Source organism: Ruegeria sp. AD2(2025), assembly GCF_056542385.1.
In genome coordinates this window covers 393,648-449,206 of the sequence record NZ_JBQFZS010000001.1, presented here as the reverse complement: position 1 = coordinate 449,206, position 55,559 = coordinate 393,648, and the positions used below count along the sequence as shown (strand labels likewise).

Annotated in this window: 56 protein-coding genes, 2 tRNA genes and 2 riboswitches (2 of these 60 cut by a window edge); of the genes, 46 read left to right on the top strand and 12 right to left on the bottom strand. The window is 62.8% G+C overall.

Annotation, left to right across the window (positions count from 1 at the left end; all coding sequences use genetic code 11):
* A protein-coding gene (locus ACR1XV_RS02185; RefSeq protein WP_480528643.1) for a TadE/TadG family type IV pilus assembly protein crosses the window boundary here: on the top strand, positions 1–488 show its 3' portion. The gene continues 139 nt to the left of window position 1, outside the view; the window shows 488 of its 627 coding nt (coding positions 140–627); its start codon lies beyond the left edge, outside the window; the stop codon is at positions 486–488.
* Between the two features lie 5 nt (positions 489–493).
* Here ACR1XV_RS02185 and ACR1XV_RS02180 read toward each other — a convergent pair whose 3' ends face one another.
* Positions 494–970, bottom strand: a complete 477-nt coding sequence (locus tag ACR1XV_RS02180) for a hypothetical protein (protein ID WP_480528641.1) — start codon at positions 968–970, stop codon at positions 494–496.
* A gap of 160 nt (positions 971–1,130) precedes the next feature.
* On the opposite strand from ACR1XV_RS02180, the gene ACR1XV_RS02175 reads away from it, so the two are divergent.
* The gene (locus ACR1XV_RS02175; protein WP_480528640.1) at positions 1,131–2,042 is read left to right on the top strand and encodes a pirin family protein; all 912 of its coding nucleotides are present in this window, start codon (positions 1,131–1,133) and stop codon (positions 2,040–2,042) included.
* Between the two features lie 2 nt (positions 2,043–2,044).
* On the opposite strand, the gene ACR1XV_RS02170 is transcribed toward ACR1XV_RS02175, so the two are convergent.
* On the bottom strand, positions 2,045–2,632 hold the full coding sequence (locus ACR1XV_RS02170) for a TetR/AcrR family transcriptional regulator (RefSeq protein ID WP_480528639.1): 588 nt from the start codon (positions 2,630–2,632) through the stop codon (positions 2,045–2,047).
* 100 nt (positions 2,633–2,732) lie between these two features.
* Here ACR1XV_RS02170 and ACR1XV_RS02165 point away from each other — a divergent pair, with 100 nt between their 5' ends.
* The 6 genes from ACR1XV_RS02165 (at position 2,733) to ACR1XV_RS02140 (ending at position 7,541) form a co-directional block, all read left to right on the top strand.
* A complete protein-coding gene (locus ACR1XV_RS02165) occupies positions 2,733–2,981 on the top strand; it encodes a hypothetical protein (RefSeq protein WP_480528638.1) in 249 nt (82 codons plus the stop codon).
* 105 nt (positions 2,982–3,086) lie between these two features.
* Positions 3,087–4,373 (top strand): homoserine dehydrogenase, encoded by a 1,287-nt coding sequence (locus ACR1XV_RS02160; protein ID WP_480529283.1) that lies wholly within the window; start codon positions 3,087–3,089, stop codon positions 4,371–4,373.
* Between the two features lie 69 nt (positions 4,374–4,442).
* Positions 4,443–5,426, top strand: a complete 984-nt coding sequence (glpX, locus tag ACR1XV_RS02155) for a class II fructose-bisphosphatase (protein WP_480528637.1) — start codon at positions 4,443–4,445, stop codon at positions 5,424–5,426.
* A gap of 91 nt (positions 5,427–5,517) precedes the next feature.
* A complete protein-coding gene (gene recJ / locus ACR1XV_RS02150; RefSeq protein WP_480528636.1) occupies positions 5,518–7,260 on the top strand; it encodes a single-stranded-DNA-specific exonuclease RecJ in 1,743 nt (580 codons plus the stop codon).
* Positions 7,261–7,369: 109 nt separating this feature from the next.
* Positions 7,370–7,444, top strand: a tRNA-Glu gene (locus ACR1XV_RS02145).
* A 22-nt stretch (positions 7,445–7,466) separates the two neighbouring features.
* Positions 7,467–7,541: transfer RNA gene (locus ACR1XV_RS02140), tRNA-Glu, on the top strand.
* A 56-nt stretch (positions 7,542–7,597) separates the two neighbouring features.
* Here ACR1XV_RS02140 and ACR1XV_RS02135 read toward each other — a convergent pair.
* Positions 7,598–8,665 carry an NAD(P)-dependent oxidoreductase gene (locus ACR1XV_RS02135; protein ID WP_480529282.1) on the bottom strand — a complete coding sequence of 356 codons (1,068 nt, stop codon included), beginning with the start codon at positions 8,663–8,665 and terminating at the stop codon, positions 7,598–7,600.
* A 34-nt stretch (positions 8,666–8,699) separates the two neighbouring features.
* A riboswitch (cobalamin riboswitch) is annotated at positions 8,700–8,902 on the top strand.
* Between the two features lie 83 nt (positions 8,903–8,985).
* On the opposite strand from ACR1XV_RS02135, the gene ACR1XV_RS02130 reads away from it, so the two are divergent.
* From ACR1XV_RS02130 to cobJ, 7 genes are read left to right on the top strand one after another with little or no spacing between them, the layout of a single operon-like run.
* Positions 8,986–9,366, top strand: coding sequence for a DUF1636 family protein (locus ACR1XV_RS02130; protein ID WP_480528635.1), 381 nt, complete (start codon positions 8,986–8,988; stop codon positions 9,364–9,366).
* Positions 9,363–10,418, top strand: coding sequence for a cobalamin biosynthesis protein CobW (gene cobW / locus ACR1XV_RS02125; protein ID WP_480528634.1), 1,056 nt, complete (start codon positions 9,363–9,365; stop codon positions 10,416–10,418). Before ACR1XV_RS02130 ends, cobW begins: the two co-directional genes overlap by 4 nt.
* A gap of 3 nt (positions 10,419–10,421) precedes the next feature.
* The gene (gene cobN / locus ACR1XV_RS02120) at positions 10,422–13,715 is read left to right on the top strand and encodes a cobaltochelatase subunit CobN (protein ID WP_480528633.1); all 3,294 of its coding nucleotides are present in this window, start codon (positions 10,422–10,424) and stop codon (positions 13,713–13,715) included.
* On the top strand, positions 13,712–14,839 hold the full coding sequence (locus ACR1XV_RS02115; RefSeq protein WP_480528632.1) for a cobalamin biosynthesis protein CobG: 1,128 nt from the start codon (positions 13,712–13,714) through the stop codon (positions 14,837–14,839). The genes cobN and ACR1XV_RS02115 overlap by 4 nt, the downstream gene beginning before the upstream one ends.
* A complete protein-coding gene (locus ACR1XV_RS02110) occupies positions 14,839–15,468 on the top strand; it encodes a precorrin-8X methylmutase (protein ID WP_480528631.1) in 630 nt (209 codons plus the stop codon). Before ACR1XV_RS02115 ends, ACR1XV_RS02110 begins: the two co-directional genes overlap by 1 nt.
* Positions 15,465–16,193, top strand: coding sequence for a precorrin-2 C(20)-methyltransferase (locus ACR1XV_RS02105; RefSeq protein ID WP_480528630.1), 729 nt, complete (start codon positions 15,465–15,467; stop codon positions 16,191–16,193). The genes ACR1XV_RS02110 and ACR1XV_RS02105 overlap by 4 nt, the downstream gene beginning before the upstream one ends.
* Positions 16,190–16,942 carry a precorrin-3B C(17)-methyltransferase gene (cobJ, locus tag ACR1XV_RS02100; protein WP_480528629.1) on the top strand — a complete coding sequence of 251 codons (753 nt, stop codon included), beginning with the start codon at positions 16,190–16,192 and terminating at the stop codon, positions 16,940–16,942. Before ACR1XV_RS02105 ends, cobJ begins: the two co-directional genes overlap by 4 nt.
* On the opposite strand, the gene ACR1XV_RS02095 is transcribed toward cobJ, so the two are convergent.
* On the bottom strand, positions 16,915–17,664 hold the full coding sequence (locus ACR1XV_RS02095; protein ID WP_480528628.1) for a cobalt-precorrin-6A reductase: 750 nt from the start codon (positions 17,662–17,664) through the stop codon (positions 16,915–16,917). The genes cobJ and ACR1XV_RS02095 overlap by 28 nt on opposite strands.
* On the opposite strand from ACR1XV_RS02095, the gene cbiE reads away from it, so the two are divergent.
* The 9 genes from cbiE (at position 17,663) to ACR1XV_RS02050 (ending at position 24,507) form a co-directional block, all read left to right on the top strand.
* Positions 17,663–18,862 (top strand): precorrin-6y C5,15-methyltransferase (decarboxylating) subunit CbiE, encoded by a 1,200-nt coding sequence (cbiE, locus tag ACR1XV_RS02090; protein WP_480528627.1) that lies wholly within the window; start codon positions 17,663–17,665, stop codon positions 18,860–18,862. The two genes, ACR1XV_RS02095 and cbiE, sit on opposite strands and share 2 nt — an antisense overlap.
* Positions 18,859–19,227 (top strand): cobalamin biosynthesis protein, encoded by a 369-nt coding sequence (locus ACR1XV_RS02085; protein ID WP_480528626.1) that lies wholly within the window; start codon positions 18,859–18,861, stop codon positions 19,225–19,227. Before cbiE ends, ACR1XV_RS02085 begins: the two co-directional genes overlap by 4 nt.
* Positions 19,224–20,018, top strand: coding sequence for a precorrin-4 C(11)-methyltransferase (cobM, locus tag ACR1XV_RS02080; protein WP_480528624.1), 795 nt, complete (start codon positions 19,224–19,226; stop codon positions 20,016–20,018). Before ACR1XV_RS02085 ends, cobM begins: the two co-directional genes overlap by 4 nt.
* Positions 20,005–21,327, top strand: coding sequence for a cobyrinic acid a,c-diamide synthase CobB (locus ACR1XV_RS02075; RefSeq protein ID WP_480528623.1), 1,323 nt, complete (start codon positions 20,005–20,007; stop codon positions 21,325–21,327). Before cobM ends, ACR1XV_RS02075 begins: the two co-directional genes overlap by 14 nt.
* Complete coding sequence (gene cobA / locus ACR1XV_RS02070; protein WP_480528622.1) at positions 21,324–22,052, top strand: uroporphyrinogen-III C-methyltransferase; 729 nt, start codon at positions 21,324–21,326, stop codon at positions 22,050–22,052. Before ACR1XV_RS02075 ends, cobA begins: the two co-directional genes overlap by 4 nt.
* On the top strand, positions 22,045–22,788 hold the full coding sequence (gene cobF / locus ACR1XV_RS02065; RefSeq protein WP_480528621.1) for a precorrin-6A synthase (deacetylating): 744 nt from the start codon (positions 22,045–22,047) through the stop codon (positions 22,786–22,788). Before cobA ends, cobF begins: the two co-directional genes overlap by 8 nt.
* A gap of 43 nt (positions 22,789–22,831) precedes the next feature.
* Positions 22,832–23,039: riboswitch (cobalamin riboswitch) on the top strand.
* Positions 23,040–23,075: 36 nt separating this feature from the next.
* Positions 23,076–23,246: a CbtB domain-containing protein gene (locus tag ACR1XV_RS02060; protein ID WP_480528620.1), complete on the top strand. Its 171-nt coding sequence runs from the start codon at positions 23,076–23,078 to the stop codon at positions 23,244–23,246.
* Positions 23,247–23,250: 4 nt separating this feature from the next.
* Positions 23,251–23,949: a CbtA family protein gene (locus ACR1XV_RS02055; RefSeq protein WP_480528619.1), complete on the top strand. Its 699-nt coding sequence runs from the start codon at positions 23,251–23,253 to the stop codon at positions 23,947–23,949.
* 63 nt (positions 23,950–24,012) lie between these two features.
* On the top strand, positions 24,013–24,507 hold the full coding sequence (locus ACR1XV_RS02050) for a hypothetical protein (RefSeq protein ID WP_480528618.1): 495 nt from the start codon (positions 24,013–24,015) through the stop codon (positions 24,505–24,507).
* Here ACR1XV_RS02050 and ACR1XV_RS02045 read toward each other — a convergent pair.
* Complete coding sequence (locus tag ACR1XV_RS02045) at positions 24,495–24,848, bottom strand: DUF1636 family protein (RefSeq protein ID WP_480528616.1); 354 nt, start codon at positions 24,846–24,848, stop codon at positions 24,495–24,497. The two genes, ACR1XV_RS02050 and ACR1XV_RS02045, sit on opposite strands and share 13 nt — an antisense overlap.
* 152 nt (positions 24,849–25,000) lie before the next feature.
* On the opposite strand from ACR1XV_RS02045, the gene ACR1XV_RS02040 reads away from it, so the two are divergent.
* From ACR1XV_RS02040 to mdoH, 7 genes are all read left to right on the top strand, one after another.
* Positions 25,001–25,465 (top strand): DUF302 domain-containing protein, encoded by a 465-nt coding sequence (locus ACR1XV_RS02040; RefSeq protein WP_480528615.1) that lies wholly within the window; start codon positions 25,001–25,003, stop codon positions 25,463–25,465.
* A gap of 79 nt (positions 25,466–25,544) precedes the next feature.
* Positions 25,545–27,164, top strand: coding sequence for a thiamine pyrophosphate-binding protein (locus tag ACR1XV_RS02035; protein WP_480528614.1), 1,620 nt, complete (start codon positions 25,545–25,547; stop codon positions 27,162–27,164).
* Positions 27,151–28,335 (top strand): CaiB/BaiF CoA transferase family protein, encoded by a 1,185-nt coding sequence (locus ACR1XV_RS02030; protein WP_480528613.1) that lies wholly within the window; start codon positions 27,151–27,153, stop codon positions 28,333–28,335. Before ACR1XV_RS02035 ends, ACR1XV_RS02030 begins: the two co-directional genes overlap by 14 nt.
* Positions 28,336–28,515: 180 nt before the next feature.
* Positions 28,516–29,886: a tetratricopeptide repeat protein gene (locus ACR1XV_RS02025; RefSeq protein WP_480528612.1), complete on the top strand. Its 1,371-nt coding sequence runs from the start codon at positions 28,516–28,518 to the stop codon at positions 29,884–29,886.
* Positions 29,887–29,917: 31 nt separating this feature from the next.
* On the top strand, positions 29,918–31,135 hold the full coding sequence (locus tag ACR1XV_RS02020) for an OpgC family protein (protein WP_480528611.1): 1,218 nt from the start codon (positions 29,918–29,920) through the stop codon (positions 31,133–31,135).
* Entirely contained in the window at positions 31,132–32,631 is a 1,500-nt protein-coding gene (locus ACR1XV_RS02015) for an OpgD/OpgG family glucan biosynthesis protein (protein ID WP_480528610.1), read from the top strand. Before ACR1XV_RS02020 ends, ACR1XV_RS02015 begins: the two co-directional genes overlap by 4 nt.
* Entirely contained in the window at positions 32,628–34,499 is a 1,872-nt protein-coding gene (gene mdoH / locus ACR1XV_RS02010; RefSeq protein WP_480528609.1) for a glucans biosynthesis glucosyltransferase MdoH, read from the top strand. Before ACR1XV_RS02015 ends, mdoH begins: the two co-directional genes overlap by 4 nt.
* Here mdoH and ACR1XV_RS02005 read toward each other — a convergent pair whose 3' ends face one another.
* Positions 34,500–35,315: a CE1 family esterase gene (locus ACR1XV_RS02005; RefSeq protein ID WP_480528608.1), complete on the bottom strand. Its 816-nt coding sequence runs from the start codon at positions 35,313–35,315 to the stop codon at positions 34,500–34,502.
* Positions 35,315–35,815: a rhodanese-like domain-containing protein gene (locus ACR1XV_RS02000; protein ID WP_480528607.1), complete on the bottom strand. Its 501-nt coding sequence runs from the start codon at positions 35,813–35,815 to the stop codon at positions 35,315–35,317. Before ACR1XV_RS02000 ends, ACR1XV_RS02005 begins: the two co-directional genes overlap by 1 nt.
* A gap of 182 nt (positions 35,816–35,997) precedes the next feature.
* Here ACR1XV_RS02000 and ACR1XV_RS01995 point away from each other — a divergent pair, with 182 nt between their 5' ends.
* From ACR1XV_RS01995 to selD, 7 genes are read left to right on the top strand one after another with little or no spacing between them, the layout of a single operon-like run.
* Positions 35,998–38,874: a monovalent cation/H+ antiporter subunit A gene (locus tag ACR1XV_RS01995; protein WP_480528606.1), complete on the top strand. Its 2,877-nt coding sequence runs from the start codon at positions 35,998–36,000 to the stop codon at positions 38,872–38,874.
* On the top strand, positions 38,874–39,233 hold the full coding sequence (locus ACR1XV_RS01990) for a Na+/H+ antiporter subunit C (protein ID WP_480528605.1): 360 nt from the start codon (positions 38,874–38,876) through the stop codon (positions 39,231–39,233). The genes ACR1XV_RS01995 and ACR1XV_RS01990 overlap by 1 nt, the downstream gene beginning before the upstream one ends.
* Positions 39,230–40,774: a monovalent cation/H+ antiporter subunit D gene (locus ACR1XV_RS01985; RefSeq protein ID WP_480528604.1), complete on the top strand. Its 1,545-nt coding sequence runs from the start codon at positions 39,230–39,232 to the stop codon at positions 40,772–40,774. The genes ACR1XV_RS01990 and ACR1XV_RS01985 overlap by 4 nt, the downstream gene beginning before the upstream one ends.
* Positions 40,774–41,271: a Na+/H+ antiporter subunit E gene (locus ACR1XV_RS01980; RefSeq protein ID WP_480528603.1), complete on the top strand. Its 498-nt coding sequence runs from the start codon at positions 40,774–40,776 to the stop codon at positions 41,269–41,271. Before ACR1XV_RS01985 ends, ACR1XV_RS01980 begins: the two co-directional genes overlap by 1 nt.
* Positions 41,268–41,540 (top strand): K+/H+ antiporter subunit F, encoded by a 273-nt coding sequence (locus ACR1XV_RS01975; protein ID WP_480528602.1) that lies wholly within the window; start codon positions 41,268–41,270, stop codon positions 41,538–41,540. Before ACR1XV_RS01980 ends, ACR1XV_RS01975 begins: the two co-directional genes overlap by 4 nt.
* A 7-nt stretch (positions 41,541–41,547) precedes the next feature.
* Positions 41,548–41,934, top strand: coding sequence for a Na+/H+ antiporter subunit G (locus tag ACR1XV_RS01970; RefSeq protein ID WP_480528601.1), 387 nt, complete (start codon positions 41,548–41,550; stop codon positions 41,932–41,934).
* A gap of 6 nt (positions 41,935–41,940) precedes the next feature.
* Positions 41,941–44,100 carry a selenide, water dikinase SelD gene (gene selD, locus ACR1XV_RS01965; RefSeq protein ID WP_480528599.1) on the top strand — a complete coding sequence of 720 codons (2,160 nt, stop codon included), beginning with the start codon at positions 41,941–41,943 and terminating at the stop codon, positions 44,098–44,100.
* Here the strand turns inward: selD and mnmH are convergent.
* Positions 44,091–45,143, bottom strand: coding sequence for a tRNA 2-selenouridine(34) synthase MnmH (gene mnmH / locus ACR1XV_RS01960; RefSeq protein WP_480528598.1), 1,053 nt, complete (start codon positions 45,141–45,143; stop codon positions 44,091–44,093). The two genes, selD and mnmH, sit on opposite strands and share 10 nt — an antisense overlap.
* 140 nt (positions 45,144–45,283) lie before the next feature.
* Between mnmH and ACR1XV_RS01955 the strand changes: the two genes are divergently transcribed.
* Positions 45,284–46,936: a tetratricopeptide repeat-containing sulfotransferase family protein gene (locus tag ACR1XV_RS01955; RefSeq protein WP_480528597.1), complete on the top strand. Its 1,653-nt coding sequence runs from the start codon at positions 45,284–45,286 to the stop codon at positions 46,934–46,936.
* 47 nt (positions 46,937–46,983) lie between these two features.
* On the opposite strand, the gene ACR1XV_RS01950 is transcribed toward ACR1XV_RS01955, so the two are convergent.
* A complete protein-coding gene (locus tag ACR1XV_RS01950) occupies positions 46,984–48,561 on the bottom strand; it encodes a bifunctional metallophosphatase/5'-nucleotidase (protein WP_480528596.1) in 1,578 nt (525 codons plus the stop codon).
* A gap of 108 nt (positions 48,562–48,669) precedes the next feature.
* On the opposite strand from ACR1XV_RS01950, the gene ACR1XV_RS01945 reads away from it, so the two are divergent.
* The 4 genes from ACR1XV_RS01945 to arsC are packed head-to-tail and all read left to right on the top strand — an operon-like array spanning position 48,670 to position 50,829.
* Positions 48,670–49,008, top strand: a complete 339-nt coding sequence (locus ACR1XV_RS01945) for a DUF952 domain-containing protein (protein ID WP_480528595.1) — start codon at positions 48,670–48,672, stop codon at positions 49,006–49,008.
* A complete protein-coding gene (locus ACR1XV_RS01940) occupies positions 49,005–49,436 on the top strand; it encodes a DUF1330 domain-containing protein (RefSeq protein WP_480528594.1) in 432 nt (143 codons plus the stop codon). The genes ACR1XV_RS01945 and ACR1XV_RS01940 overlap by 4 nt, the downstream gene beginning before the upstream one ends.
* Entirely contained in the window at positions 49,433–50,491 is a 1,059-nt protein-coding gene (locus tag ACR1XV_RS01935) for a quinone-dependent dihydroorotate dehydrogenase (RefSeq protein ID WP_480529281.1), read from the top strand. Before ACR1XV_RS01940 ends, ACR1XV_RS01935 begins: the two co-directional genes overlap by 4 nt.
* Positions 50,488–50,829 carry an arsenate reductase (glutaredoxin) gene (gene arsC, locus ACR1XV_RS01930; protein WP_480528593.1) on the top strand — a complete coding sequence of 114 codons (342 nt, stop codon included), beginning with the start codon at positions 50,488–50,490 and terminating at the stop codon, positions 50,827–50,829. The genes ACR1XV_RS01935 and arsC overlap by 4 nt, the downstream gene beginning before the upstream one ends.
* Here arsC and ACR1XV_RS01925 read toward each other — a convergent pair.
* Genes ACR1XV_RS01925 through ACR1XV_RS01915 form a run of 3 tightly spaced genes read right to left on the bottom strand, consistent with a single transcriptional unit; the run spans position 50,826 to position 53,081 of the window.
* A complete protein-coding gene (locus tag ACR1XV_RS01925; protein ID WP_480528591.1) occupies positions 50,826–52,142 on the bottom strand; it encodes an MATE family efflux transporter in 1,317 nt (438 codons plus the stop codon). The two genes, arsC and ACR1XV_RS01925, sit on opposite strands and share 4 nt — an antisense overlap.
* A gap of 2 nt (positions 52,143–52,144) precedes the next feature.
* The gene (locus ACR1XV_RS01920; RefSeq protein WP_480528590.1) at positions 52,145–52,660 is read right to left on the bottom strand and encodes a PaaI family thioesterase; all 516 of its coding nucleotides are present in this window, start codon (positions 52,658–52,660) and stop codon (positions 52,145–52,147) included.
* 1 nt (position 52,661) lies between these two features.
* A complete protein-coding gene (locus tag ACR1XV_RS01915) occupies positions 52,662–53,081 on the bottom strand; it encodes a PaaI family thioesterase (protein ID WP_480528589.1) in 420 nt (139 codons plus the stop codon).
* A gap of 117 nt (positions 53,082–53,198) precedes the next feature.
* Between ACR1XV_RS01915 and ACR1XV_RS01910 the strand changes: the two genes are divergently transcribed.
* The 3 genes from ACR1XV_RS01910 to ACR1XV_RS01900 all read left to right on the top strand — a co-directional run.
* Positions 53,199–53,567 carry a MerR family transcriptional regulator gene (locus tag ACR1XV_RS01910; protein WP_480528588.1) on the top strand — a complete coding sequence of 123 codons (369 nt, stop codon included), beginning with the start codon at positions 53,199–53,201 and terminating at the stop codon, positions 53,565–53,567.
* Positions 53,568–53,741: 174 nt separating this feature from the next.
* Positions 53,742–54,143, top strand: coding sequence for a MerR family transcriptional regulator (locus ACR1XV_RS01905; RefSeq protein ID WP_480529280.1), 402 nt, complete (start codon positions 53,742–53,744; stop codon positions 54,141–54,143).
* 38 nt (positions 54,144–54,181) lie between these two features.
* On the top strand, positions 54,182–55,559 hold the 5' portion of the coding sequence (locus ACR1XV_RS01900) for an acyl-CoA dehydrogenase C-terminal domain-containing protein (RefSeq protein WP_480528587.1). The gene runs 404 nt beyond the window's last position; 1,378 of the gene's 1,782 nt are visible here — the first part of the coding sequence; it begins with the start codon at positions 54,182–54,184; its stop codon lies off the right edge, out of view.

Sequence of the window (55,559 nt, the reverse complement as noted above, 5' to 3'; positions counted from 1 at the left end):
TTCGGCAGAGCGCCTCAAACCTGAAAGCTGCCTACACGGTCGGCGACCTCATCTCGCGTGAGACGGCCACTATTAACGATACATATATAAACTCGCTGCATCAATTGATGACTCGTATGATCAACAACGACTCGCCGCTTTCGATGCGCGTTTCATTGCTGGTTTTTGACGAAGATGAAGACCGTCACTTCGTTCAGTGGTCGACTGCACGTGGATATCAGTGGATTTGGACCGACGACAACATCGAGAATCTGCGCGACGCGCTGCCACCGATGCCGAATCGCGATACGCTGATCCTCGTTGAGACATCAAACAAATACCAGCCGATCTTTAACGAGAACCTGGTCAAAGATGTCACATTTGACAACTTTGTTTTCACACGTCCGCGTTTCACAAATGAGATTGCTGCGGTTTTCAAGGACCTAATCATTGATCTTGAAGATGTCGACAACGATATCGATGAAGCCGAAGAAAACAGCGGGGCCTGAACAGACTAAATCTCGCGGGTCTCGCTGACCATCACCGACAGCGCCTCGGACATGAACTTGGCCTCGGTGGCTGCTGTCATGCCTCCGATGCCGACCCGGCGACCCAGCCGCCACCAGAGGCCTGGTGCCCAGGCGATCGCTGCAGGGGTTCGGGTTTTGATCAGAAAGCCGTTTGAGGGCTTGAAGGCAAAGGTGCCTCGGTCGACCGCTTCGATCTCATCCACGTGACATATCAGCTGCCCTGATCCGGTGCGTAGCTCGGATTGGGTAAGTTCGATCGTGTCTGCGGTCGCGCTCCACATGCGGTGGGACAGCCAGAAAGACGCCGCCCCGATCACTAGCAAAAACACCTGCCAGCCCAGCTGTGGCGGGCTGGCCAGCGCGACATAGATTACCAGCGCTCCGACCGTGGTCAGCATCCCTACCCCAGTCCAGCGGCGCGGGGCGGATGCCGCGACAGTGGCCAGCACGTCTTGTTGCATGTGTCTCTCCTGCTTGCCTGCCTGCTTTAGCCGCTTTGATACGCAAAGGACAGGGCCGCGTCACGGGTCTGAGCACCCCTGCACGGGATGCGTGTGTTTGCGCGAATTGATCGCCCGCGTGCCCGGCTTAGATTTGCAGCCAACGATGATGGAGGCTTCGATGTCGCTCAGACCCACTTTGGAAACCCGCAAAGCCGTGCCGACGATGGAGGGCGCGGGTGTCAAACTGCACCGGGCCTTTGGGTTTCAGGACCCGTCGGAGCTGGACCCTTTCCTGCTGTTTGACGACTTCCGGAACGAACACCCGCAGGACTACATGGCCGGTTTCCCATGGCATCCGCATCGCGGAATCGAGACAATTACCTATGTTCTGTCGGGAACAGTCGATCACAGCGACTCGCTGGGCAACAGCGGGACGCTTGGGGCCGGAGATGTGCAATGGATGACCGCAGGCTCGGGCATTCTGCATCAGGAGATGCCGAAGGGCACCGCCAGCGGTCAGATGCATGGGTTCCAACTCTGGGGCAACTTGCCTTCGGATCAGAAGATGACTGCGCCGCGCTATCAGGATGTTCAAAGCCGGGACATCCCGGAGATCGTCGATGATGACGGAACCACGGTGCGGGTAATCGTGGGTGAGTTCTGGGGGCGTACAGGCCCTGTGGATGGCATTGCAGCCGATCCGCAATATCTGGACATCAGCATCCCGGCAGGCGTGAAAAAGACCTTTCGCATCGACACCTATCGCCGCGCGTTCGCCTATGTATTCGAAGGTCAGGCCGCCTTTGCCGATGCCTCGCAGCCCACTGGCGTTCTGCTGGAAAAAGAGGTGGCGGGGCATGAGGTCAATATCCGCGATATATCCGGCGACCGGACGCTGATCCGCTTTGGTTCGGGCGATGAAGTGACGGTTCAGGCCGGGCCTGAGGGGGTGCGGTTTCTGTTAATCTCGGGTGCTCCGATCAATGAGCCGGTCGCGTGGCACGGCCCGATTGTGATGAACACGCAGGCCGAGTTGCAACAGGCCTTTCGGGAATTGCGCAATGGGACGTTCATTCGCCCGGCTCACTAGGGTCAGGCGGATACGGCCTTGCGCACCATGTCCCAATAGACCTGTTCGACCTCATCCAGAGACAGCCGTCCGCCGCTGCGATACCAGGTGATCACACCGTTCAGCATGGCGATGACGGCAAGGGTGGCGATCTTGGTGTCGGTCACCGCAAATTGCCCGGTCTCGTGGCCGCGGCGTAGAATACTCTCGAGCGAGTCCTCATACTGCCCGCGCAAGGCCTCGATCTCAGCGAAGTTTTCCGGCGTCAGGTTGCGCAGTTCCATATAGGCGATGAAAACCTCATCCGGGCGTTCCAGATGAAAGCGGATGTGAAAGCCCACAAACTGGCGCAGCGCGTCCTGCGGATTTTCGCGGCGTGGCAGATCGTCATACGCGGCTGACAGGTCCTGCATGTGCACGCGCATCAGATCGTAAAGCAGGCTTTGCTTGTCCGGTGTGTAGTTATACAGCGCACCGGCCTGCACCCCGACCTCTCCGGCGATCTGGCGCATCGACACGGCAGCATAGCCGTGACGGGCAAACAACCCCAATGCCGCCTTGCGGATGCGGGGGCCGGTGATATCCGAATGTGAGCCTTGAGTACGCGCCATGGGCTCACCGTATCTGAACATTTGTTCAGATAGAAGCCCGCTTGAACCGATCCGGCAAAAGGTGCATCACAGGACCCATGCCGCAACCCAAAGGATGGCCATGAAACCCCTGCCGCTGATCGCTCTGATGCTCGTCATCGCTGGCTGCGCCGATATCCCCGAACTTGAGGGCAGCGAATCCAAGGCATTGCGCAAGGCGGCTTACCCCAAGCTGCTGCCGCTGGACGCCACGCTGGGCCCACCCGTCGATCCTGTCAGCGAGGCGGCAGAGGTCGAAGAGGACCTGACCGCCCGCAGCGAAGCACTGGCAAAACGGGCCGAGGCGCTGCAGAACGCCGAGATAAACTAGCGCCTGATGCTCAGACGGATTGCACCCCTGCCCTGAACCCGCTAAGGCAGCCCGCAAAGGATCGCCCGCCACTGGCGGAATTTCGAGCGGAAAGGACCCATGGGGATGACACAGGCGCTGCGGCTTGGAATTGCCGGTTTGGGAACCGTGGGCATTGGCGTGGTCAAGATCGTCCGCCGCCACGCGGAACTGCTGCAGGCCCGCACCGGGCGGCCCATCGAAATCACCGCAGTCTCGGCCCGTGATGCTGGCAAGGATCGCGGCGTGAACCTATCGGATTACGCGTGGGAGACCGACCCGGTTGCTCTGGCCAAGCGTGACGATATCGACGTCTATGTCGAGTTGATGGGTGGCGAAAACGGCCCCGCCAAGGCCTCGGTCGAGGCGGCGCTGGCCAGTGGTAAGGATGTGGTCACCGCCAACAAGGCGCTGCTGGCGATCCATGGTCAGGAACTGGCCGAAAAGGCCGAGGCCGCCGGTCGTGTGATCCGGTTCGAGGCCGCTGTTGCCGGCGGCATCCCGGTTATCAAATCTTTGACCGAAGGCTTGGCGGGCAATGAAATCACCCGCGTCATGGGCGTGATGAACGGCACCTGCAATTACATCCTGACCCGGATGCAGTCGCAGGAACTGGGCTATAACGCATTGTTCGAGGAATGTGCCCAGCTTGGGTATCTGGAAGCTGATCCCAATCTGGACGTGGGCGGCATTGATGCGGCGCACAAGCTGGCGCTCTTGTCCTCGATTGCCTTTGGCACCAAGCCGAACTTCGACGGGATCGAGATTGAGGGCATTCAGCAGATCAGTCTGGATGATATCCATCAGGCCGACGACATGGGCTATCGGATCAAGCTGCTCGGCGTGGCGCAACGCACCGCGCGCGGTCTGGTTCAGCGCATGCAGCCCTGTCTGGTGCCCAGCGACTCGCCCTTGGGGCAGCTGGAAGGCGGCACGAATATGGTGGTACTGGATGGCGACTCGATCGAGCAAATCGTTCTGCGCGGCCCCGGTGCAGGCGAAGGCCCGACCGCCAGTGCCGTGATGGGCGATGTCTGCGATCTGGCGCGCGGGCTGCACATCCCGACCTTCGGACGCCCCGCCACCTCGCTGCAAGAGGCAACGCCCGCCGTTACCGGCCTGCCTGCGCCGTATTACCTGCGTCTGGGTCTGCTGGACAAGCCCGGCGCGCTGGCCAAGGTGGCCGCCATTCTGGGCGATGCTGGCGTTTCAATCGACCGGATGCGCCAGTATGCCCACGCTGAAAGCACCGCGCCGGTTCTGATCGTCACCCACAAGACCACCCGCGCCACGCTGGGCGTCGCGCTTGAAGGCCTACGCGAGACCGATGTTATTGCGGGCGAACCCGTTGCCCTGCGCATTGAAGAGGTTTGAGCTTGCGGCCTGCATGAAACGCAAGCTATGCCGGAAGAAACGGCTTTATTGACCTGAGGATAAGAACAAATGAGTGCTGCCAAGATCGATTTTAACGACCGCCTGCTGTCGCTGGGGCTGGCAAGGGTGGCAGAACAGGCCGCACTGGCCTCGGCCTCTCTGGTTGGGCGGGGCGATGAAAAAGCAGCCGATCAGGCTGCGGTTAACGCCATGCGCGAGCAGCTGAACCTGCTGGACATCGCGGGCGTTGTGGTCATCGGCGAAGGCGAGCGCGACGAGGCCCCCATGCTGTATATCGGCGAAGAAGTCGGTACCGGCAACGGCCCCGGCGTGGATATCGCACTGGATCCGCTGGAAGGCACCACTCTGACCGCCAAGGACATGCCCAACGCGCTGACCGTGATTGCCATGGGCCCGCGCGGCTCGATGCTGCATGCGCCGGATGTCTACATGGACAAGCTAGCGGTTGGTCCGGGTTACCCCGAGAACGTGGTCAATCTGGACATGACCGCGCGCGAACGCGTCGAGGCGCTGGCCAAGGCCAAAGGCTGCGAACCTGCCGATATCACCGTCTGCATTCTGGAACGTCCGCGCCACGAGGCGATGATCGCCGAGGTGCGCGAGACCGGTGCATCGATCCGTCTGATCACCGATGGCGACGTGGCCGGTGTCATGCATTGCGCCGAAAGCGAAGTGACCGGCATCGATATGTATATGGGTCAGGGCGGTGCACCTGAGGGTGTTCTTGCTGCAGCGGCTCTGAAATGCATGGGTGGCCAGATTTTTGGTCGGCTGTTGTTCCGCAATGACGACGAGCGCGGCCGCGCCGCCAAGGCAGGCATCACCGATCTGGACCGCGTGTACGCGCGCGACGAGATGGTGACCGCGGATGTGATCTTTGCCGCCACTGGCGTGACCGGAGGCTCGCTGCTGCCGCGCATCAAGCGGGAACCGGGCTGGGTGGAAACGACGACACTGTTGATGCGGTCCAAGACAGGCTCGGTCCGGCGCATGTCCTACCGCACGCCGATGTGGTCGCATACCGACGCATAGCGGCTTGCGCCGCTGCCTTCGGCGAGAGTATTTGTGAAAAGATGAAGAGGCCGGGTCCTGATGGGTCCGGCCTTGGTGCATGAGGTGAGATGTGGCGTTTCTGGGTGTTGAGCAATCGTTGAGCGGGCGGCGCTGGGTTGGACCGGGGATCGAGGTCGAACGGGCGGCCGAGATGATGGCGCAGCAGACCGATCTGCCGCGCGCTCTGTGCCAGGTTCTGGCCCGGCGCGGGGTTCCGGCGATGGAGGCCGCGGGATTTCTGGAGCCCAAGCTGAAAGAGCTGCTGCCCGATCCCCGTGCAATGAAGGATATGGAGGTTGCTGCGGCCCGGTTTCTGCAGGCCGTGCGTAAGCGTCAGAAGATCGCGGTGTTTGCGGATTATGACGTGGATGGCGGGTCTTCGGCGGCGCTGTTGCTGGTGTGGCTGCGACAGATGGGGATTGCTGCAACGCTCTATGTGCCGGATCGGATTGACGAGGGCTATGGGCCCAACGTGCCCGCCATGCAGGAGCTGGCGGCGAACCATGATCTGATCATCTGCGTGGATTGCGGAACGCTGAGCCACGAACCCATCGCTGCGGCCAAAGGCTCGGACGTAATCGTGCTTGACCACCATCTGGGCGGGGAAACCCTGCCGGATTGCGTGGCGGTGGTGAACCCGAACCGGCAGGATGAAAGCGGCGATCTGGGCTATCTGTGTGCCGCTGCGGTGGTGTTTCTGATGCTCGTCGAGGCCGGGCGGCAGCTGCGCGAGGCCGGGGCCAAGGGGCCGGACCTGATGGCGATGCTTGATCTGGTGGCTCTGGCCACGGTGGCTGATGTTGCGCCTCTGATCGAGGCCAACAGGGCGCTGGTTCGTCAGGGTTTGAAGGTCATGGCCCAGAGACAAAGGCCGGGGCTGGTTGCGCTGTCGGACGTGGCGCGTATGGATACCGCACCCAACAGCTATCATCTGGGGTTCCTGCTGGGGCCGCGCGTGAATGCAGGCGGGCGCATTGGGCAGGCCGATCTGGGCGCGCGGCTGCTGAGCACCGACTCGACGACCGAGGCCGAAGCCTTATCCGAGCGGCTGGATGCGCTGAACGCGGAGCGGCGAGAGATCGAGAACACGGTGCGCGCAGCCGCGCTAGCGCAGGCCGAAGAGCGAGGGCTGGATGCGCCGCTGGTCTGGGCGGCGGGCGACGGCTGGCATCCGGGCGTCGTGGGCATCGTTGCCTCGCGCCTGAAAGAGACCGCGAACCGCCCCGCTATCGTGATCGGGTTTGACGGGGATGAGGGCAAGGGTTCGGGCCGTTCGGTCTCGGGCGTTGATCTGGGTGCCTCGATCCAGCGGCTGGCGGCTGAGGGGCTGCTGGTCAAAGGCGGTGGTCACAAGATGGCGGCGGGGCTGACCGTGATGCGTGATCAGTTGGAACCCGCGATGGCGCGGCTGTCGGAACTGCTGGCCAAACAGGGCGCGGGGCAAAGCGGCCCGGCCGATCTGAAACTGGACGGCGCGCTGATGCCGGGGGCCGCGACGGTTGATCTGATCGAACAGATCGAAAAGGCGGGTCCCTTCGGGGCCGGAGCCCCTGCCCCGCGCTATGCCCTGCCCGATCTGCAGGTGCGCTTTGCCAAGCGCGTGGGCGAGACCCATCTGAAGCTCTCGCTGTCGGATGGCATGTCCGGCGGCTTGGACGCCATCGCCTTCGGGGCCTTCGATGGCCCGCTGGGGAATCGACTGTCCAACCATGGCGGGGCGCGGTTTCATTTTGCGGGTCGGCTTGAAGTGAATTCATGGGGCGGTCGGCAGAGCGTGCAACTGCGGTTGGAGGACGCCGCAGAAGCCGTCTGACGCCTGTTCAAAAGCCCTTGGAAGACGACCAAAAAAGTTTCGCAGCCCTGCGTTTTTCGTCTTGCGGGGGGGGAAGGTAGACCGTAAAAGGCCCTCCACAAGCCAGCGTGGCCCGTTCGTCTATCGGTTAGGACGCCAGGTTTTCAACCTGGAAAGAGGGGTTCGATTCCCCTACGGGCTACCATTTGCGTTTGTATGGCCAAAATGGCCCGTTCGTCTATCGGTTAGGACGCCAGGTTTTCAACCTGGAAAGAGGGGTTCGATTCCCCTACGGGCTACCATTTTTCCAAACATTTCAACGTGATCCGGGACCTTGGTGGTCCAGACAACACCCGGCCTATGCTGTGCTGCGGTTTTGCGGGACGACCTCATAGCCGGGTTCTTCGGGTTCATCGTCCAGCATTTCGGGTGGAAAGCCCGGGGCACGAATTTCAAGCCCGGTCGCGTCCTCGAGCCGTTTGATAATGTTCGGAGACAGCTCGCGCTCGCCATAGCGCGCGATCCCGTCTTCGAAAATCTTGATCATCAGCGGGTTGATCTCAAGCGGCACTCCGGCGCGGTCGGCGACCTCCTGAAACAGGCCAATATCCTTTTTTACCAGATCCATTGTGAACGAAATATCGCGCGAGCCATTCAGGATGACCTGACTTTCGGTCTCATGCACAAAGGAGGTGCCCGACGAAATCTTGATCGCCTCATAAGTGGTGCCAAGATCCATCCCAGCGGCCTTTGCAGTCACCAAGGCCTCGGCGCAGGTGATCAGGTTGGCGGTGGCGAGATAGTTGGTCAGCACTTTCAGAACCGATGCCGATCCCAGATCACCCGTATGCAGAATGCGCCGCCCCATGGTGGTCAGGAAGGGCAGGATACGCTCGAACGTGGCGCGGTCACAGCCCGCGAAGATCGAGATATTGCCCGTCGCGGCCCGGTGGCATCCGCCCGAAACCGGGCAGTCCACCGCAGCCCCGCCCCGCTCGATCACCATCGCGCCAAGGCGTTTGACCTCGGCTTCGTCGGTGGTCGACATCTCCATCCAGATTTTGCCGGGGGCGACCTCGGGCAGCATTTCCTGCATCACGGCATCCGAGGCGGCGGGGGATGGCAGGCAGGTGATCACCGCATCGCAATCGCGCATTAGCTGGGCCGGGCTTTCAGCGGCCTTGGCCCCTTTCGTGACAAACGCGCCCACCAGATCCGGGTTCAGATCATGCACCGTCAGATCGATTCCGTTGCGCAGCAGCGATCCCGAGAGCTTGCCCCCCACATTTCCCAACCCGATAAACCCTACTTTCATCCGCCGCATCCTCCTGTTCGCGTCTTGCGAACCATGCCAGCATGTCGGCCCAACCGGATCATGCCGCCCAGCGACCCGGACAGGTCGCTTTTTACCCGCGTGATCACGGATCAGCGTGTTGCGCTTGACAAGCGGGGTAACCCTGCCGCATGTCCCTTTCGTTGGTGTCTGCGACAGCAGATGAAAAGGGAATGCGTCAGCGGATCATCCGTCAAACGCAGCCGCCCCCGCGACCGTGACCGGAGAGGGTGCCCAAGCCACTGGCGAATGCCGGGAAGGCGGGACATCCGACAGAGGCCTCCTCTGACATCCGCAAGCCGGGAGACCTGCCAACACCCGAAGATGAAACCGGACGGGGTGTTCCGGTGTCGGGTCAAGGGACCCGCATGAAACCCCGTCCCCCACGATGAGGATTTGGGGGGATGAGAGACATGACCGAGACCGCTCCGGTCGAATTGCTGGTTTGCACCACTTGTCGTCGCGGGCTGCCCGTAGAAGATGATGCGCAACGCCCCGGCACCCTGTTGCACAAGGCTTTGGAACAGGCGGAGCTACCCGAAGGGATAACCCTGAAAGCCGTAGAATGCCTTTCGAACTGTGACGAGGGCTGTTCCATCGTGCTGCGCGGCGGGCCGGATCGCTGGACCTTTGTTTACGAGCATCTGAACGAGGTCGACCATGTCGACGTGATCGTTGACGGCGCCACCAAGTACCTCGCGACCGAGGACGGTCTGGTCAAATGGCGCGAGCGCCCTGAACATTTCCGCAAAAACTGTGCGGCCCGCATTCCCCCGATTGGAGCCCTGAAATGAGCAATCTCGAAAAACTCCCCGTCACCGTGATCACCGGCTTTCTGGGTTCAGGCAAGACCACGCTGGTGCGCCACCTGATGCAGAACCCGCAGGGCAAGCGTTTGGCCGTTGTCGTCAACGAATTCGGCGATGTTGGTGTTGATGGCGATATCCTGAAATCCTGCGCCATCCCGGATTGCCCGGCGGAAAACATCATGGAACTGGCGAACGGTTGCATCTGCTGCACCGTGGCCGACGATTTCATCCCCACGATTGAGGCCCTGATGGCGCTGGAGCCGCGCCCCGATCATATTCTAATCGAAACTTCCGGCCTCGCCCTGCCCAAACCGCTGCTGAAAGCGTTCGACTGGCCGGACATCCGCTCAAAAATCACGGTTGATGGCGTGATCGCTCTGGCCGATGCCGAAGCCGTGGCCGCAGGTCGCTTCGCGCCCAATGTCGAGGCGGTGGACGCCCAGCGCATGGCCGATGACTCGATTGACCACGAAACGCCCCTGTCCGAAGTGTTCGAGGATCAGATTTCCTGCGCCGATATCATCCTGCTGACCAAGCCCGATCTGGCCGGTCCCGAAGGTGTCGCCAAAGCGCGAGAGATCATCGCCGCCGAAGCCCCGCGTCCCCTGCCCGTAGTTGAGGTCGCCGAGGGAGCCGTTGACGTCCGCGTCGTGCTGGGTCTTGAAGCCGCCGCCGAGGATGACATGGACGCACGTCCCTCGCATCACGACGGCCACCACGATCATGAGCATGACGATTTCGAAAGCATCATCGTCGAGTTGCCGGAACAGTCTGACCCGCTGGATCTGGTTGCCAAGATCGAACGTCTGGCCAAGGAGCTGAACATCCTGCGCGTCAAAGGCTATGCCGCCGTTCAGGGCAAACCGATGCGCCTGCTGGTGCAGGCCGTTGGTGCGCGTGTGCGCCATCAGTACGACCGCCCATGGGAGCCCGGCGAAGACCGCCGCTCGCGCCTTGTGGTCATTGCCGAGCATGATGACATCAAAGAGGCCGAAATCCGCGACATCCTCGTGGGTGTGGCCGAGGCCGCCGAGTAAGCCATGCACGTCGTCTTCCGCGAAAGCCACGGGCTCGAGGAAACCGAGACCCCGACCGATCTGGGCCAGAGCCCGGCGGATCTGGTGGTGCTGTCATTCTCTGACAGCGACCTCGGCGCTTTCGCGGCTGGCTGGCATCGCGGCGGTGGCTCAGAAGGGCGGATGCCGACGCTCCGGCTGGCCAATCTGACGGCGCTGAAACATCCTTTGTCCGTTGACACCTATGTCGAACAGACGCTGGAGGGTGCCAAGGGCATCCTGATCCGTCTGATCGGCGGGGTGCCCTATTGGTCCTATGGGTTGCAGCAGGTTCTGGCACTGGCGCAGGCCAAAGGGATTGCTCTGGCCGTCCTGCCCGCCGATGGGCGCGAGGATACGCGGCTGGATGAGTATTCCACCCTGCCCGTCTCGACCCTGCGGCGGCTGGCGCATCTCTGCGACACGGGCGGAGAAGTTGCGGCGCAGGCGGCACTGGCGCAGATGGCGCTGGCAGCGGGCCTTTATGCGGGGCCGGTGATGGGGGCCAAGACGATCCCCGAATGCGGCGCATGGTGCCCGGATCGCGGGGTTATCCCGGCAGCTGAGGCGTTTTCAAACGATGCCAAACGCATCCTTGTCACCTTTTACCGTGCCTATCTGACCTCAGCGGACACCGCGCCTGTCGCAGCCCTGATCCGCAGCCTGCGCGCGCGGGGTCTGGAGGCTGTGGGCCTGTTCTCGCCATCTCTCAAAGCACCCGCCGCCGCCGATTGGTTGCGCGACACCATTGTGGCCATGAAACCATCGGCGATCATCAACGCGACGTCCTTCTCGGGCAAGGGCGCGTCAGGCACCTCGCCTCTGGACGCCGCCAATGTGCCGGTGTTTCAGGTCGCACTGGCCACCTCGCGCCGCAAAGCATGGGCCGAGGCGGAACGCGGCTTGTCCCCTGCCGATCTGGCCATGCATGTGGTTCTGCCCGAGGTCGACGGGCGAATTAGCGCGGGCATCGCATCCTTCAAGGAACCCGGCAAACGCGACCCGCATCTGGAATATTCCCGCTTTGCCCACCGCGCCGAGCCCGAACGGATCGAGGCCATCATCGACCGCGTCACCGGCTGGCTGAATCTGGTGGACAGACCCAAAGCAGATCAGGTTCCGGCGCTGGTGCTGTCCACCTATCCCGGCAAAGACTGGCAGATGGCTCATGCGGTGGGTCTGGACGCACTGGCCTCGGCCGAGGCGATGCTGGCCGATCTGCAAGACGAAGGCTATGACACCGCGCCTGCTGAGCCGATTGCTGAGACGCTGCTGGATGCGCGGATTTCATGGCCTCTGGCGGATTATCTGACCGCGCTGACCGAATTGCCTGAAAACCTGCACGCAGACCTGCAAACCGTCTGGGGTAACGCCGAAGATGACCCGGTATTCTCAGACGGCGCATTCCATTTCACCGCCCTGCGCCGTGGCAAGGCTCTGATCGCTCTGCAGCCAGAGCGCGGCACGCCCGAACTGCGCGATGACGACTATCACGACCTGTCCCGCACTCCGCGCCACAGCTATGTCGCCTTCTATCTGTGGGTGCGAAAGGGCCTGGGTGCAGATGCGCTGATCCATATCGGCGCCCATGGCACGCTGGAATGGCTGCCGGGCAAATCGGTCGCTTTGTCCGCGGATTGCTGGCCCGAGGCTTTGATCCACGACCTACCGGTGATCTACCCTTTCATCGTCAACGACCCCGGCGAAGCCGCGCAGGCCAAGCGCCGCATCGGGGCCGTCACGCTGGGCCATATCCCGCCCGCCATGAAAGAAAGCGGCACGCCGGATCGTATGGTGCGGCTGGAATCGCTGCTGGATGAGTTTTCGAACGCCGATGGCCTCGACCCCAAGCGCCGTGACAGGCTGCAAGAAGACATCCGCGACGAAGCACAGGCCATCGGGCTGGAAAACGACCTTGGCCTTGATCAGGCTACCTGCACCGCCGAGGCCATCACCCGCATCGACCGTTTCGTCTGCGACATCAAGGAAAGCCAGTTTGGCGACGGGCTGCATATCTTTGGCCGCGTGCCCGACGTAACGGGCAATTTCGACCCTGCGCCCTCGGCCCATGCCGAACGCGAAGGCCTGCTGGCTGCGCTGGCAGGGAAACGGATCGAAGCAGGACCGTCCGGGTCGCCCTATCGCGGACGCTCGGACGTGCTGCCGACAGGGCGGAACCTCTACACCACCGACCCGCGTTCGGTCCCGACCCGCGCGGCGTATACCCAAGGTGTGAAACTAGCCGAGGAACTGGTGCGGCGGCACCTGCAAGAGGAAGGCGACTATCCAAAGGGCCTGATCGTTGACCTCTGGGGCTCGGCCACAATGCGCACCGCGGGTGAGGAATTCGCCATGGCCTTGCACCTGTTGGGCGTCAAACCGGTCTGGGACAAAGGGTCCGAGCGGGTGTCGGGCATCGAGGTACTGCCGATCACCGACCTCAGCCGCCCGCGTCTGGACGTGACGCTGCGGGTCTCGGGCCTGTTCCGCGACGTATTCCCGACGCTCTCGGCGCTTTACGGCCAAGCCATTCGCGCCCTGTCCGCTCGGGATGAGGCCCCGGACTGGAACCCCTATGCCGGTCACGAACCGGCGGCTCGCGTCTACGGCCCGGCCCCCGGCAGCTATGGCCTGAACATGACCCACCTGTCCGAAACCTACACTGACCAGGCCCGCGCACAGGCGGGTGAAGCTTGGCTGGATGCCAGTTCCTTTGCGCTGGAAGGCGAGCATATCGCGCAGGACAAAGACGGCATTACCCAGCGCGTTGCCAATGCCGACAGCTTTGTCCACCTGCAGGACCTGACCGAAACCGACCTGCTGCTGGCCAATGACTATGCCACGCATGAGGCCGGGTTTGCGGCGGCCAAGAAGATCACCGGCGGCAGCGCACAGCTTTACCATCTGGACAACACCAACCCCGATACGCCCCGCGCGCGCACCTTGCCCGAGGAAATCAGCCGCGTGGTCCACGCCCGCGCCGCAAACCCCGGCTGGATCGCCGGGATGCAACGCCACGGGTTCCGCGGGGCCGCCGAGATCGCGGCGACGCTGGACCACATGGCATCGTTTGCGCACCTGTCGGGCACCGTCGCGCCGCATCTGTTCGACCTCTATCATGATGCCACGCTGGGCGATGCCGAGGTGGATGCGTTTTTGCAGGAATCCAATCCGCAAGCGCATCAGGCCATGCAGGACCGGTTCCGCGCGCTGCTGGAGGCGGGTCTGTGGGACACCCGCCGGAATTCGATCCGCGCCAATCTGGAGGGGCTGGGATGAGCGGCCCCATCGTTCAGGGGTGGTGCCCCGGCGCGCACCGTCCGATGATGTCGGGCGACGGCCTGGTGGTGCGTGTTCGTCCGCGACTGGCGCGATTGAACGCCGTGCAGGCCTTGGGCTTGTGCGAACTGGCCGAACAATTCGGCAATGGCACCATCGATCTGACCAACCGCGCCAACCTGCAACTGCGCGGGGTGGCCGAGGCGGATCATCAGCCACTACTGGCCGAACTGTCCGCGCTGGACTTGCTGGACACCGAACCCGGCATTGAGGTACGGCGCAACATTCTGGTCTCGCCGCTTTACGAAACAGACGACCTGACTACGCGACTGACGCAGGAACTGATTGACCGCCTGTCGGAATTGCCTTCCCTGCCCGCCAAATTCGGGTTTGCGGTGGACACCGGACCCGAGCGGCTGCTTGCAGCGGATTCGGCGGATATTCGACTGGAAGCCAGCCCGGATGGTCTGATTCTGCGCGCTGACGAGGTCGAGACAGGACGACAAGTCTCGGAGGCTGAAGCCATCGATCGACTGATCGCGCTGGCCGGATGGTTCGCTAAGACCTACACGCCCGAGACGCGCCGCATGGCTCGGGCCGTAACCGCACATGGTCTACCGCCAGAATGGCAAGGCACCGCGCCCGGTCCGGTTGGCCCAAAGCTTCAACCCGGCTCTTGCGCACAAGGGACACTTTACGGCGCTGCGTTCGGGCAATTGCCTGCGCGTGAGCTTGCCCGGTTGATTGAGAAAAGTGGGGCGACAGCCATACGTGTCACCCCGTGGCGGCTGATCCTGCTGGAAGGCGGGGCGGCGAAACCTGCCCCGGCCTTTGTTACGGACGGCACCGACCCGCTTATGACCACCGACGCCTGCCCCGGCGCGCCGCTCTGCCCACAAGCGCAAGTGGCGACCCGAGACATCGCGCAAGCGCTGGCCCCGCGCGTCCCCGGCACGTTGCACGTCTCGGGCTGCGCCAAGGGATGCGCGCGCATGGGGGCTGCCGATGTCACTTTGGTCGGCCATGATGGACGATTTGATCTTGTCAAACAGGGCCGCGCAGGGGATGAGCCCTGCCAGACCGGCCTGACCGAAGAAACACTAATGACCATGGACTTCTCCTGATGCCCTACACTTACGAAACTGATGGCGCGGCGATCTATAAGGAAAGCTTTGCCACCATCCGGTCCGAGGCCGATCTGGCCCGGTTTGACACGGACGAGGAACAGGTTGCCGTCCGCATGATCCACGCCGCCGGAATGGTCGGGCTGGAAGAATTCGTGCATTTCTCGCCCGGTTTCGTAACCGCCGCCCGTACCGCGCTGGAAGGTGGTGCGCCGATCCTGTGTGACGCGCGTATGGTCAGCGAGGGCGTCACCCGCTTTCGCCTGCCCGCCGAGAATGAGGTGATCTGTACCCTGCATGACGAACGCGTGCGCCCCTTGGCGGCCGAGATGAGCAACACCCGTTCTGCTGCCGCACTTGAGCTGTGGCGTCCGCATCTGCAGGGTGCCGTAGTCGCCATCGGGAACGCGCCCACTGCGCTGTTCCACCTGCTGAACATGCTGGAAGACCCCGACTGCCCGCGCCCCGCAGCCATCATCGGCTGCCCCGTCGGGTTCGTCGGTGCGGTGGAATCGAAGGACGCCCTGTGGGCCGCACAACCGGTGCCTTGCAGCATCGTCAAAGGCCGTCTTGGCGGCAGCGCCATCACCGTCGCCGCCGTCAACGCCATCGCGAGCCGTGCGGAATGAGCGGCGGCACGATATACGGCGTGGGCCTCGGCCCCGGCGACCCCGACCTGATGAGCGTGCGCGCCGACCGGTTGCTGCGCAATGCGCGGCATGTGGCGTTCTTCCGCAAGCCGGGCCGCAGCGGTCAGGCGCGCAAGATTGTCAATGGCATGATCCCGGATTGTGCGGTCGAATTCCCGATGGAGTATCCCGTCACCACCGAAATCCCCGTGACCGACCCGCGTTACAATGAACTGCTGTCGGCCTTCTATAAGGACTGCGCCGCACATTTGAAGACGCTGTCCGAACGGGGTGAGGATGTGGTGGTCCTGTGCGAGGGAGACCCCTTTTTCTACGGGTCTTTCATGCATCTTTACAGTCGTTTGCGCGATGAAGCTGATGTAGAAGTTGTGCCCGCCATCACCGGTATGTCCGGCGCGTGGACGGCGACCGGAGACCCGATCACATGGGGCGATGATGTTCTGACGGTTCTGATGGGCACGCTGCCCGAAGACACGCTGGCCGAGCGGATGACGCAGACGGACGCTCTGGTCGTCATGAAGATCGGGCGTAACATCGACAAGGTGAAGCGGGCGCTGAAAACCGCAGGACTGTATGACCGCGCTTGGATTGTGGAATACGCCCAGATGCCCAACCAGACCGTAACGAAGCTGTCGGAAGCCTGCGACAAGATCACCCCATATTTCTCGATCATCCTCGTCCACGGACAGGGCCGACGACCATGAGCGGATGGGTCAAAATTGCGGGGCTCGGGCCGGGTGATGAGGCTTTGGTCACCCCCGAAGTGACCGCCGCTTTGGCCGAGGCCACCGATGTGGTCGGCTACATCCCCTATGTCGCGCGCGTCGCCGAGCGCCCCGGCCTGACCCTGCACGCCAGCGACAATCGGGTCGAGATCGACCGGTCGCAGCACGCTTTGCAAATGGCAGCCGATGGCAAACGCGTTGTCGTGGTCTCGTCGGGTGACCCCGGCGTATTCGCCATGGCAGCTGCGGTGTTCGAAGCGCTGGAAAACGGGCCATCCGAATGGAGTAACATTCCGATTGATGTGCTGCCGGGGATCACGGCGATGCTGGCGGCCTCGGCCCGTGCAGGGGCACCGCTGGGGCATGATTTCTGCGCCATAAACCTTAGTGACAACCTCAAGCCCTGGGCATTGATCGAGAAACGTCTGCGGCTCGCAGCACAGGGCGATTTCGCCATGGCCTTCTACAATCCGCGCTCGAAATCCCGCCCGGAAGGTTTTGTAAAAACGCTGGAAATCCTGCGTGAGGAATGTGAGCCCGAACGGCTGATCCTGTTCGCCCGCGCGGTCTCGCGCCCGGACGAGGCGATCCGGATTTCAACGCTGGCCGAGGCAACACCCGAGATGGCGGACATGCAGACGGTGGTCATCGTCGGGTCATCCCTGACCCGTGTGATCGAGCGCGACGGTCCCCCGATCGTCTACACCCCGAGGTTCACTCCGGAATGAGCGAGCCAGTCCAGAACCTGCGCCACGCTTTCCAGTTCGGTCCGCTGCGGCAAGGCCGGTCGGTCGATCATCAGCACCGGCACCCCCAGCGTCCGCGCGGCGTCCAGCTTGGCCCGCGCGCCGGTGCCACCCGCATTCTTGGAGACGACCAGTTGCGTGCCGTGCCGTTGCATCAACGCGTGGTCTCCGGCCTCGGTGAACGGCCCCCTAGACACAACAACCTCGCAATTCGGCAGCGGCAGCGCAGTGGGCTCGTCGACCAGCCGCAACAGATAGTGGTGTTGGGGCTGGGCCGAGAAATCCTCAAGATGCATCCGGCCCACGGCCAGAAACACGCGGCGCGGCGCGCCTGCCAGCGCCTGCACCGCTGCGGGGATGTCGGGCACGTGCTGCCAGTTGTCACCCTTCTGCTTCACCCAGGTCGGGCGAGTCAGGGCGGCCAGCGGCACCCTGGTCTGACGGCAAGCCTCAATCGCATTTCGGCTCATCTGGGCGGCAAAGGGATGCGTTGCGTCGATGACATGGGTAATCTGATGATCGCGGATATGGCGGGCCAGCCCGCCGACCCCGCCAAAGCCACCCACACTCACCGGGATGGGTTGCGGGCGCGGATTGTCGACCCGGCCCGCATAGGAATAGGTCGCGGGCACGCCCCGCTCGGCCAGCGTTCTGGCAAGGGCATTCGCTTCGGTCGTGCCGCCCAGAAGCAGGAGGTTGGACATGCATAAGGCTCCGTGGCTGACCGTTTTGGGTTTGGGCGAAGATGGACTGGATGGCCTGTCGCCCGCAAGCCGTCAAGTGCTGGACCGGGCCGAAGTCGTCATGGGCCCGCCCCGGCATCTGTCGCTGATCCCGGACCACGGGCCCGAGCGCGTTGAATGGCCTGTGCCCTTTGCCGACGGCCTGCCGGTTCTGGAGGGCTTGCGCGGGCGGCGCACGGTGGTGTTGGCCTCGGGCGATCCGTTCTGGTTCGGTGCGGGCTCGGTCATTGCGCGCCATTTCGAAGCGGGCGAATGGACGGCCCTGCCCGGCCAGTCAACCTTTTCGCTGGCTGCCGCACGGCTGGGCTGGCCTCTGGAAAACGTTCTGACCTTTGGCCTGCACGCCGCCCCTCTGACACGCCTGCGCCCGCATTTGTCCGCCGGGTTGCGCGCGATCCTGCTGCTGCGCAACGGCGCGGCAGTGGCCGAACTGGCGACCTATCTGACCGAAACCGGCTTTGCCGATACCCAACTGCACGTGATGGAGGCGCTCGGCGGCCCCCGCGAGCGCGCCCGCAGCATGTCGCTGACCGAGGCGCTGCTGGGTGCTTTCGAACATCCGGTTTGCGTGGGCCTTGAGGTCGCAGGTCAGGGCCGGGCCATGCCCAAGGCCACGGGCAGGCCAGACGAGATTTTCGAGACCGACGGCCAGATCACCAAACGTCCGATCCGGGCGTTGACCCTATCGGCGCTGGCTCCGCAACGCGGTGAGCATCTGTGGGATATCGGCGGCGGCACCGGATCGATCAGCATCGAATGGCTGATGTGTGATCCGACGCTGACGGCCACGACCATTGAACCGCGCGAAGACCGCGCCGAGCGTATTCGGCGCAATGCCGACGCTCTGGGACAAGACCGCCTGAACGTCGTGCACGGCACGGCCCCGGACGCGCTGCCTGGTCTTCCCTTGCCAGATGTCGTGTTCATCGGAGGTGGGCTCAGCGCGAACCTGCTCGCATGGCTGCGCGATGCCCTGCCAGCCGGAACACGGTTGGTCGCGAATGCGGTGACCCTGGAAAGCGAAGCACTGTTGGCCCGGTGGCACGACGAACTGGGCGGAGACCTATTGCGCATCGAACTGGCGCAGTCCGCGCCTCTGGGGCCGCGCCGGGGCTGGAAGTCGGCCTATCCGGTCGTGCAGTGGAGCGTGACGCTATGATCGTTGCCGGGGTCGGATTTTCCTCAGCCGCGACAGCGGACAGCCTGCGCGCCGCATACCGCGCCGCATCGACCGGACATGAGGTCGAGGCGCTGGCAACCGTGGCGGACAAAGAAGGGCACCCCGCCCTTGTCGCCTTCGCCGAAGACCTGCGGGTGCCAGTGCATTTCGTTGCCGCATCCGATCTGGCAGGGCAGCGAACCCTCACGTGCTCGAACCGCAGCCGGGCGACCTATGGCACCGGCAGCGTGGCCGAAGCATCCGCATTGGCTGCCGCCGGGATTGGCGCGCGGCTGCTAGCCCCCAGACATATCTCGGACGACCGGCTGGCCACCTGCGCCATTGCCATCGGAGGACAATCATGACCGTTCATTTCATCGGCGCCGGACCCGGCGCTGCCGACCTGCTGACCCTGCGCGGGCGCGATATCATCGCCTCCTGCCCCGTGTGCCTGTACGCGGGCTCGCTGGTGCCCGAGGAAATCCTTGGCCATTGCCCCAAAGGTGCAAAAATCATCAACACTGCGCCGATGGATCTGGATCAGATCATGGCCGAGATCGAAGCCGCGCATCAGGCCGGTCAGGACGTGGCGCGGTTGCACTCGGGCGACCTGTCGGTCTGGTCGGCAATGGGTGAACAAATCCGCCGCCTGAAAGAGATGGGCATCCCGGTCAGCGTGACCCCCGGTGTTCCGTCCTTTGCCGCTGCCGCAGCGGCCTTGGGCACCGAACTGACCCTGCCCGGGCTGGCGCAATCGGTGGTGCTGACCCGCACACCGGGACGTGCGTCCTCAATGCCGGAAGGTGAGACGCTTGAGAACTTCGCCCGCACCGGCGCGACGCTGGCCATTCACCTGTCGATCGGAAATCTGGACCGTGTGATCGCTGATCTGACCCCTGCTTACGGGACCGACTGCCCGGTTGCGGTGGTCTACCGTGCCAGCTGGCCGGACGAGCGGATCATCCGCGCGACGCTGGCGACGCTGAAGGAGGCGCTGGACGAGAGCATCTCGCGCACCGCTCTGATTCTGGTCGGCCCGGCACTGGCCGGAGAGGGTTTTGACGAAAGCTGCCTGTATTCAAAGACCTATGACCGCCGCTATCGCCCGCAAAGCGCCGACAGCCCATGGTCAAGCTGGAGCCATGGTGATGACTAATCCTCCGGGCCTTTTGATTTCCGCGCCCTCTTCGGGGACCGGGAAGACCACTGTGATGCTGGGCCTGCTGCGAGCGCTGGCCGAGGATGGTATGGCCGTGCAGCCGTTCAAGAGTGGGCCGGATTATATAGACCCGGCCTTTCATCTGGCCGCGGCCCGCCGCCCCTCGTTCAATCTGGACAGTTGGGCAATGGGCGACCCTCTGCTGAGCGCGATTTCCGCGCAGGGCCAAGGGGCAGATATCGTGGTCGCCGAGGGATCAATGGGGCTGTTCGACGGTGTCGCAAAGCCGGGCGAGACAGGCCACGGGTCCAGCGCCGAGACCGCTCTGCGCATGGGCTGGCCGGTGGTGCTAGTGCTGGATGTGGGCGGTCAGGCGCAATCGGCGGCAGCAACCGCGCTGGGGTTTCGGATGTATGACCCCGAATTGCCCTTTGCGGGCGTGATCCTGAACCGCTGCGCCAGCCCCCGGCATGAGCGCCTGACCCGGCTGGGAATGGAGCGCGCGGGTCTGCCGGTTCTGGGCGTGTTGCCCCGACGCGGCGACCTGACCCTGCCCGAGCGGCATCTGGGGCTGATACAGGCGGTCGAGCATCCCGATCTGGAAAGCGCGATTGCCGGATACGCCGCGTTTCTGCGCGAGCATGTGGATCTTGAGGCGATCAAACGGGCGGCCTCCTCAGGCCCCTCGGGGCCATCGTCGGCCACGCTGCCGCGCCCACCGGCGCAACGGATCGCACTGGCCCGGGATGCGGCGTTTTCCTTTACCTATCCCCATTTGCTGGAAGGCTGGCGCGCGGCAGGGGCTGAAATCCTGCCGTTTTCTCCGCTGGCCGATGAGGCACCTGCCCCGGACGCCGATCTGGTCTGGCTGCCCGGCGGATACCCCGAACTGCACGCGGGCACCTTGGCTGCGGCAGGCCAGTTCCTGAGCGGGCTGCGCAAACATGCCGAGACCCGGCCCGTGCATGGCGAATGCGGTGGCTATATGACCTTGGGCGAGGTGCTGATCGACAAGGACGGCACACCGCACCGGATGGCTGGGCTGCTGGGGCTGCAGACCTCGTACCAGAAGCGCAAGTTCAATCTGGGCTACCGCAAGGCGGAACTGCTGGCCCCGATGCCCGGATTTGCCACAGGGACCGCCCTGAGGGGACATGAATTCCACTATTCCTCGATCATCGAACAACCCGACGCGCCTCTGGCCCGTGTGTTCGATGCAGAAGGGGCCGAAGGGCCGCAAACCGGGTCGGTTCGGGGCAACGTCACGGGCACCTTCTTTCACCTGATTGCGGAGGCCTCGGTATGAGCGGGTTTGTCTCTTTCGTCGGCTCCGGGCCCGGTGATCCGGAACTGCTGACGTTGAAGGCCGTGGACCGGTTGCAAAAGGCCGATGCAGTGCTGTTCGACGACCTGAGCAGCGGCCCGATCCTAGGCCATGCGCGCGACGATGCCGATCTGGTCGGCGTGGGAAAACGGGCCGGACGCCCCTCGCCCAAGCAGGATCATGTCAGCCGGTTGCTGGTCGAATATGCCCAGACCGGTCAACGTGTCGTGCGGCTGAAATCCGGTGACGGAGGGCTGTTCGGACGGCTGGAAGAAGAACTGGTCGCCCTGCGCGCGGCCGGGATTGATTATGAGATCATCCCCGGCATCCCCTCGGCTATCGCGGCAGCGGCAGCGGCGGGTATCCCGCTGACCCGGCGCCTGACCGCGCGGCGGGTGCAGTTCGTCACCGGACACGATGTCAGCGGCAAGCTACCGCAAGACCTGAACCTGCCCGCGCTGGCCGATCCGGGGGCGACCTCGGTAGTGTTCATGGGCAAGCGCACCTTTCCCTTGCTGGTCGAAGCATTGCACGCCCATGGCCTGCCACTGGACACACCCGCGTTGATAGCCGAGGCGGTCTCGACCCCCGATCAGACACTACATCGGTCGACCATCGGCGCGCTATCGGACCGGCTGGCCGCTGATGTCGGCACGGCCCCCGCGCTGATCCTGTACGGCCCGCTGGCGGAGCTTGACGATGATTGACCTGACCTTGATCGGGATCGGCACCGGCAACCCCGATCACGTCACCTTTCAGGGAGCCGAGGCGATCCGCGCGGCGGATCTGATCCTGATCCCGCGCAAGGGCGACAACAAGTCTGATCTGGCGGGGCTGCGGGAAGAGATCATTGCGCGCGTGACCGATGCGCCCCCGCAGATCGCCTATTTCGACATCCCCGAGCGCCGGTCCGACGACGGCTATCTGCGCGGTGTCGACGACTGGCACGACGCCATCGCCCTGCGCTGGCAGCAGGCGATGGCAGCCCACCCGCAGGCCCGCCATGCGGCGCTACTGATTTGGGGCGACCCGTCGCTCTACGACAGTTCGCTGCGCATTGCGGCGCGGCTGGACCCGCAGCCGCCAACGCGGGTCATCCCCGGCATCACCGCCCTGCAGGCGCTGACCGCGGCCCATGCGATTCCGATCAACGATCTGGGCGCGCCCTATGTCGTCACCACCGGGCGGCGCGTCCGGGACGAGGGTTGGCCGGATGACGCGTCGACTGTCGCGGTGATGCTGGATGGCGAGTGTTCGTTTCAACGCCTCGAGATGCAAGACTATGAAATCTGGTGGGGGGCGTATGTGGGCATGAAAGAAGAGGTGCTGATCAGCGGTCCTCTGGCCGATGTGGCCCAGGAAATTCTGGACACACGCGCCCGCGCCCGGACCGACCATGGCTGGATCATGGATATCTACTTGCTAAAAAAGCGCGTGATCTGATGCGAAGCGTCGCAAATGGAGATTGCGCGCTGTCGATGTTCGCGGCTAAATGGACTCGTCTGGTCCTGCCGGAGATACCGGCAAGCTAAGAGGGAATTTGGTGCGACTGCCCTAGCCGTCAAACCCAAAGCCGCCCCCGCGACTGTAAGCGGTGAGCCTTGTTCAACCAGCCACTCCCGGCCTTCCGGGGGGAAGGCGAACACAGGCATCGACCCGCAAGCCAGGAGACCTGCCAGGCGACAAATGAAACACCAGCCGTCGGGTGCGACGGCACTGGAGGACCAAACATGACGACGCAAACTCAAACCGTCTCGGGCGCACGTACCGGCGTACTGTCGGCCTTTTTCGCAGTTGCGCTGGGTCTGGGCATCATCACCCTGACCGGCCATGTGCAGGCCGCCGCCCTGCATGACGCGGCGCATGACGTCCGTCACGCCACCGGCTTCCCCTGCCACTGAGACCATGTTCAGTCGCATTCTGACCAGCGCGTTGTTCGCTGGTGCCGCAGCGGGGCTGATTGCCGCCTTGCTGCAGCTTGTATTTGTGCAGCCTGTTCTGTTGCACGCCGAACTTTATGAATCTGGTGAACTGGTCCATTTCGGGACCGAGGCCGTTTCGGCCCATCCCGAACTGCCGGGCATGTTCACGGACCTGACCCGCGACGCGCTGAGCGTGATCTTCACCATGCTGACCTATACCGGCTATGCGCTGGTGCTGGTGGCTTTGATGTCCTTGGCCGAAGGTCAGGGGCACAAGATCGATGGCCGCACGGGCGTCCTGTGGGGGCTGGCAGGGTTCATTGCCTTCCATCTGGCCCCGGGCTTCACGCTGGCCCCCGAGGTACCCGGCGTTGCAGCGGCAGATGTCTATGCACGGCAGATCTGGTGGTTTGCCACCGTCGCAGCGGCCGCGATTGCCCTGTGGCTGATCGCCTTTGGCGGCAACATCGTCAGCTATGTGGTCGCGGCCTTGTTGCTGTTGGCCCCGCACCTGATCGGTGCGCCGGAACCGGACGTGTTTACCGGCCCTGTCCCCACCGAGATCGGCGCTCTGTTCGCGGCCCGCGCATTTGGGGTTGGTCTGGTGGCGTGGGTTCTGGTGGGCTCTTTCGCTGGGTATTTCTGGCAAAAGGAAGCCGACCACGCCACGGCTACGGCCTGAGATCTGAACGACTGCGCGCCGGGCCCCCGCCCGGCGCGTTTCTTTTTGCTTCAAGGATAAGAAATGTCCCGCTCACTTGCTTTGTTTGCAATCGGTCTGGTCTTTGGCGGCGGCGCAGGTTTCGTACTGGCCGCGGGAAATGGGATCACGTTCGATGGCCACGATCATGGCGATCCCGCCCACCACGGCAGCGGCCAGGCCGAGGCCATGGCGCATGATCACTCCAAATCGGTGAACTTGCCCGCAGGACCGGATGCGCCGGGTCTTGAGATCGTGCTGACGCCTGACCCGATGTCCGGCTGGAACCTGCAGGTTTTGCCCCAGAACTTCCGCTTTGCGCCCGAAAACGCCTCGGGCGCGGACCAGCCGGGCGAAGGCCATGCTCATGTCTATGTCAACGGCGCGAAGCTGGCCCGGCTCTATGGCAACTGGATGCACATCGCCGAATTGCCCAAAGGCGCGGTCGAGGTCGAGGTGTCGCTGAACGCCAACAGCCACAGCGCGCTGACGGTGGATGGCACGCCTGTGGTGGCCTCGGTTACCGTTCAGGTGGACTGAAACGCGGGTATCCGTGCCCGCAGACACATCCGAAGCCGCCCGCAGGGCCGGGCGTCTTCGATCCAGCCCGCAGGGCTGTCCAGATAAGTGCGACAGGTCGCAGCGATGTCATCGGCATCGGCGCTGAGGTCGAGCCCCGAGAACACATAAGAAGCCATCCCCGGCCCCTGCAGGGACAGGGCCACCGGCGTCTCGCAACTGCTGAAACAGGCATGGACACCCAGATCAACCCGCTCAGCCAGCCCCGCACGCTGCAATGCGGCCCGGACCGCGCGGTGTTCGGCCTCTGGGTCGCGCTCACCTGCGCAACTGCTGCATATCGACAGCCGAATCTGATCCATGCACGTGCCCATTCTTTGGTGCCTCCCAGAGTTTCTGGGCGCTCTGCCCAGCCAACACAAGCCCCACCCGCACACTTCCCCACGAGATTGTGAGTGTGATTTCAGCGCTTTTCTGCCATCACTTTCAATAGCTGCCGAAAAAGAGGTCGGACATGAAAGCGTTCTGGATTGCACTTTTCCTGCTGGCCCTGCCCGCCTTGGCGGACGAGGCCGAGCCGTTGTCGGGATGGGCGGTTTTTCCAAGCGACAAGAGCTATGACCAACTGGTCGACGACACCAAAGCGGCCATCAAGGAAAACGGGCTGATCGTGGTTACGCAGGCGGGTCCGACCAAGGCCGCCGCCGCGCGCGGCATCACCATTCCGGGCAACCGGGTGATCGGAGCGTTTAACAACGACTATGCAGTGCGGGTGCTTGAGACCTCGACCAACGCCATGATCGAAGCGCCCATCCGGTTCTACGTGACCGAAAATGACGACGGCACTGCAACCCTGTCCTACAAGACCCCGGGCTTCGTCTTTGCGCCTTACGTCTACGAGGGCGGAGATCCCCTGCGCGAGATCGCAGAGGAACTGGACACCAAGTTTCAGGCAGTAGCGGAAAGCGCAGTCAAATAGTCACACTGACGTGAACCTGCTTGCGTCCGGGGGCGTCCTCCGCAATCTGCAGCATGACATGATGATCGGAGCTTGAGTGATGCAGGACCTGTCCCCCCGCGCTGCGGACCTGTTGGCGCAACGCCTATACGAGGCCGGATGCCGCCACGCCTTTGGTATGCCGGGCGGAGAGGTTTTGACGCTGGTGGACGCTTTGGAGCAGGCAGGCATCACCTTCCATCTGGCCAAACACGAGAATTCCGCCGGTTTCATGGCCGAGGCGGTCCACCACCGCGACGGCGCGCCCGCGATTCTGGTGGCTACGCTGGGGCCCGGCGCAATGAACGGGATCAACGTGGTCGCCAACGCGCTGCAGGACCGGGTGCCGATGATCGTGCTGACCGGCTGCGTCGACGCGGACGAAGCGCTGACCTACACCCATCAGGTGATGGACCACGCGCAGGTCTATCGCTCGATCACCAAGGGTACGTTCATGTTGACGGCCGAGGGTGCTGATATCATTGCTGACAAGGCCGTATCGCTGGCCAACCAGCCGCGCCCCGGCCCGGTCCATATCGACGTGCCGATTTCAGTCGCCGATACCCGCGTGGCGCATGTGAAACGCCGCCGTCTGGCCAAGGTCGCCCCCGTCGCGCCCGAGGGTGAATGCCTAGAAAAGGCCCGCCGCTGGGTGGCCGAGGCCGAACGGCCCATCGCCATTGTCGGGCTGGATGTCCTGTATGACGACTCGCGCTCGGTGGTGCAGGCGTTTCTGGAACATTTCAGTATTCCCTTCGTGACCACCTACAAAGCCAAAGGCGTGGTGCCCGAGGATCACCCTTTGTGTCTGGGCGGCGCGGGGCTGTCCCCGCTGGCCGACAAACATCTGGTGCCGTTGGTGGAAAAGGCCGATCTGGTGCTGTGTCTGGGCTATGACCCGATCGAAATGCGCCCCGGCTGGCGCGAGATTTGGGACCCCGAAGACAAACGCGTCATCGACATCTCGGCAGTGGTCAACGATCACTATATGCATCAGTCCGGGTTGAATCTGGTTGCCGATACCGGTGCCACGCTTGAGGCCATCGCCAAGGGCAACCCTGCCCGGGCGACGTGGCCGGGCGGAGAACCCGCGCAGGTCAAGGCCGCATTGGCGCAGGCCTTTCCGACGGATGAAGACTGGGGACCAGCAGCGATCATCGCCGAGACCCGCGCCGCTCTGCCCGCCGAAACGCTGGCCACCGCCGACAGTGGCGCGCATCGCATTCTTCTCAGCCAGATGTGGCAATGCACCGAGGAGCGCGGGCTGATCCAGTCCTCGGCGCTGTGCACCATGGGCTGCGCGGTGCCGATGGCGATCGGCCTGAAACTGGCTGAACCCGACCGCCCCGTGATCAGCTTTTCGGGCGATGCCGGGTTCCTGATGGTCGCCGGAGAGCTTTCGACTGCCGCTGAGCTGGGCGGCAACCCGATCTTTCTGATCTTTGTCGACGCCAGTCTTGCGCTGATCGAGCTAAAGCAACGCCAGCGCCAGATGGGCAATCGCGGGGTTGACTTCGACCGTCACGACTTTGCCGCCATGGGCCGCGCCTTTGGCGGTTATGGCCATACTGTACGCACCCGATCCGAGTTGCGCTCTGCGCTGGAAGATGCTGTAAAAGCGGACAAATTCACAGTGATTGCCGCGGAGATCGAGCGTGGGGGATATGATGGCCGCATCTGAGGGACCGCTGAAGGGCGTCAAGGTTCTGGACCTTAGTCGCATCCTGGCCGGGCCGACCTGTACGCAGTTGCTGGGCGATCTTGGCGCAACGGTCATCAAGATCGAAAACCCCGCCACCGGAGGGGACGATACGCGGCAATGGGGCCCGCCCTATGTCGAGGACGCGGACGGCAACCGATCTGACCTGAGCGCCTATTTCATGTCCTCGAACCGTAACAAGAAATCCGTGGCCTTGGATATTGCAACCCCCGAAGGTCAGGCCGAAATCCGGCGGTTGGCGGCCCATGCGGATATCCTGATCGAGAATTTCAAACCCGGCGGGCTGGCGAAGTACGGGCTCGACTATGCCACTCTTTCGCAGGAGTTCCCCAGCCTCGTCTATTGCTCAATCTCGGGCTACGGGCAGACCGGACCAAATGCCAGCAAGCCCGGCTATGACCTTATGGCGCAAGGCTACGGAGGGGTCATGTCCCTGACGGGTGATCCCGAAGGGTCACCGATGAAGGTCGGCGTCGGGATCGCGGATGTGATGTGCGGCATGTATGCCTGTGTCGGCATCCTCGCCGCGCTGCGCCACCGGGATCAGACTGGTGAAGGGCAACAGATCGATCTGGCTCTGGTTGATGCGCAGATCGCGTGGCTGATCAATGAGGGCGTGAACTATCTGACGTCAGGCGACGTACCCCAGCGGCGCGGCAATGGGCACCCAAACATTGTGCCATATGACGTCTATCAGACTGCCGACGGGCATGTGATTCTGGCCGTCGGAAATGACAGTCAGTTCAAAAGATTTTGCAGTTTCATCGAAAGATCTGAGCTCGCCGATGATCCGAAATTTGCAACAAACCCGCAACGCCTGGCTCATCGAGAGGCCCTGAATACCATCCTCCGCCCCGGCTTGCTGGCGCTGAAGACGCAGGCGGTTATCGCAGGGTTGGAAGAGTTGAAAGTCCCGGTCGGGCCGGTGCAGACGCTGGATCAGGTCTTTGCCACCGATCAGGTTGCCGCGCGGGGCATGCAGATTTCGATGCAGGCCGAACCGGGCAAGGTCAATCTGATCGGGAATCCGCTGAACCTGTCGCGTACGCCTGTAACATATCGCAGCGCACCGCCGGTCTGCGGGGCTGATACCGATGCGGTTCTAAGCGCCGAAAACCCCTTCGACGATTGAAACACTCCGCCTAATTCGGCAGCAAGTTGCTGAAACATGCCGTTGAATCGGCGGTTTTTTTCGCTTTTTGCACACACGGGCTTTCACCAATTCGAGAGCAGGGTCGATACTGATACGACGCGTCTGCACACTCTGCTAAGTCGTAGAGTGTAATAATCGCAACCAGATTGGACCCCGAGCATGAAACAAGACGTTTTTGGACAGATGAACACCCTGAGCCAGCCCGCCAGTGTCGAGGCCTGGAATGGTGTTCTGCTCGGGTTCATGGCGCACGCGGCTGTCACGCCTCAGCATCTGGGCAAGGTGCTCGAGCTTGAGCCCGATTTTGCGCTGGGTCATGCGGTCAAAGGTCTGTTCATGGTTCTGCTGGGCCGGCGCGAGATGATCGCCGTTGCCGCCGAAGCGCTGACGGCCGCCAATGCTGCGATGGAACGTCAGCCAGTCTCGGCGCGCGAAAGGCTGTATGTCGACGCACTGGCGCTCTACATGGCGGACCTGCCCTCGCAGGCGGTGCAGAAATTCGAAGAGATCTTGCGGGCGCACCCCACAGACACACTGGCGATGAAGCTCAGCCATGCCACCCGGTTTGTTCTGGGCGACGCGCAGGGGATGCGCCGGTCGATTGAACGTGTGATGCCCGCCTATGAGCCAAATCACGCCGGTCGCGGCTACCTGCTGGGCTGCCACTCTTTCGCGCTGGAGGAAACGGGAGCGTACGAGAAGGCCGAGATCGCCGGACGTCAGGCGCTGTGGATGGTGTCAGATGATGCCTGGGGCTTGCACGCGGTTGCGCATGTGCATGAAATGACGGGCAACGCACAGCTTGGTCTGGACTGGCTGGCGGGGCGCGAGGATGCCTGGGCGCATTGCAACAACTTCCGCTATCACGTCTGGTGGCACAAGGCGCTGATGCATCTGGATCTGGGTCAGGTCGATCAGGTGATGGAACTTTACGACCACCATATTCGTCAGGACAAAACTGACGATTACCGCGATATTTCGAACGCCACCTCACTTCTGTCCCGGATGGAGCTTGAGGGGATCGATGTCGGTGGCCGCTGGGAAGAACTGGCTGACCTCAGTGCTGCGCGCACCGAAGACGGCTGCCTGATTTTTGCTGACCTGCATTACTTGCTGGCCCTGACCGGTGACAACCGCTCGGATGCGACTGGCAAGATGTTGCAGCGTATCCAGAAGGACGCCCAGCGCAATCAAGGCGACACGCCCATTCGCATGTCCGACCCCGGCATCGCCGCAGCCAAGGGGCTTGAGGCGTTCGGAGACGGGCTCTACGGTCAAGCCTTTGATTTCCTGTCGAATGCGCGCGGCGGGATGCAACTGGCGGGTGGCAGCCACGCCCAACGTGATGTATTCGAGCGCATCACAATTGATTCCGGCCTGCGCGCCGGCCGTCTGGATGAGGTCGAGCACATCCTGGACGACCGCCGCGCCAAACGTGCAGGAGGCGAAGACAACTATGCCCTCGCCCGCCGCGCTCTGATCGAGGCCGCACGCGACAGCGGTGACGCACAAAGCGTCCCAGCCGAATAACAACAAAAAAGACCAAGAAGGACAGAACTGTATGGCGACTGCATCGCCCGCTTCTGATTTTGCTCCGGTGGCTTCTGCGGCAGCCACCCCTGCCCGTACGCGCGATCCGCGTCTGGATTTCTATCGCGGCATTGCGATGTTCATCATCCTGATCGCTCATATCCCCAACGACCCATGGGCCAAGTGGATTCCCGCCCGGTTCGGATTTTCGGACGCGACCGAGATTTTTGTGTTCTGTTCGGGCATGGCCTCGGCCATCGCCTTTGGCGGCGCGTTCATGCGCAAGGGATGGTGGATGGGCACCGCCCGCGTGACGTTCCGCATCTGGCAGGTCTACTGGGCGCATATCTGCCTGTTCTTCTTCGTCGCTATGTCCATGGCTGCGCTGAACGAAAGCGGGTTGTTCGAGAAAAACTATATCTCCTCCCTGAACCTGCAGCATTTCTTCAACGACCCGGCCTCGCAGATCGTGGGGCTGTTCACCCTGACCTATGTGCCGAATTACTTTGACATCCTGCCAATGTATCTGGTGGTTCTGGCGATGATGCCGTTGTTCATGGGGTTGCACCGGATCGGGTTCTGGGCCGCGGCCTTGGCCTCGGTCACGATCTGGCTGGTGGCGCAGACAGGTGTATTGGCCCTGCCTGCCGAGCCGTGGTCGGATCGTCAGTGGTTCTTCAACCCGTTTGGCTGGCAATTGCTGTTCTTCACCGGTTTTGCCTTCATGCGCGGATGGATCCCGGCCCCTCCGGTGTCGAAAACCCTGATCTGGGCGGCGGCGCTGTTCCTGATCTTCTCGATGCCGTTTGGGTCGTGGAAAGTGTTCACCTGGATCAATGCTGCAGCGCCCGATCTGGCGGATGAAATTCGCAAGGTCTGGCCGGTCACGAAAGAGTTCCGCGACAAGACCGACTTTGGCCTGTTCCGTTATCTGCACTTCCTGTCGCTGGCCTATCTGGGCTGGGTCGTCGCCGGAGAGCACGGCCATCGCCTGATCGCCACCGGCCATAGCGCGGCTGCGCGGGTATGGCAGGTCCTGCTGACCGTGATCACCAAAGTGGGTCAGCAATCACTGGCGGTGTTCGTATTTTCCATGGCAGCAGCACGGCTTATCGGCGTCGGACTGGACCTGAGTGGGCGGGATGTTGCCAGTGTCTTTGTCGCTAACATGATTGGCTTTGCCATGATCATCGGTGTGGCCTATCTGGCCGCGTGGTTTAAGTCCCATCCTTGGAAATCGAAGAAATGAATTTTACCCGTCGCGCATTTCTCGCCTCATCAACGGCTCTGGCCTTCGCCCCGGCTGCCTATGCCACGGGCGGAGAGACCCCGTTCAGCCGTGATGATGTCATCGCCATGGCCCGCGATCTGGCCAGCCGCGATTATGCCGAGCGTGAGATGGTCCCGCAGGAATGGCAGGACCTGACATACCAGCAGTACCGATCCATCCGGTTCCGGCTGGATCGCGCGCTGTGGTACGAGACCGAGACGCCTTTCAACGTCGATTTCTTCACCCCGGGCCTCTATTTCCCGCGAACCGTCAAGGTGCACACGGTCGAGGACGGGATGACGACACCGGTCGCCTTCGATCTGGCGATGTTCGACAAATCCGAAGACGTGCCGCAACTGCCGATCGACGACACGCTGGGCTTCTCGGGCCTGCGCCTGCGGACCGAGATGCACCGACCGGGTGAGACCGATGAATTCTGCGTCTGGCAAGGGGCCAGCTATTTCCGCGCCATTGGTCTGCACGAGGTCTATGGCCTCTCGGCCCGTGGTCTGGCCCTGAAAACCGGCGACCCGGATGGCGAGGAATTCCCCGAATTCATCCGCTTCTGGCTGGAACGTCCCAAACCCGGTCAGCGCGACATGGTGGTCCACGCCCTGATGGACAGCCCCAGCGTCACCGGGGCCTATCGCTTCAACGTCACCGCCGGAGCAGACTGCGTAATGGATGTCGAAGCGACGCTGTTTCCGCGCACCGAACTGCCCCATGTCGGCATCGCGCCCGGTACGTCGATGTTCCTGTTCGACCAGACCAACCACAGCCGCTTCGACGATTTCCGCCCCGCCGTCCACGACAGCGACGGCCTGCTGATCCGCAACGGCGCCGGAGAAGTCCTGTGGCGACCACTAGCCAACCCGACCCGCCTGCAAATCTCGTCTTTCGTCGACACCAACCCGCGCGGCTTTGGCCTGATGCAGCGGAAACGCAAGTTCTCGGACTATGCGGACCTTGAGGCGAATTATCACAAACGCCCCGGCCTGTGGGTCGAACCCAATGGCGATTGGGGCAAAGGCACCGTCACGCTGGTCGAAATCCCGGCGGATCAAGAGATCTATGACAACATCGTCGCCTATTGGCGTCCGATGGAGCCCTACGCCGCAGGCAGCCAGATTGACCTGTCCTATCGCCTGATCTGGGGTGAGGAACCGCAGCGCACGCCGATGCCGCGCGTGATCAACACAGCCATGGGCGACAACACGTTCGGCGAAGGCCGTTTGGCCGTGATCGATTTCGAAGACAGCGAATTGTTTGAGGACCCCGAGGCCATCAGCATTTTTGTCGACTCGCCGCATGCCGAAACCTCTGACGGTGTGCTGCAGCGCAACCCCGATACCGGCGGTCTGCGGCTGGCGTTTTCGTTTGAGCCGGGGGACCGCACCTATGTTGAGCTGCGCGCGCAGCTTCTGAAAGACAAACAGCCCGCCTCTGAGGTGTGGCTCTACCGTTGGACCACATGAGCCGCGATCTGCATATCATGCCACCCGAGGCCCCGCTGGCGATGCCCGCGCAGAGTTTTGCGCAGGGCTTTCGCGACGCGCAGGTGCCTGCGGGGGGGCGTAAACCCTCGTCCGGGTTCTGGCGTGCGCTGGCCTTTTCCCCCGCTATGGCGGCGGCTCTGGGTCTGCTCTGGGTCATGTCCGATTGGTTCAGCGCCGAAGGGATCAATCTGGTCGAAGGCATCCTGCTGACGCTGATCTCGTTCAACTTCTTCTGGATTTCCTTCACGGTCTGCACTGTGCTGCTGGGCATGGTGTCGCTGTCCCGGCAAGAGCAGCCCAAGCGCGAAACCCGCCCGCAGCCCCTGCGCGTTGCGCTTTTGACTCCGGTCTATAACGAGGTGCCGTGGAACGTGCTGGGCAATGCCCGCACGATGCTGGAAGACCTGCAGAAACGCGGCGGTCAGCACCACTATGCTATGTTCATCCTGTCCGACACGCGCGACCCCGAGATCGCTGCGCAGGAACAGGCCAGCGTCGAGGCGCTGCGCACCACGCTGGCCCCCGGTCTGGAGCTTTATTACCGCCGCCGTCCTGAGAACACTGACCGCAAGGTCGGAAACATCGCCGATTGGGTCAGCCGCTGGGGCGCGGATTGGGATGCAATGCTGGTGCTGGACGCCGACAGCCTGATGACCGGTCGTGCAATCACCCGCCTGACCGACGCGCTGGCGCGCGATCCGGGCGCAGGCTTGATCCAAAGCTATCCGCAACTGATCGGTGCACAATCGGTCTTTGCGCGGATGCAGCAGTTCGCCAATGGTGTCTATGGCATCGCCTTCGCCGAGGGCCTCGCCCGTTGGTGCGGGCAAGAGGGCAACTATTGGGGCCACAACGCCATCATCCGCACTCGCGCCTTCGCCTCCAGCGCGGGCCTGCCCAAGCTGCGCTCGTTCAGCGGGCAGGACAAGCTGATCATGAGCCACGATTTTGTCGAGGCCGGGTTGTTGCGCCGTGCCGGATGGGCCGTGCGGTTCCTGCCGCGCATCCGCGGGTCGTATGAAGAAACACCACCCACCCTCATCGACCACGCCATGCGCGACCGTCGCTGGTGTCAGGGTAACCTGCAGCATCTGAAGCTGCTGGGCTCGACCGGTTTCCGCGCGGTGTCTCGGTTCCATATGTTCCACGGCGCGGTCGGCTATCTGATGTCGCCGCTGTGGTTCGCGCTACTGGTAATGTGGGCGCTGATCGGTCAGGGCGAGGATGCCTCGGTCCTGCACTATTTCAGCCCGGACAACCCGCTGTTCCCGCAATGGCCCGAGATGTCCGAAACCCGCCATGTGCTGATCATTCTCGTAATGTACGCGATGCTGCTGGCCCCTAAGGTTCTGGGCGTTGCGGCCCTGCCCCTCAGCGGTGTGCGCTATTCCGAGTTCGGCGGCACGCGGAAATTCTTCACCTCGTTCCTGTCCGAGGTCGTTCTGTCGATCCTCTATGCCCCGATCCTGATGGTGCAGCAGATGATCGCCGTGTTCCGCACCGCCTTGGGCCTGCAAAAGGGCTGGTCCCCGCAGGCGCGCGACGGTGGCAGCTACGGGCTGCGCACGCTGATCCTGTGTCATACGCTGGAAACTGTCAGCGGCGTGGCGCTGAGCGTCGGTATCCTCGCTGGTCTGGTCTCGGTCTGGCTGGCCCCGATTGCGATCAGCCTTGCGCTGGCCATCCCGCTGTCCGCACTCAGCGGTGTGTCGGCGGGCACCGCGCGCCGCATGGTCGGGATGCGCGAAGATGTCAGCGAGCCCGCCATCACCCGCTCGGCCCGGCGGTATCGGGATGAGTTGAAGCGGCTGATCGAAGGCAAGGGTGTCATTACCCCAGCGGAATGATCACTCGGCCGGCAGATCCTCGTACCAGTCCACCATCATGTCGGCCCAGCCTTTTGGCACCGAATGACCGCCCGGAAACAGCGCAAATTCCAATGCGCTGTCCTCGGCGCAGCGGTTCCACTTGCGGCGCATGAACGGGCCCGTGGTGCCAAAGCCTCCGGGCTTGGTATCGGCGCATTCGTTGGCAACGCGCCAGATTTCCAGACCGGCAAAGATATCACCCTGATGGAACCGGCCACCGCCCAGAATGCGCCCTTCAAGCGGGACAACGTTGTCGGTCCAGCCATGAGTGTGGAAAAGACGCACAGGCCCCTGGCACGAGACGGGATGTGGCCTCCAGAATCCACCCGAGACAGGCGCATAGGCCGAAAACGCATCGGGCGCGGCGCAGGCGAGGTAATAGACCATGAACGCGCCCGCCGAAAATCCGCTCAGTACCACGCGGTCGGGATCAACGCCAAAGCGGCTGGCGGCGTCCTGCACCACTTCGGTCAGGAAGGCGGGCTCATCCCGGCCTTCCCAGCCGGGAAAGAAGTTCCAGCTTTGGCGGCCATTCCGCTCGGACCCTTCCGGGGCCATCACGGCATAACCACGTTCCAGCAGCGGCTCGACCATCGAGCGGTTCTTCAGCGTCCCCGTGCCGGTGCCGCCATACCCGTGCAGGAACACCACAAGCGGCGGGTTTTCGGCGGCGGGCAGTTCGATCTGGTAGTAGCCGGCGTCCGTCTGGCACATCCCATCCTGATCACCGCAAGCGGCCTGACCGGCCTGTCCCGCAAACGCAAATCCCAAAGCCAGCCAAAGCTTTACACGCATCACTTATCCTCTTTGTACTCGCTGACCGGCAGGCCAGCCCGCACCCAACCGGGCCCGGCGGCCGAACCCAGCATCCCCTCGGGCACGTCAATGATATTGGTGAATCCGGCCTGCGTCAGTTGATTGCTCATCCGCGCCGAGCGCACCCCACGCGCGCAGATCAATGCGATCGGGGCGGACCGGTCGCCGCCGGTGATCCGATCCAGCGCCTGCACGAAGTCGTCGCGGCGCATGTCCAGAGGATACGCCCCCTCGCCCACACCGGTCGCACGCCATTCCCGAGGTGTACGGATGTCGATCAGGACAACCGAGCCTTCAACCGCGCCATCGCGGGCTTCGGTCACCGAGAGCCGCCCACCGGCGTAGGCCGGAGGGATCAGCCTATATTCGCGGATCGCAAAACCGGCAGCGATGGCGACACCAATCCCGAATAATGCCCAACGGCGGGTTCTGTTCACTTGTGCGGCCACGCCAGATCTCCTGTCATCACCACGGGTCATATCACAACCCGCGCCTCATTTCGCCGCCCTGTTCGCGGCACCCGTTCAAGATCGCGTCATCCCTCAACAGCAGTCTCAATCCTAGTCATGGTCTGCGAAAAAATAGCCCGATCACTGGACAGTTGGTAATTTTTCCCTACAAAATCAGGACTAGTTTGACCGCCCAGACCGGAGTATCGCACTTGTCCCTATTCCTTATCGCGGCCCTTCCCTTCCTCGGAGCTGTCTTTCCGGCCCTCCTGATCCGGGCAGGACGAAACGCAGCAGCATCTGCGGCGGGATTAACTACTTTTCTGGCCCTTATGGGACTGCTGATCCACATCCCCAGCGTCATGCGCGGCGACGTGGTGACCGCCCGGTTCGACTGGATACCCGGGCTAGGGCTGAATGCGAACTTCATGCTGGACGGTCTGGGCTTTTTGTTCGCGTTGCTGATTCTGGGGATCGGCCTGCTCATCATCCTCTACGCCCGGTTCTACCTGTCGCGCGAAGACCCGATGGGGCAGTTCTATACCTATCTGCTGCTGTTTCAGGGCGCGATGGTCGGCATTGTCCTGTCCGACAACATCCTTCTTCTGCTGATTTTCTGGGAGCTTACATCGCTTAGCTCATTCCTGCTGATCGGCTATTGGAAACACCTGCCCGAGGGCCGTCAGGGCGCGCGGATGGCGCTGGCCGTGACCGGTTCGGGCGGGCTGGCGATGATCGCAGGGATGCTGATCCTCGGCAATATCGTGGGGTCTTACGACCTGAGCGTCATTTTGCAGAACAAAGAGCTGATCCAGGCCTCGCCCTATTACCTGCCCGCGCTGATCCTGATCCTGCTCGGCTGTTTCACCAAGTCTGCACAGTTCCCGTTCCACTTCTGGCTGCCGCACGCGATGGCCGCTCCGACACCAGTATCGGCCTATCTGCACTCGGCCACGATGGTGAAGGCCGGGCTGTTCCTGATGGCGCGGATGTGGCCGGTTCTGGCGGGGACCGACGCGTGGTTCTATATCGTCGCAACCACAGGTCTGGTGACTATGCTCATCGGTGCGGTGATTGCGCTGTTCAAGGATGACCTCAAGGCGCTGCTGGCATTTTCCACCGTCTCGCATCTGGGGCTGGTGACGATGCTGCTGGGCTTTGGCACCAAGTTCGCTGCCGTGGCCGCGATCTTTCACATCATCAACCACGCCACTTTCAAGGCGGCGCTGTTCATGACAGCTGGCATTGTCGACCACGAAACCGGCACGCGCGATGTCAAGCGGCTGGGCGGGCTGCGGCACCTGATGCCGATCACCTTTACCATCGGCACGATTGCCGCGCTGTCGATGGCGGGCCTGCCGCCGCTGAACGGGTTCCTGTCAAAAGAGATGATGCTAGAGGAGACCGTCCACACCACCTGGCTGCATTCGCACTATCTGGTTCCCGGGCTGGCGCTACTGGCAGCGCTGTTCTCGGCGGCGTATTCCTTCCGCTTCGTCGGCCATGTCTTTCTGGGCCCCGAGCGGGACGACTATCCCGCGCATCCCCATGACCCACCGGTGGGTCTGTGGCTGGCACCCGCGTTCCTTGTGGTGCTGGTCGTCCTGATCGGCCTCAACTCTGCAGCCATTGTCGGTCCGCTGGTGGCCGTCGTGTCCAGCGCGGTGATCGGCGGCGAGAAGCTGCCCTATTACTCGCTGAAACTGTGGCACGGATTTACGCCTGCGCTGTATATGTCGGTGGTGGCCACGCTGGGCGGTCTGTTCCTGCTGTCGCTGCACCGCCGGGCCGAGCAGGTCTGGAACGCGCTGCCCCGCCCCGAGGCCAAGGTCATCTTCGAGGCGATCATCGAGGCCCTGACCCGCGTCAGCCGCTGGATCACCGACGAGCTGCATAACGGCGTCATCAGCCGCTATGCCATCATCCTGATCGCGTTCACGGTCGGGTTGGGCTATTATGCCTATTCCACCGGCACCATTGGCGTCGAAACACGGGTGCCGCTGCCCGCGCAGATCATTCCGATCATCGGCTGGATCTGTCTGGTGGGCGCGACGCTGGCGATCATGTGGTTCCACCGCAACCGCCTGCTGTCGCTGGTGCTGATCGGGGTCGTCGGCCTGATCGTGTCGATGGCGTTCAACTATCTCTCGGCCCCCGACCTTGCCCTGACGCAGATCTCGGTCGAGGTGGTGACGATGATCCTGCTGCTTCTGTCGCTGAACTTCCTTCCGACCGAGACCCCGTGGGACAGCACCGCCGCCCGGCGCTGGCGCGACGCGGCAATCTCGGTGGTGGCCGGGATCGGCTCGGGCGCTCTGATTTATGCGCTGATGCTGCGGGATTTTGCCTTTCCGACGATTTCCGAGTTCCATCTGGCGAACTCGTATAAAGGCGGCGGCGGGACTAATGTGGTCAACGTGATCCTCGTCGACTTCCGGGGCTTTGATACCTTTGGCGAGATCATCGTTCTGGGCATCGCCGCGCTGATCATCTTTGCCCTGACCGAGGCGGTTCTGGGCACCAATGTCCGCAGCTATCTGCTGAACCGCAAACCCCACTGGCCGCAATCGGGGGATTCGCATCCGCTGATGATGGTCGTGGCAACCCGCATGATGATGCCGCTGGCGCTGATGGTCGGGGCCTATATCTTCTTCCGCGGCCACAACCAGCCCGGAGGCGGCTTCATCGCCGGTCTGGTCGTCGCCATCGCGTTCCTGATGCAATACATGGCCAGCGGCTATACCTGGGCCATCGAACGGCAGCGGTTCTACTATCACGGCTCGATTGGCTGGGGTGTGCTGATCGCCGCCGCCACCGGTCTGGGCGCATGGTTCAACGAGCGTCCATTCCTGACCAGCGATTTCGGCTATCTGCACTGGCCACCGCTGGAAGAGTTCGAATGGGCCACCGCCATTCTGTTCGACACCGGCGTGTTCCTTGCGGTTCTGGGCGCGGTGATGCTGGCGCTGGACAGCCTGTCGCGGTTCGCATGGCAACCCGGTATGGCACAAGAGTTCCCGATGGATATCAATCCGCTGCGGGACGACCCTCCGGAAGAAGATAAAGACAACGAGAAGGAGCCCGCCTGATGGAAGCGCTCGTAGCCTCTGCCGTAGGCGTGATGACCGCTGCCGGGATCTTTCTGATCCTGCGTCGCCGCACCTTTCCCGTCATTCTGGGCCTGTCGCTGCTGACCTATGCGGTGAACGTGTTCCTGTTCGCTACCGGACGGCTGGCGCTGGATGCGCCCGCCGTTCTGAACAAATACGAAGAGGTCCCCTATACGGACCCCCTGCCGCAGGCGCTGGTGCTGACGGCCATCGTGATCTCGTTCGGGATGACGGCGGTGATCGTTATGATCGCGCTCAGCGCCTATCTATCCTCAAAGGATGACCATATCGACATGACCGCAAGCGACAGCGTGGACGCGCCGGGAGAAGACGCATGAACCACTGGATCGTTGCGCCGGTCGTTCTGCCCGCAATTCTGGCCCCCTTCATCATCATGGTCCTGCGGTACCATCTGGACCTGCAGCGCATCTTCTCGGTCGCCGGTGTGGTCGGGCTGCTGGGCATCGCGCTGACCATCACCGCGCAGGCTTCGGGCGGTGATATTCAGGTCTATGAACTGGGCGACTGGCCCGCGCCCTTTGGCATCGTGCTGGTGCTGGACCGGTTGTCGGCCATGATGGTAACCCTGACGGCGCTGCTGGCGCTGCCGATTGTGCTGTATGCCATTGCATCGGGCTGGGATGACCGGGGCAAGCATTTCCACGCGCTGTTCCACTTTCAGCTCATGGGCGTATGCGGAGCCTTCCTGACCGGCGACGCCTTCAACCTGTTCGTGTTCTTCGAAGTGCTGCTGATCGCGTCCTACGGCCTGATGACCCACGGAGGCGGCGCGGTGCGGTTGAAGGCAGGCGTACAGTACGTGGCCTATAACCTGCTGGGCTCGACCCTGTTCCTGTTTGCGCTGGGCACGATCTATGCGGTGACCGGCACGCTGAACATGGCAGATATCGCCGCGCGGGTGGCCGAACTGCCCGCTGACGATACCGCCCTGCTGCGGGTCGGTGCGGTGCTGCTGCTGCTGGTGTTCTGCATCAAGGCCGCCGTCCTGCCGCTGCATTTCTGGCTACCCGCCAGCTATGCCAACGCACCGCTGCCCGTGGCCGCTCTGTTTGCAATCATGACCAAGGTCGGAGCCTATTCGATCCTGCGGGTCTATACGCTGGCCTTCGGCCCGGACGTCGCCGTGACCGAGGGGCTGGTCGGCGACTGGCTGCAACCCGCTGCCCTGCTGACGCTGGCCGTGGGCACAATCGGCATCCTAGGCGCGCAGCATATCGCGCGCATGGTGGCGTTCTGCGCCATCGCGTCGATGGGCACGCTGCTAATCGCCATTTCGCTGTTCACCGAGGCCGCCACCGCCGCCGCGCTGTACTACATCTTCCACTCGACACTGGCGACCGCGCTGCTGTTCCTCGTCGCTGATCTGGTGATCACCCGTCAGGGCGGAGCCATCGCCCCCAAACCGCCGATGCCGCAAAGCGGGCTGATCTCGGCGCTGTTTTTCGTGGGGGCCATCGCGCTGGCGGGTATGCCGCCGCTGTCGGGGTTCATCGGCAAGCTGCTGGTACTGGACGCATCGCGCGGTGCGCCAGATGCCAATGCGATCTGGGCGGTGGTGCTGATCGGGTCGTTCGTCACCATCGTCGGTCTGGCGCGGGCCGGGGCGCTGATCTTCTGGAAAAGCCACGACGCGCGGTACACCCCCGAACCGGACCCCGACAACGACGAGGGGGCCCGGTCACAGGCTGCCCCCGAACCTCAGCCCGGGCTGGCCTTCACTGCCATATTCGGCACCGTTCTGGGCCTCGTCCTGCTGACGCTGTTCGCAGGCCCCGCACTGAACTATGCCAGCAAGACCGCCACGCAATTGTTCACTCCGGATGACTACATCTCCGCCGTTCTGGGAAGGGAAGAGTAATGAAGCTGCTGCACCGGATATTTCCCCACCCGCATCTGACCTTCCTGCTGACGGTCGTGTGGATGCTGTTGGCGAACAAACCTTCGCTGAACTCGCTGGTGTTCGGGCTGATCCTTGGCATCATCATCCCCTTCATCACCCAACCCTACTGGCCCGACCGCCCCAAGCTGCGCAACTGGCCGATGGTGGTGGAATACATGCTGGTGGTGCTGGGGGATATCGTGATGGCCAACATCACCGTGGCCCGCATCATCCTGTTCAAACGCGACGCCGACCGCTGCCCGAACTGGGTCTGCGTCCCGCTGGAACTGCGCACCCCCGAGGCGATCACCGTGCTGGCCGGAACGATCACAATGACCCCCGGCACGGTCAGCTGCGACCTGTCTGCCCAAGGCCACAACCTGCTGGTCCATTGCCTTGACGCGCCCGACCCCGACGCGGTGCGCGACGAGATCAAAAACCGCTATGAGCGCCGTCTGATGGAGATTTTCGAATGATCATGACCTATGCCATCTCGTTTGGATTCGCCTGCTTCGGAGCCGCCATCATGATGTGCCTGTGGCGGATCATCACCGCCGACGGGGTCGGCACCCGCGTTCTGGCGCTGGATACGATGGTCATCAACACCATCGCTCTGATGATCCTTTACGGCCTGAAGCTGGGCACCGAGATTTTCTTCGAAGCCGCGATGATCATCGCCATGCTGGGCTTTGTCTCAACCGTGGCCTATGCGCGCTTTATGCTGCGCGGCAACATCATCGAGTGAGGGCGGCATGGAGACCATCTTTGAACTGCTGATTGCCTTCTTCCTGATCGTCTCGGGCATTTTCGGCTTTGTCGGATCGTTTGGTATGATCAAGCTGAAGGACCCCATGTCGCGCCTGCATGCGCCGACCAAGGCGACCACGCTGGGCGTGGGCGGAGTGCTGCTTGCCTCGATCTGTCATTCGGTTCTGATCGAACAGCATCTTTCCCTGCATGAGCTGCTGATCACGCTGTTTCTGTTCCTGACCGCACCAATCACGGCCCTGTTCATTGCCAAATGGCACATTCACCGCCATGAAAAGCCCAGCGATCTGCCGGACGCGGGCGAGGATGAGCTTTGGGCCACCCACGCGGTCGAGCAGGTCGAGGACGTCCCAGACCACAGCACGAACTGAGAAGCCATGCACAGACCTCCGCTGCCCCTGACCCGCGATCTGGTTCTGATAGGCGGAGGCCACACCCACGCGCTGCTGCTGCGCAAATGGGGCATGAACCCGCTGCCCGGCGCGCGCGTGACCGTGATCAATCCCGGCCCCACCGCGCCTTACTCCGGAATGCTACCGGGTTTTGTCGCCGGTCACTATGACCGGTGGGAGCTGGATATCGATCTGGTCCGGCTGGCCCGTTTTGCCGGTGCCCGCGTCATTCTGGGCGCGGTTGACGGGATCGACCCCGACGCGCGTCAGGTCCACGTGCCCGGTCGTCCGCCGGTGGCGTTTGACGTGGCCTCGGTCAATGTAGGCATCACGTCCGACATGCCCGCCCTGCCGGGTTTCGCCGAACACGCGGTTCCGGCCAAGCCTCTGGGTCCCTTTGCGGCGCAATGGGCCGCTTATCTCGGCGGGTCTGGTCCCGCAGCGGTGGCGGTCATCGGCGGCGGAGTGGCAGGTGTCGAATTGGTCATGGCGATGGCGCAGGCCCTGCGCGGCAAGGGGCGCAGCGCGCAGGTGACGTTGATTGACAGCGCCACGGCCCTGACCGCGACAGTGCCCAAGGCCGCTGCCACGATCCGACAAGCGATGCAGGACCTCGGGATCGAGGTGCTTGAGCAAACGGCGATCAAGCAAATCTCGGCCGGGCAGATCGAACTGACCGATGGCCGAACGATCCCTGCCGATTTCATAACCGGAGCCGCCGGAGCCCGACCCTACGAATGGATGGCCAACAGCGGTCTGGACCTGCACGACGGCTATATCCGCGTGAACGGCTATCTGCAGTCCAGCGATCCGGTCATTTTCGCCGCCGGAGACTGCGCCCATCTGGCCGAAAACCCCCGCCCCAAGGCCGGTGTGTACGCGGTGCGTGAGGCCCCGGTTCTGTTCGACAATCTCAGGGCCGCTTTGGGTGCAGGCAGAATGCGTCGCTATTCGCCGCAGAAAGATTATCTGAAACTGATCTCGCTGGGCGGCAAATCCGCGCTGGCCGAACGATTGGGCACATCGTTCAGCGGCCCGCTGATGTGGAAATGGAAGAACCACATCGACCAAAGCTTCATGAACCGTTTCCGCGACCTGCCGCAGATGCAGCCCCCCGCCCTGCCCCGGCTGCGCGCCGCCGGGATGCACGAGGTGTTGGGTGACAAGCCGATGTGCGGCGGTTGCGGCGCCAAGATCGGGCGCGGCGCGCTGCAGGCTGCGCTGCGAGACTTGCCCGCGCCGGACAGGCCGGACGTGACGCCTCTGCCCGGGGATGACGCGGCCTTGCTGACGACGGGCGGCGCGCGGCAGGTCATGACCTCGGATCATCTGCGCAGCCTCACCGACGACCCGGTGCTGATGACGCGGATCGCCTCTGTCCATGCGCTCGGCGATATCTGGGCCATGGGAGCGCAACCGCAGGCCACCACCGCGACCATCATCCTGCCCCGGATGTCAGCAGAGCTGCAGCAGCGCACAATGGCCGAAATCATGACCACCGCCAGCGACGCAATGCGCCACGCCGGGGCCGAGATCGTCGGCGGCCACAGCTCTCTGGGCGATGAGATGACCATCGGGTTCACCGTAACCGGCCTGTGCGAGGCAGAGCCGATCACCTTGGGCGGCGCACAGCCCGGCGATGCCCTGATCTTGACGAAGCCCCTGGGCAGCGGCGTCCTGATGGCCGCCGAAATGGCCGGACAGGCCGAAGGGGCCTGGGTCGCTGCGGGTTTTGCACAGATGGTCCAACCGCAAGGGGACGCGTCGCGTCTGCTGCAGGATGCTCACGCCATGACCGATGTCACCGGCTTTGGTCTGGCCGGCCACCTTCACGGCATGTGCGAGGCCTCAGGCTGTGGCGCAACACTGGATCTGGGTGCGATCCCGGTGATGGAGGGCGCGCTGGAGCTGAGCCAAAGGGGCATCCGCTCGACGCTTTATCCCGACAACCGCGCGATCACGCCCGACCTGCCCGACGGGGGCAAGGCCGACCTGCTATATGATCCGCAAACCGCCGGTGGCCTGCTGGCCGCGGTCCCGGCAGATCGGGCCGAAGCCCTGTGCGCCGCGCTGCTGGCAGCAGGTTATCCCGCCGCCGTCATCGGGCATGTGGATCGGGAGCCCGGAGTGCGGCTTCAAAGCTGATCCAGGACCTGCGCAATCTGCGCAGCCGTGGCCGACAGGCCCCTGTCGTCAAGCGCTGGGGCTTCGATCCCGGCAAGAATGCCCGCTGTCCGGGTGCGGCTGGATTTGGCATAGGCCGGGTCATAGTGTTGTTCCATCAAGGCTTGCGTCAGCGCCCGTTTGTCACCAGCGTCGATCAAAGCCAGCCAGCCATCTACCACCTCATGCCCGCGATGAGTGCGCAATGGCGACAACCGCTCGCGCAGGCGGTCGCTGTCGGACAATATGTCATCATAGGCCGCCACCAGATAGGCCGTTCGCGCGCTGATCGGCGCGGAAACCACCACCCTTGGCGCGGCCCGCATGGCCGCCCATAGGCTAGGCGGCAGGATCAGGGTGCCGATCTTCGAGGATTCGGCCTCGACCACGACCGGGCGGGCGGGATCAAGCGCGCACAGCGCCCGGGCCAGTGCTGACTCGAACGCCTTCTGGCTGGGTTGCCCGCCCGGCATTTCACCCAGCAGCGAGCCCCGGTGATTGGCCAACCCCTCAAGGTCAAGAACCTGAACGCCCTGCCGCTGCAGGTGCGCCAGAAGATCGGTCTTGGCCGTACCGGTATACCCATCCAGCGCCACCAGCCGATGCGGCAGCGGATCGTCATAGAGATACCGGTTCACCAGCCTGCGATAGGTGCGATAACCGCCATCGACCACCTCGGCCCGCCAGCCGATCTGCTGCAGCATCCACGTGAACGAGCCCGACCTCTGCCCGCCGCGCCAGCAATAGACCAGAGGCCGCCAGCCGCCTTCATGGTGGCTCAGGCTGGTTTCGATATGGTTGGCGGCGTTGCGAAACACCAGCGCAGCGCCCAGTTTGCGCGCCAGAAACGGGCTTTGCTGCACGTAAGTCGTACCCACCCGCGCGCGTTCTTCGCTGTTCAGAACAGGCAGGCTGATGGCTCCGGGCAAGTGATCCTCGGCAAATTCCGCCGGGCTGCGCACGTCGATCACGGTGTCGAAACCATGGGTATAAAGCTGCGGCAGGTCGGAAAATGTTAGAGCCATATCAGCGGTCTAACCTGTGCGCCGGAGAAAGGGAAGAATGCCGCGCGCTTGCCCGGGCGAAAGGCGCTGTTGCAAACGCGCTTCGCTTGGGTCAATGAACCAGAGGCATCGGGTTTTCAGAAATACGGGGGCGGAGTGAGATGTCACAGAAACAGGCGAACTCCCTCAAGAACAAGGCGCTGAGCGATCTTGAGGCGGGCAAGCTGCCTCAGGCGCTGAAAAAGGCGCAGCTTGGGATCAAGAAATTCCCCGGGGATGCCGACTATCACGCGATTGCGGGTTTCGTGCTGACCGAGATGAAGCGGTACAAACAGTCCATCCCGCATTTCGCCGAAGCCGCCCGGATGAACCCCCACAATGCGCAATTCGCTGAGAATCTGGCCAATGCGCTGATGCAGACCGGTCAGATTCCGCGGGCGCTGTCTTATGCCGAACACAAGCTTCGGCAGTTTCCCAACAACCGGGAATTGCTGCGCGTGATCGACGAAATCCAGCTTAAGGGGCAGAACTGGCAGATGATCATCGATCATGCCTCGCAAAAGCTGCAGAAGGATCCCGACAATGCCGATCTGCTGTCGGCCCGCGCCCGCGCCTATGGGCGCATCGGCTTTGTCGAACAAAGCACGCAAGATATTGCACGTGCCTATGCGCTGGCACCGCAGAATGAGGATATTGCCCTGCAGCAGGCCATCGACCTGCATCAGGCGGGCGACAAGGATGGGGCCGACGCGATCCTGTGGGAAATGTTCGAGGCCAACCCCAAAAGCGCGCCGGTCCTCTATCAGTTGTCATCAGGCGCCGACGACAGCCGGATTGCAGACCTGGCTAAAGCCGTCGACGCGGCAATCGCGACGAGTGATCACGTCGATCAGGTGCTTGAATTTGCAAAGGCGTATCTGACAGCGCGCAGCGCCGGTCTTGATGCGGCGCTGCCCCAGTTCGCACGCGCCAACGCAGCCCAAAACAAAACCAATCCCTACAACCCCGCTGCGGAGGAGAAATCGTACGAAGCCATCCGCGACCTGTTCCCGGCAGACGCGTCACCAACCGCGGCCGAGGCAACCCCCGGCCCGCGACCCATATTCGTGATCGGCCAACCCCGTTCAGGCACCACGCTGATGGAGATGATGCTGAGCGCCGCGCCAAACATCGCCGGGTGCGGTGAGCTCTCACTAGCCGCCGACCTGTCGCAGCCGGTCCTTGAGACCGGTGAGGCATTCGACACGACTGCTGCTGCAGAGTTTGCGCAGCACTATCGCAAGATGATGCCGCCCCTGCCCGAAGGAGCCACAGCCTTTGTCGACAAGATGCCGCATAACTATCAGCAGGTCGGCTTCCTTCTGTCCGCCTTTCCCGATGCCCGGGTGATCAACATGATGCGGGATCCGCGCGATGTGGGGTTGTCGAAATGGACCCGACGCTTTCCGAACCTCAGGATGCGCTATACGTCCGATCTTGGAGCGATTGCGCACTCGGCCAACCTGTACCGGCGATACATGGCGCATTGGAACCTGCTGTTCGCCGACCGCATCCTGACCGTCAGCTACGAAGATCTCGTCACCGATCCCGAAACCCACAGCCGGGCGGTCGCCGAATTCTGCGGTATCGATTGGGATCAGCGGATGCTGCACCCCGAAAAGAACACCGGTCCAGTGCGTACGGCCAGCGTAGATCAGGTGCGCCGGAAAATCTCGACCGGTTCCATCGGGCGCTGGCGGGATGTAGCTGGCCACCTGCGGCCGATGCTGGACGGCCTCGACCCGACGCTCTGGCCGGAATATGCGTTCGACTGAACGACAAAGGCCGCCCAGTGGGCGGCCTTCGACGTACTAAGGTCAGATCATTTCTGTTTGATACGACCGTCCAGATAGGGCTGGTACGGCGCGTTTTCGGCCAGATACTCTGCCGTCACATCCGCCAGATCGGGGCCGTAATCATAGGCATTCTTGTCGTCGCCCGAGAACACATCATACCCGTCGCCGCCATTGCGGACATAGTTGTTGGTGACCACCAGATAAGTCGCCGCCGGGTCAATCGGCTCGAAACCGTCCTCCTTGGCGACCAGCACCTCGGTGACCCGACCCTCATTGGGGGCAACTGAAGGGTCCCAGGTGAACGTCATGCCTGCGACCTGCGGGAAACGGCCCTTGACCTCTTCGACCTGACTTACACCGTTTTCCAACGCGTCGATGACCCCCTGACCACTGATCTCGAAGGTCGACAATGTGTTCTGGAACGGCAGAACCGTCAGCACTTCGCCCATCGTCACCTCACCAGGATCAATCGAAGCGCGCAGCCCGCCCGAATTCGCGATCGCCAACTGAACGCCCTGATCGGCGACCCGCGCCAGCATGGCGTCTGCCACAAGGTTGCCCATCTCGCATTCCTGAACGCGACAGACCGACCGGTCCCCTTCGATCGATGCCGAGGCCTCGGCCACCACCTTGTTACGAATCTCGTCCAGCGGAACCGCCAGTTCGGCGATCCGGTCCAGCGCTGCCTGATCTTCGGTCACGGTGTTATCCATGATCAGCGGCTCTCCGACGGCGGAAACGACATGGCCGTCATCGTCGAAGGTCACGTTCAGCTCACCCAGGAACTTGCCATAGGCATAGGCCTGCACGATCTGCACCCCGTTCACCACGGTCGGATACGGCCCGGCGGCCTTGTCCGAGGTGTTCGACAGGTAGGTGTTCGAATGCCCGCCCACGATCACGTCAACGCCGGTGGTTTCCTGCGCCACCCGCTGATCGACGCCATAGCCCGAGTGGCTGAGCACGATGATTTTGTTCACGCCCTCGCCGGTCAGCTTATCGACCTCGGCCTGAACGGCCGGAACCGGGTCCGAGAAGGTGATGTTCGGACCGGGCGAGGCGATATCGTGGGTATCTTCCGGCGTCAGGCCGATCAGGCCGATCTTCTCGCCACCCACCTCGATCACGGTGGATTTCTTGATCTTGTCGGTCAACAGCTCTTCGTCGCGGATATCGGCGTTCGACATCAGAACCGGGAAATCGACCGAATCGATAAAGCCGCGCAGAACCTCGGGGCCGTCATCAAACTCGTGGTTGCCCACGGTCATCGCGTCGTAACCCAGCTTGTTCATGAACTCGGCCGCGACCTTACCCTTGTAATAGGTATAGAACAACGAGCCCTGAAACTGGTCGCCCCCGTCCACGAGGATCGAGTTTTCGGCCCGCCCCCGCGCCTCTTCGACAGCAGTGACCAGACGTGCCGAGCCGCCAAAGCACTTGCCCTCGGCATTGTCTTCCTCGCCGCAGGCGCTGTCATATTTGTTGATCGGCTCAAAGCGCGAGTGGAAATCGTTGGTGTGCAGAATGGTCAGCTTGTATTCGGCTGCCGCCATGCCGGCTGTCAGGCCCAGAACCGCGGCCGAGGCCAGAAAACGGGTGAACATCGTGTAACTCCCTGTGATTGACGGGCGCGATGGTGCGCCCTGCGCGACAAAGAGTCAAAGGGGGAAATCCAGCTTGATTCTAACCGCCGCGCGGGGCATCAGAACGCCATGCTGATTTACAAGATTTTTCGCGCCGACGAATGGGCGACCCTGCAGTCGCGCGGGGCGTCGGATGGTGCACCCATCGATGTGTCCGATGGCTATGTCCACTTTTCGACCGCCGAACAGGCGGCGGAAACCGCTGCCAAGCATTTTGCCGGGGCCCAAGGCCTGACCCTGCTGGCCTGTGACGCGGACGCGATGGGGGACGATCTGAAATGGGAGGTCTCGCGCGGGGGCGCATTATTCCCGCATCTCTATCGCCAGATTCGCATGTCCGATGTCGTCTGGGCCCGCGACCTGCCCTTTGACGGCCAAACCCATCAATTCCCGCAGGAGATGGAATGACACGCTTCGTCGACCCGGATCGTGCGCAGTTCGAGGCCTTCAAGGACCTGAATCGAGACGATCCGATCGAGATGCTGAACCTGGTCAAGTTCCGAACCACGGCGCTTTATCCGGCGGATCACGCTCTGGCAGATGCCGGGCTGACCGGAGCGCAGGCCTATCGCAATTACGGCGCGGAAACGGCGCCAATCCTTGTCCGCCTCAAGGCCTCTATCCTGTGGCGGGGCAGCTTCCAGACCACTCTTATCGGTCCGCAGGACGAGGCATGGGATGCGGTGTTCATCGCCCGCTATCCCACCGCTCATGCGTTTCTGGAAATGGTGACCGATCCCCTCTATCGCGCGGCTGTGATACATCGGCAGGCCGCCGTCGAAACCTCGCGCCTGATCCGGTGCGCGCCACAAGAAAAGGGAAGCTCGTTTTGCTGAAACTGGTCGAGAAGGTTGGGCTTGTCGCCCTGCACCGCTTTGGTCCCGAAACCGCGCACACACTATCGATCAAAGCGCTGTCGCATGGCCTTGCGCCGACAGCCGGTCTGGTCACGTCTGAACGGCTGCGGACCAGTATCGCCGGGCTGGACCTGCCCAACCCGGTGGGGCTCGCCGCGGGGTTCGACAAGAATGCCGAGGCGTTGGGCGCGCTGTCCCGCGCCGGGTTCGGGTTCATCGAGGTTGGTGCCGTCACGCCGCGCGCCCAACCCGGCAACCCCAAACCGCGCCTGTTCCGCCTGACCGAGGACGGCGCCGCCATCAACCGCTTTGGGTTCAACAATGACGGCATGGAGGTCGTCGGCCAGCGGCTGGCGCGACGCCCCAAGGATGCGGTGATCGGATTGAATCTGGGGGCCAACAAGGACAGCCACGATCGGCCCGGGGATTTCGTCAAGGTGCTGAACCATTGCGCCGCCCATCTGGATTTTGCCGTGGTCAACGTGTCTTCGCCCAACACGGAAAAGCTGCGTGAACTGCAAGGCAAGGCCGCGCTGAACGCCCTGCTGAGCAATGTCATCGAGACCCGCAATGCGCTGCCTCGCCCGATCCCGGTCTTCCTGAAGATCGCGCCGGATCTGACCGAGGCCGAGTTGCAGGACATCGCCGATGTCGCCCGCGAAACCGGCGTGGACGCGGTGATTGCCACCAACACCACCCTGTCGCGCGACGGCCTGCGCAGCGCTCAGAAGGATCAGGCCGGGGGGCTCTCCGGCGCGCCCCTGTTCGAGAAATCGACCCGCGTTCTGGCACAGCTCAGCCAATTGACGGGCCGAGAGGTTCCCCTGATCGGCGTCGGCGGTGTGGGGACTGCCGAACAGGCCTATGCCAAGATCTGCGCCGGGGCCTCGGCCGTGCAAATATACACGGCGATGGTCTATGGCGGGCTGTCTCTGGCCGCGGATATCGCCAAGGGGCTGGACGCGCTGCTGGTACGCGACGGGTTCTCGTCGGTTGCGCAGGCGGTCGGCAGCAAACGAGAGGACTGGCTGTGATCGAATACTGGCATAACCCCCGCTGCTCCAAATCTCGCGCCGGGCTGGCGTTGTTGCAGGACAACGGCGCGCAACCGGAGGTGCGCAAATATCTTGATGATGCGCCTTCGGCGGATGAAATCAGGGCGGTTCTGGCCAAACTGGGTATCCCGGCGATCAGCCTGATGCGCACGGGCGAGAAGGTGTTCAAGGAACTGGGTCTGACCAAAACCTCGCCGGACGAGACGCTGATTCAGGCGATGGCCGCGCATCCGATCCTGATTGAACGCCCTGTGGCCATTGCGGGTGACAAAGCCGCCATTGGCCGACCGCCCGAGAACCTGCTGGACCTGCTTTAGGCGATCTGCGCCTCCAACCTCGGGTACCTCCAGCCCAGCGTGACGCCGCGCGCGATGTTCAACACCATCAGCGCAGCCCAGAGCCCGTGATTGCCCATCGTGGGGACCAGCACGAACAGCGCCACCACGTAGATCGCAACCGACTGGATCATCGCGTTGCGCATGGCGCGGGTCCAGGTGGCCCCGATATAGATGCCGTCGAACATCCAACTGGCCACCCCGATCACCGGGGCAAGCGCAGCCCAGAACAGATAGTCCCGCGCAGCGCTTCGCACCTCGGGCGAGGTCGACATCAGGTCGATCAGCGCAGGCCCGGCCAGATAGAACAGCAGTCCCAGCGCTACCGCCCCGCCCACGCCCCATTGCGAGGCCATAACCGAGGCACGCCGGACCTTCAGCCGATCACGCGCGCCGACCGCGCCGCCGACCAGCGCCTCAGCCGAGAAGGCGAAGCCGTCCAACGCAAAGGCGGTGATCTCGAGGAATTGCAGCAGCACCTGGTTTGCGGCCAGATTCACGTCTCCTAAATCCGAGCCCACGAACAGAAACGTCGTGAACGCACCCGTCAGCAGGACCGAACGCACCATGATGTCGCCATTCACCTGCATCATCCGGCGCAGGCGGTTGGCGTCGAAAATGCGCGGCCAGTCCCGCCACTGTTTGCCGCCGAATGCGTCGCCACAAAGCCAGAGGCCCAGCGCCAGGCCGGTCCATTCTGCAATCAGGGTCGCGATGGCAACGCCCTCGACCCCCCAGCCGAGGCCCAGCACGAACCATAAATCCAGCACGATATTCAGCCCGTTCATCCAGACCTGCAGGATGAACACACCCCGCGTGCGCTCGACAGCGATCAGCCAGCCGGTCACCGCGTAAAGGGCGATGGTGGCAGGCGCCCCCCAGATACGGATTTCAAGATACGCGCGGGTCAGTCCCTCGACCTCGGCGCTGGCCGGGGACAGGGCAAAGGCCCCGAGGAAAACCCAGACCTGAGCGGCGATAAAGAACAGCCCCGCCGTGCCGCCCAGCAACAGGCCACGCATCAGCAGCGCTCCGGTCTCGGCCGTATCGCCCGCCCCGCGCGCCTGCGCGGCCAGCCCCGTGGTGCCCATGCGCAGGAAGCCGAAAATCCAATAGATCGTCGACAGGATCACCGCGCCCATGCCGACCGCACCGATGGGGGCCGCCTGCCCCATCTGGCCCACGACGCCGGTATCCACCGCCCCAAGGATCGGGACGGTCGCATTCGACAGCACAATCGGTAGCGCGATTTTCAGCACGCGCCGATGGGTGATGGGCGCGTTGGCGTCCTCCACGCTTAGGCCTGTGTCGAAGGCTGCGGCATCAGGAAATGACCCGTACCCTGCGCAAACAGCTTGGCGTGATTGTCCTGCCACGCCTCGACCCGGACCGAAGCATAGCGCCGTCCAGACCGGTTGATGAACGCCCGCGCATAGGCATCACGCGGCAGGCCCGAGCGCAGGTAGTCGACGGTGAAATCGATGGTCTTGGGAAAGCGGATGTTTTCGTCGGTCAGAATGTCCTCGGCATCGATCTCACCGCTTTCGATCCTTGGGAACATATGCTCCCAGCTCAGAGTGATGACGGCGGTGACTTCGAGAAAGGCCGCTGTCACGCCCCCGTGGATGGCGGGCAGAAACGGATTGCCGATCAGCTTTTCATCGAAATTCAAAACACCGGTCAGCTCATCCCCCCGCCGATCAAAGGTAATGTTCAGAAACCGGATATAGGGCACGCCTTCGACCAGCGCCGTCAGGGCGGCGTCGCGACGGTGCTTGACCACCTGCATGGGTTCGGGACGGGCGCGCGCCATGTCAGCTGCCCTCCACGGTGAACGCGCCCGAGGCGGTGGCGACCGGGCGCTCGCTGTCATCATCCGTTGCGGTTGCGCGTACGAAAGCCACGTTGCGGGTGATGTGATAGCAGGTGGCGCGGGTGCGGATGCTCTGCCCCGGCGTTGCGGCGCGCATATAGTCGATGCGCAGATCGATGGTGGCCGTGCCGCCCGGGGCGGATGGATGGCTCATCACCGCAGCACCGCAACAGGTGTCCAGCATTGCCGACACCGCGCCACCATGGATCACCCCGGTGCGAGGATCACCAATAAGCTGTTCGTTGTAGGGCATCGAGATTTCGGCCTCGCCCTCTCCGATATGGGTCAGGTCTAGCCCCAAGGCTCTGGCGTGCGGTATCGCCTCGATGAATTGCCGCGCTAATACTGTCTTGTCGACCATGGGGTTGGGTCCTGTCCTTCTATCTGCCCCTTTATGGGCCTGCCTCTGCATCAAGGGCAAGCCTGCCTGTTGCGCTTGCCGCAGCGACACCATAGGTTGCAGCCAAGGAGACCCCGAATGTCCGACACCCGTTTGTCATTCAAAGAAATGTGCGCCGAGTTCGACGTGACTCCACGCACCCTGCGCTATTACGAATACATTGAATTGCTGCAGCCTGACCGCGAAGGCCGGGCCCGGTATTATGGCCCACGCGAATGCGCCCGAATGAAGCTGATCCTGCGTGGCCGCAAGTTCGGTTTCCCACTGGAAGAGATTCGCCAGTGGCTGCTGATCTATGAAGATCAGGGCAACCAGGCGCAGATGGCGACCTTCATCGAGATGGCCGACCGCCAAATGGAAGAGCTGCGCCAGCAGCGGACCCAACTGGACGAGGCGATGGATGCGCTGCAGCAGTTGCGCGACCAGACGGTTGAACTTCTGAAATAGCCACCTGCCCCTACGGCAAGAAAATTACCTGAAATCGCCCCTTACGCGACCGGATGTTACGTCAACCTAGTTGTGACGCAGCGTCCGGATTACGTAAACGTCACTTGTGTGTTGTAAAACGTTCATCGACTGCGCAACTCAGTGCTCATGACGCCAGTGATGAGAGTTTACGACATGACCGAAGACCTGATGACCATACGTGAAATGTGCGAGACCTATGACGTCACGCCCCGCACCCTGCGGTTTTACGAGGCCAAAGAGCTTTTGTTTCCGATCCGCGAGGGTCAGAAACGGTTGTTTACCAAACGCGACCGCGCGCGCCTGAAGCTGATCCTGCGCGGCAAGCGCTTTGGCTTCAGCCTGGAAGAAATCCGCCAGCTGCTGGACCTGTATCATGTGGGCGACCAGCAGGTGACGCAGATGTCGCGCACCTATGAGATCGCCTGCGAACGTCTGGCCGACATGGAGTCGCGCCGCGAGGAACTGACGCAGGCCATCGACGAGTTGAAAGAGCAGTTGCGCTGGGGCGAGAAGGTTATCGCCTCGATGAAACAGGAAAAGAAGGCGGCTGAATAAGCCTGACCTTTCGGACATATGAATTAAGGGAGCTTCACATGCCCGTCTACACCGCGCCAACCAAAGATACTCAGTTCATTTTGCACGACGTTCTGAAGGTCTCGGAGTCCGACATTCCGGGCTACAATGAGCTTGATGCCGACTTCACAGGCGCCGTTCTGGAAGAGGCCGGCAAGGTGGCCACCAACGTGCTGCATCCCCTGAACGTGGTGGGCGACACCGAGGGCTGCCGGTTGGAAAATGGTGTGGTGTATACCCCCACGGGCTTCAAGGACGCGTTCGAGCAGATGAAGGAAGGCGGCTGGCCCGGTCTGGACATGCCCGAGGAATATGGCGGCCAGAACATGCCCTATGTCATCGGGACTGCCGTGGGCGAGATGTTCTCGGGCGCGAACCAGGCATTTGTGATGTATCAGGGCCTGACCCACGGCGCGGCCTCGGCGATTCTGGCGCATGGCACCGACGCGCAGAAGAACACCTATCTGCCCAACATGGTCAGCTGCGAATGGACCGGCACCATGAACCTGACGGAACCCCATTGCGGCACCGATCTGGGCCTGATGCGCACCAAAGCGGAACCGCAGGGCGACGGCAGCTACAAGATCACCGGTCAGAAGATTTTCATCTCGTCCGGTGACCACGACATGGCCGACAACATCATCCACCTGGTGCTGGCGAAAATCCCCGGCGGACCGGAGGGCATCAAGGGCGTGTCGCTGTTCATCGTTCCGAAGTTCATCGTGAACGAAGACGGCTCCTTGGGCGAACGCAACGGCGTGTCGGTCGGCAAGATCGAAGAAAAGATGGGCATCCACGGCAATTCGACCTGCGTCATGAACTATGACGAGGCGACCGGCTGGCTGCTGGGCGAGGAACACAAGGGCATGCGCGCCATGTTCACCATGATGAACGAAGCGCGTCTGGGTGTGGGCATGCAGGGCTTGTCTCAGGCCGAGGCTGCGTTCCAGAACGCCCTGGAATACGCCAAGGACCGGCTGCAGGGCCGCGATGTGACCGGCGTAAAGAACCCGGACGGCCCGGCCGATCCGCTGATCGTACATCCGGATATCCGCCGTAACCTGATGGATCAGAAAAGCTTTACCGAAGGCGGGCGCGCGTTCATCCTGTGGGGCGCGACCATGCTCGACAAGGCGCACCGGTCGGGTGACGCGGATGCGGACGGTCTGATCTCGCTGCTGACGCCGGTGATCAAGGGGTTCCTGACCGATCAAGGCTATGACATGACCGTTCAGGCGCAGCAGGTTTATGGCGGCCATGGCTACATCGAAGAATGGGGCATGTCGCAATACACCCGCGACGCCCGGATCGCGATGATCTATGAGGGCGCAAACGGCGTTCAGGCGCTGGACCTCGTCGGCCGCAAACTGGCACAGGATGGCGGCAAGCACGTCATGG

Coding starts and splice junctions, on each gene's coding strand:
- ACR1XV_RS02180 (WP_480528641.1), bottom strand. CDS start 970: ATGCAACAAGACGTGCTGGCCACTGTCGCGGCATCCGCCCCGCGCCGC.
- ACR1XV_RS02175 (WP_480528640.1), top strand. CDS start 1,131: ATGTCGCTCAGACCCACTTTGGAAACCCGCAAAGCCGTGCCGACGATG.
- ACR1XV_RS02170 (WP_480528639.1), bottom strand. CDS start 2,632: ATGGCGCGTACTCAAGGCTCACATTCGGATATCACCGGCCCCCGCATC.
- ACR1XV_RS02165 (WP_480528638.1), top strand. CDS start 2,733: ATGAAACCCCTGCCGCTGATCGCTCTGATGCTCGTCATCGCTGGCTGC.
- ACR1XV_RS02160 (WP_480529283.1), top strand. CDS start 3,087: ATGACACAGGCGCTGCGGCTTGGAATTGCCGGTTTGGGAACCGTGGGC.
- glpX (WP_480528637.1), top strand. CDS start 4,443: ATGAGTGCTGCCAAGATCGATTTTAACGACCGCCTGCTGTCGCTGGGG.
- ACR1XV_RS02130 (WP_480528635.1), top strand. CDS start 8,986: ATGACCGAGACCGCTCCGGTCGAATTGCTGGTTTGCACCACTTGTCGT.
- cobW (WP_480528634.1), top strand. CDS start 9,363: ATGAGCAATCTCGAAAAACTCCCCGTCACCGTGATCACCGGCTTTCTG.
- cobN (WP_480528633.1), top strand. CDS start 10,422: ATGCACGTCGTCTTCCGCGAAAGCCACGGGCTCGAGGAAACCGAGACC.
- ACR1XV_RS02115 (WP_480528632.1), top strand. CDS start 13,712: ATGAGCGGCCCCATCGTTCAGGGGTGGTGCCCCGGCGCGCACCGTCCG.
- ACR1XV_RS02110 (WP_480528631.1), top strand. CDS start 14,839: ATGCCCTACACTTACGAAACTGATGGCGCGGCGATCTATAAGGAAAGC.
- ACR1XV_RS02105 (WP_480528630.1), top strand. CDS start 15,465: ATGAGCGGCGGCACGATATACGGCGTGGGCCTCGGCCCCGGCGACCCC.
- cobJ (WP_480528629.1), top strand. CDS start 16,190: ATGAGCGGATGGGTCAAAATTGCGGGGCTCGGGCCGGGTGATGAGGCT.
- cbiE (WP_480528627.1), top strand. CDS start 17,663: ATGCATAAGGCTCCGTGGCTGACCGTTTTGGGTTTGGGCGAAGATGGA.
- ACR1XV_RS02095 (WP_480528628.1), bottom strand. CDS start 17,664: ATGTCCAACCTCCTGCTTCTGGGCGGCACGACCGAAGCGAATGCCCTT.
- ACR1XV_RS02085 (WP_480528626.1), top strand. CDS start 18,859: ATGATCGTTGCCGGGGTCGGATTTTCCTCAGCCGCGACAGCGGACAGC.
- cobM (WP_480528624.1), top strand. CDS start 19,224: ATGACCGTTCATTTCATCGGCGCCGGACCCGGCGCTGCCGACCTGCTG.
- ACR1XV_RS02075 (WP_480528623.1), top strand. CDS start 20,005: ATGGTGATGACTAATCCTCCGGGCCTTTTGATTTCCGCGCCCTCTTCG.
- cobA (WP_480528622.1), top strand. CDS start 21,324: ATGAGCGGGTTTGTCTCTTTCGTCGGCTCCGGGCCCGGTGATCCGGAA.
- cobF (WP_480528621.1), top strand. CDS start 22,045: ATGATTGACCTGACCTTGATCGGGATCGGCACCGGCAACCCCGATCAC.
- ACR1XV_RS02060 (WP_480528620.1), top strand. CDS start 23,076: ATGACGACGCAAACTCAAACCGTCTCGGGCGCACGTACCGGCGTACTG.
- ACR1XV_RS02055 (WP_480528619.1), top strand. CDS start 23,251: ATGTTCAGTCGCATTCTGACCAGCGCGTTGTTCGCTGGTGCCGCAGCG.
- ACR1XV_RS02050 (WP_480528618.1), top strand. CDS start 24,013: ATGTCCCGCTCACTTGCTTTGTTTGCAATCGGTCTGGTCTTTGGCGGC.
- ACR1XV_RS02045 (WP_480528616.1), bottom strand. CDS start 24,848: ATGGATCAGATTCGGCTGTCGATATGCAGCAGTTGCGCAGGTGAGCGC.
- ACR1XV_RS02040 (WP_480528615.1), top strand. CDS start 25,001: ATGAAAGCGTTCTGGATTGCACTTTTCCTGCTGGCCCTGCCCGCCTTG.
- ACR1XV_RS02035 (WP_480528614.1), top strand. CDS start 25,545: ATGCAGGACCTGTCCCCCCGCGCTGCGGACCTGTTGGCGCAACGCCTA.
- ACR1XV_RS02030 (WP_480528613.1), top strand. CDS start 27,151: ATGGCCGCATCTGAGGGACCGCTGAAGGGCGTCAAGGTTCTGGACCTT.
- ACR1XV_RS02025 (WP_480528612.1), top strand. CDS start 28,516: ATGAAACAAGACGTTTTTGGACAGATGAACACCCTGAGCCAGCCCGCC.
- ACR1XV_RS02020 (WP_480528611.1), top strand. CDS start 29,918: ATGGCGACTGCATCGCCCGCTTCTGATTTTGCTCCGGTGGCTTCTGCG.
- ACR1XV_RS02015 (WP_480528610.1), top strand. CDS start 31,132: ATGAATTTTACCCGTCGCGCATTTCTCGCCTCATCAACGGCTCTGGCC.
- mdoH (WP_480528609.1), top strand. CDS start 32,628: ATGAGCCGCGATCTGCATATCATGCCACCCGAGGCCCCGCTGGCGATG.
- ACR1XV_RS02005 (WP_480528608.1), bottom strand. CDS start 35,315: ATGCGTGTAAAGCTTTGGCTGGCTTTGGGATTTGCGTTTGCGGGACAG.
- ACR1XV_RS02000 (WP_480528607.1), bottom strand. CDS start 35,815: ATGACCCGTGGTGATGACAGGAGATCTGGCGTGGCCGCACAAGTGAAC.
- ACR1XV_RS01990 (WP_480528605.1), top strand. CDS start 38,874: ATGGAAGCGCTCGTAGCCTCTGCCGTAGGCGTGATGACCGCTGCCGGG.
- ACR1XV_RS01985 (WP_480528604.1), top strand. CDS start 39,230: ATGAACCACTGGATCGTTGCGCCGGTCGTTCTGCCCGCAATTCTGGCC.
- ACR1XV_RS01980 (WP_480528603.1), top strand. CDS start 40,774: ATGAAGCTGCTGCACCGGATATTTCCCCACCCGCATCTGACCTTCCTG.
- ACR1XV_RS01975 (WP_480528602.1), top strand. CDS start 41,268: ATGATCATGACCTATGCCATCTCGTTTGGATTCGCCTGCTTCGGAGCC.
- ACR1XV_RS01970 (WP_480528601.1), top strand. CDS start 41,548: ATGGAGACCATCTTTGAACTGCTGATTGCCTTCTTCCTGATCGTCTCG.
- selD (WP_480528599.1), top strand. CDS start 41,941: ATGCACAGACCTCCGCTGCCCCTGACCCGCGATCTGGTTCTGATAGGC.
- mnmH (WP_480528598.1), bottom strand. CDS start 45,143: ATGGCTCTAACATTTTCCGACCTGCCGCAGCTTTATACCCATGGTTTC.
- ACR1XV_RS01955 (WP_480528597.1), top strand. CDS start 45,284: ATGTCACAGAAACAGGCGAACTCCCTCAAGAACAAGGCGCTGAGCGAT.
- ACR1XV_RS01950 (WP_480528596.1), bottom strand. CDS start 48,561: ATGTTCACCCGTTTTCTGGCCTCGGCCGCGGTTCTGGGCCTGACAGCC.
- ACR1XV_RS01945 (WP_480528595.1), top strand. CDS start 48,670: ATGCTGATTTACAAGATTTTTCGCGCCGACGAATGGGCGACCCTGCAG.
- ACR1XV_RS01940 (WP_480528594.1), top strand. CDS start 49,005: ATGACACGCTTCGTCGACCCGGATCGTGCGCAGTTCGAGGCCTTCAAG.
- ACR1XV_RS01920 (WP_480528590.1), bottom strand. CDS start 52,660: ATGGCGCGCGCCCGTCCCGAACCCATGCAGGTGGTCAAGCACCGTCGC.
- ACR1XV_RS01915 (WP_480528589.1), bottom strand. CDS start 53,081: ATGGTCGACAAGACAGTATTAGCGCGGCAATTCATCGAGGCGATACCG.
- ACR1XV_RS01910 (WP_480528588.1), top strand. CDS start 53,199: ATGTCCGACACCCGTTTGTCATTCAAAGAAATGTGCGCCGAGTTCGAC.
- ACR1XV_RS01905 (WP_480529280.1), top strand. CDS start 53,742: ATGACCGAAGACCTGATGACCATACGTGAAATGTGCGAGACCTATGAC.